48 protein-coding genes (2 of these 48 cut by a window edge) are annotated in these 57,671 nt (G+C 40.5%); 7 read left to right on the top strand and 41 right to left on the bottom strand.

Annotated elements, in window-relative coordinates; all coding sequences use genetic code 11:
• From T344_RS0124165 to yneA, 19 genes are all read right to left on the bottom strand, one after another.
• A protein-coding gene (locus T344_RS0124165; protein ID WP_027630834.1) for a serine hydroxymethyltransferase crosses the window boundary here: on the bottom strand, positions 1-839 show its 5' portion. Its footprint begins 400 nt before the window's first position; only the first 839 of its 1,239 coding nucleotides appear in the window; the start codon lies at positions 837-839; its stop codon lies beyond the left edge, outside the window.
• A 209-nt stretch (positions 840-1,048) separates the two neighbouring features.
• Entirely contained in the window at positions 1,049-2,038 is a 990-nt protein-coding gene (locus tag T344_RS0124160; protein ID WP_027630833.1) for an AIR synthase family protein, read from the bottom strand.
• Positions 2,039-2,056: 18 nt separating this feature from the next.
• A complete protein-coding gene (locus tag T344_RS0124155) occupies positions 2,057-2,740 on the bottom strand; it encodes a DUF2225 domain-containing protein (protein WP_004622731.1) in 684 nt (227 codons plus the stop codon).
• Positions 2,741-2,800: 60 nt separating this feature from the next.
• Positions 2,801-4,231 (bottom strand): VanW family protein, encoded by a 1,431-nt coding sequence (locus tag T344_RS0124150; protein ID WP_051572232.1) that lies wholly within the window; start codon positions 4,229-4,231, stop codon positions 2,801-2,803.
• A gap of 235 nt (positions 4,232-4,466) precedes the next feature.
• A complete protein-coding gene (tyrS, locus tag T344_RS0124145) occupies positions 4,467-5,735 on the bottom strand; it encodes a tyrosine--tRNA ligase (protein ID WP_051572229.1) in 1,269 nt (422 codons plus the stop codon).
• Between the two features lie 574 nt (positions 5,736-6,309).
• On the bottom strand, positions 6,310-6,987 hold the full coding sequence (locus tag T344_RS0124140) for an HD domain-containing protein (RefSeq protein ID WP_027630830.1): 678 nt from the start codon (positions 6,985-6,987) through the stop codon (positions 6,310-6,312).
• A gap of 49 nt (positions 6,988-7,036) precedes the next feature.
• Positions 7,037-7,501, bottom strand: coding sequence for a transcription elongation factor GreA (greA, locus tag T344_RS0124135; protein ID WP_027630829.1), 465 nt, complete (start codon positions 7,499-7,501; stop codon positions 7,037-7,039).
• A gap of 25 nt (positions 7,502-7,526) precedes the next feature.
• Positions 7,527-8,717 carry a C40 family peptidase gene (locus T344_RS0124130; RefSeq protein WP_027630828.1) on the bottom strand — a complete coding sequence of 397 codons (1,191 nt, stop codon included), beginning with the start codon at positions 8,715-8,717 and terminating at the stop codon, positions 7,527-7,529.
• A gap of 89 nt (positions 8,718-8,806) precedes the next feature.
• Complete coding sequence (locus T344_RS0124125; RefSeq protein WP_027630827.1) at positions 8,807-9,064, bottom strand: MBL fold metallo-hydrolase; 258 nt, start codon at positions 9,062-9,064, stop codon at positions 8,807-8,809.
• Between the two features lie 326 nt (positions 9,065-9,390).
• Complete coding sequence (gene thiI / locus T344_RS0124120; RefSeq protein ID WP_027630826.1) at positions 9,391-10,566, bottom strand: tRNA uracil 4-sulfurtransferase ThiI; 1,176 nt, start codon at positions 10,564-10,566, stop codon at positions 9,391-9,393.
• Positions 10,567-10,611: 45 nt separating this feature from the next.
• Positions 10,612-11,775: a cysteine desulfurase family protein gene (locus T344_RS0124115; RefSeq protein ID WP_027630825.1), complete on the bottom strand. Its 1,164-nt coding sequence runs from the start codon at positions 11,773-11,775 to the stop codon at positions 10,612-10,614.
• A 7-nt stretch (positions 11,776-11,782) separates the two neighbouring features.
• Positions 11,783-12,025, bottom strand: coding sequence for a hypothetical protein (locus tag T344_RS0124110; protein WP_027630824.1), 243 nt, complete (start codon positions 12,023-12,025; stop codon positions 11,783-11,785).
• A gap of 179 nt (positions 12,026-12,204) precedes the next feature.
• The gene (locus tag T344_RS0124105) at positions 12,205-13,005 is read right to left on the bottom strand and encodes an NADH-quinone oxidoreductase subunit B family protein (RefSeq protein WP_027630823.1); all 801 of its coding nucleotides are present in this window, start codon (positions 13,003-13,005) and stop codon (positions 12,205-12,207) included.
• A gap of 156 nt (positions 13,006-13,161) precedes the next feature.
• On the bottom strand, positions 13,162-14,751 hold the full coding sequence (locus T344_RS0124100; RefSeq protein ID WP_027630822.1) for an NADH-quinone oxidoreductase subunit D-related protein: 1,590 nt from the start codon (positions 14,749-14,751) through the stop codon (positions 13,162-13,164).
• Between the two features lies 1 nt (position 14,752).
• Positions 14,753-16,243: a hydrogenase 4 subunit F gene (locus T344_RS0124095; protein ID WP_027630821.1), complete on the bottom strand. Its 1,491-nt coding sequence runs from the start codon at positions 16,241-16,243 to the stop codon at positions 14,753-14,755.
• 37 nt (positions 16,244-16,280) lie between these two features.
• The gene (locus T344_RS0124090; protein ID WP_027630820.1) at positions 16,281-16,943 is read right to left on the bottom strand and encodes a hydrogenase; all 663 of its coding nucleotides are present in this window, start codon (positions 16,941-16,943) and stop codon (positions 16,281-16,283) included.
• A 43-nt stretch (positions 16,944-16,986) separates the two neighbouring features.
• Complete coding sequence (locus tag T344_RS0124085; RefSeq protein ID WP_027630819.1) at positions 16,987-17,925, bottom strand: respiratory chain complex I subunit 1 family protein; 939 nt, start codon at positions 17,923-17,925, stop codon at positions 16,987-16,989.
• 52 nt (positions 17,926-17,977) lie between these two features.
• Positions 17,978-20,047, bottom strand: a complete 2,070-nt coding sequence (locus T344_RS0124080; RefSeq protein WP_027630818.1) for a proton-conducting transporter transmembrane domain-containing protein — start codon at positions 20,045-20,047, stop codon at positions 17,978-17,980.
• 121 nt (positions 20,048-20,168) lie between these two features.
• Positions 20,169-20,462, bottom strand: a complete 294-nt coding sequence (gene yneA / locus T344_RS0124075) for a cell division suppressor protein YneA (protein WP_027630817.1) — start codon at positions 20,460-20,462, stop codon at positions 20,169-20,171.
• Positions 20,463-20,615: 153 nt separating this feature from the next.
• Here yneA and lexA point away from each other — a divergent pair, with 153 nt between their 5' ends.
• Positions 20,616-21,269 carry a transcriptional repressor LexA gene (lexA, locus tag T344_RS0124070; protein ID WP_027630816.1) on the top strand — a complete coding sequence of 218 codons (654 nt, stop codon included), beginning with the start codon at positions 20,616-20,618 and terminating at the stop codon, positions 21,267-21,269.
• A gap of 210 nt (positions 21,270-21,479) precedes the next feature.
• Here the strand turns inward: lexA and hfq are convergent, their stop codons facing one another.
• From hfq to T344_RS0124035, 7 genes are all read right to left on the bottom strand, one after another.
• The gene (hfq, locus tag T344_RS0124065) at positions 21,480-21,722 is read right to left on the bottom strand and encodes an RNA chaperone Hfq (protein WP_027630815.1); all 243 of its coding nucleotides are present in this window, start codon (positions 21,720-21,722) and stop codon (positions 21,480-21,482) included.
• Positions 21,723-21,903: 181 nt separating this feature from the next.
• A complete protein-coding gene (gene miaA / locus T344_RS0124060; RefSeq protein WP_027630814.1) occupies positions 21,904-22,839 on the bottom strand; it encodes a tRNA (adenosine(37)-N6)-dimethylallyltransferase MiaA in 936 nt (311 codons plus the stop codon).
• 24 nt (positions 22,840-22,863) lie between these two features.
• On the bottom strand, positions 22,864-24,930 hold the full coding sequence (gene mutL / locus T344_RS0124055; RefSeq protein WP_027630813.1) for a DNA mismatch repair endonuclease MutL: 2,067 nt from the start codon (positions 24,928-24,930) through the stop codon (positions 22,864-22,866).
• A 10-nt stretch (positions 24,931-24,940) separates the two neighbouring features.
• Positions 24,941-27,556 carry a DNA mismatch repair protein MutS gene (mutS, locus tag T344_RS0124050; RefSeq protein WP_027630812.1) on the bottom strand — a complete coding sequence of 872 codons (2,616 nt, stop codon included), beginning with the start codon at positions 27,554-27,556 and terminating at the stop codon, positions 24,941-24,943.
• A gap of 112 nt (positions 27,557-27,668) precedes the next feature.
• Positions 27,669-28,055 carry a YlbF/YmcA family competence regulator gene (locus tag T344_RS0124045; RefSeq protein ID WP_027630811.1) on the bottom strand — a complete coding sequence of 129 codons (387 nt, stop codon included), beginning with the start codon at positions 28,053-28,055 and terminating at the stop codon, positions 27,669-27,671.
• A 168-nt stretch (positions 28,056-28,223) separates the two neighbouring features.
• On the bottom strand, positions 28,224-29,651 hold the full coding sequence (gene miaB / locus T344_RS0124040) for a tRNA (N6-isopentenyl adenosine(37)-C2)-methylthiotransferase MiaB (RefSeq protein ID WP_027630810.1): 1,428 nt from the start codon (positions 29,649-29,651) through the stop codon (positions 28,224-28,226).
• 130 nt (positions 29,652-29,781) lie between these two features.
• Positions 29,782-30,315 (bottom strand): GNAT family N-acetyltransferase, encoded by a 534-nt coding sequence (locus T344_RS0124035; RefSeq protein ID WP_027630809.1) that lies wholly within the window; start codon positions 30,313-30,315, stop codon positions 29,782-29,784.
• Positions 30,316-30,472: 157 nt separating this feature from the next.
• On the opposite strand from T344_RS0124035, the gene T344_RS0124030 reads away from it, so the two are divergent.
• The gene (locus T344_RS0124030; RefSeq protein WP_242842139.1) at positions 30,473-30,925 is read left to right on the top strand and encodes a PaaI family thioesterase; all 453 of its coding nucleotides are present in this window, start codon (positions 30,473-30,475) and stop codon (positions 30,923-30,925) included.
• A gap of 17 nt (positions 30,926-30,942) precedes the next feature.
• On the opposite strand, the gene T344_RS0124025 is transcribed toward T344_RS0124030, so the two are convergent.
• The 7 genes from T344_RS0124025 to rpsO form a co-directional block, all read right to left on the bottom strand.
• The gene (locus T344_RS0124025; protein ID WP_004624195.1) at positions 30,943-31,185 is read right to left on the bottom strand and encodes a YlzJ-like family protein; all 243 of its coding nucleotides are present in this window, start codon (positions 31,183-31,185) and stop codon (positions 30,943-30,945) included.
• The gene (locus tag T344_RS0124020; RefSeq protein WP_084331332.1) at positions 31,182-31,940 is read right to left on the bottom strand and encodes a ClpP family protease; all 759 of its coding nucleotides are present in this window, start codon (positions 31,938-31,940) and stop codon (positions 31,182-31,184) included. The genes T344_RS0124025 and T344_RS0124020 overlap by 4 nt, the downstream gene beginning before the upstream one ends.
• A 163-nt stretch (positions 31,941-32,103) precedes the next feature.
• Positions 32,104-32,694, bottom strand: a complete 591-nt coding sequence (locus T344_RS0124015) for a dipicolinate synthase subunit B (protein ID WP_004624082.1) — start codon at positions 32,692-32,694, stop codon at positions 32,104-32,106.
• Between the two features lie 2 nt (positions 32,695-32,696).
• Positions 32,697-33,572, bottom strand: coding sequence for a dipicolinate synthase subunit DpsA (gene dpsA, locus T344_RS0124010; protein WP_027630806.1), 876 nt, complete (start codon positions 33,570-33,572; stop codon positions 32,697-32,699).
• Positions 33,573-33,773: 201 nt separating this feature from the next.
• Positions 33,774-35,015 carry a M16 family metallopeptidase gene (locus tag T344_RS0124005; RefSeq protein WP_027630805.1) on the bottom strand — a complete coding sequence of 414 codons (1,242 nt, stop codon included), beginning with the start codon at positions 35,013-35,015 and terminating at the stop codon, positions 33,774-33,776.
• Between the two features lie 189 nt (positions 35,016-35,204).
• A complete protein-coding gene (locus T344_RS0124000) occupies positions 35,205-37,328 on the bottom strand; it encodes a polyribonucleotide nucleotidyltransferase (protein ID WP_027630804.1) in 2,124 nt (707 codons plus the stop codon).
• Between the two features lie 262 nt (positions 37,329-37,590).
• On the bottom strand, positions 37,591-37,854 hold the full coding sequence (rpsO, locus tag T344_RS0123995; RefSeq protein ID WP_004624262.1) for a 30S ribosomal protein S15: 264 nt from the start codon (positions 37,852-37,854) through the stop codon (positions 37,591-37,593).
• Between the two features lie 255 nt (positions 37,855-38,109).
• Between rpsO and T344_RS0123990 the strand changes: the two genes are divergently transcribed.
• Genes T344_RS0123990 through T344_RS0123980 form a run of 3 tightly spaced genes read left to right on the top strand, consistent with a single transcriptional unit; the run spans position 38,110 to position 42,716 of the window.
• Positions 38,110-39,066: an AAA family ATPase gene (locus T344_RS0123990; RefSeq protein WP_004624215.1), complete on the top strand. Its 957-nt coding sequence runs from the start codon at positions 38,110-38,112 to the stop codon at positions 39,064-39,066.
• A complete protein-coding gene (locus tag T344_RS0123985) occupies positions 39,053-40,252 on the top strand; it encodes a DUF58 domain-containing protein (RefSeq protein ID WP_027630803.1) in 1,200 nt (399 codons plus the stop codon). Before T344_RS0123990 ends, T344_RS0123985 begins: the two co-directional genes overlap by 14 nt.
• A 4-nt stretch (positions 40,253-40,256) precedes the next feature.
• Positions 40,257-42,716 carry a transglutaminase domain-containing protein gene (locus T344_RS0123980; RefSeq protein ID WP_027630802.1) on the top strand — a complete coding sequence of 820 codons (2,460 nt, stop codon included), beginning with the start codon at positions 40,257-40,259 and terminating at the stop codon, positions 42,714-42,716.
• A 434-nt stretch (positions 42,717-43,150) separates the two neighbouring features.
• On the opposite strand, the gene T344_RS0123975 is transcribed toward T344_RS0123980, so the two are convergent.
• The 4 genes from T344_RS0123975 to T344_RS0123960 form a co-directional block, all read right to left on the bottom strand.
• Complete coding sequence (locus tag T344_RS0123975; protein WP_034863019.1) at positions 43,151-45,475, bottom strand: beta-L-arabinofuranosidase domain-containing protein; 2,325 nt, start codon at positions 45,473-45,475, stop codon at positions 43,151-43,153.
• Between the two features lie 82 nt (positions 45,476-45,557).
• Positions 45,558-46,451, bottom strand: a complete 894-nt coding sequence (locus tag T344_RS0123970; RefSeq protein WP_027630800.1) for a carbohydrate ABC transporter permease — start codon at positions 46,449-46,451, stop codon at positions 45,558-45,560.
• Positions 46,452-46,462: 11 nt separating this feature from the next.
• Entirely contained in the window at positions 46,463-47,422 is a 960-nt protein-coding gene (locus tag T344_RS0123965) for an ABC transporter permease (RefSeq protein WP_027630799.1), read from the bottom strand.
• 110 nt (positions 47,423-47,532) lie between these two features.
• Entirely contained in the window at positions 47,533-49,209 is a 1,677-nt protein-coding gene (locus T344_RS0123960; RefSeq protein ID WP_027630798.1) for a type 2 periplasmic-binding domain-containing protein, read from the bottom strand.
• A 213-nt stretch (positions 49,210-49,422) separates the two neighbouring features.
• On the opposite strand from T344_RS0123960, the gene T344_RS0123955 reads away from it, so the two are divergent.
• Together T344_RS0123955 and T344_RS0123950 are read left to right on the top strand one after the other, a co-directional pair.
• Positions 49,423-51,228, top strand: a complete 1,806-nt coding sequence (locus T344_RS0123955; RefSeq protein WP_027630797.1) for a cache domain-containing sensor histidine kinase — start codon at positions 49,423-49,425, stop codon at positions 51,226-51,228.
• A 48-nt stretch (positions 51,229-51,276) separates the two neighbouring features.
• The gene (locus tag T344_RS0123950) at positions 51,277-52,824 is read left to right on the top strand and encodes a response regulator transcription factor (protein WP_027630796.1); all 1,548 of its coding nucleotides are present in this window, start codon (positions 51,277-51,279) and stop codon (positions 52,822-52,824) included.
• A gap of 73 nt (positions 52,825-52,897) precedes the next feature.
• On the opposite strand, the gene T344_RS0123945 is transcribed toward T344_RS0123950, so the two are convergent.
• From T344_RS0123945 to T344_RS0123930, 4 genes are all read right to left on the bottom strand, one after another.
• The gene (locus T344_RS0123945; RefSeq protein ID WP_027630795.1) at positions 52,898-55,138 is read right to left on the bottom strand and encodes an ABC transporter permease; all 2,241 of its coding nucleotides are present in this window, start codon (positions 55,136-55,138) and stop codon (positions 52,898-52,900) included.
• Entirely contained in the window at positions 55,138-55,836 is a 699-nt protein-coding gene (locus tag T344_RS0123940) for an ABC transporter ATP-binding protein (RefSeq protein ID WP_027630794.1), read from the bottom strand. Before T344_RS0123940 ends, T344_RS0123945 begins: the two co-directional genes overlap by 1 nt.
• Before the next feature lies 1 nt (position 55,837).
• Complete coding sequence (locus T344_RS0123935; RefSeq protein WP_027630793.1) at positions 55,838-56,476, bottom strand: TetR/AcrR family transcriptional regulator; 639 nt, start codon at positions 56,474-56,476, stop codon at positions 55,838-55,840.
• 165 nt (positions 56,477-56,641) lie between these two features.
• Positions 56,642-57,671, bottom strand: partial view of an aminopeptidase P family protein gene (locus T344_RS0123930; RefSeq protein ID WP_027630792.1) — the 3' portion only. It continues 758 nt past the right edge of the window; only the last 1,030 of its 1,788 coding nucleotides appear in the window; its start codon lies beyond the right edge, outside the window; it ends in the stop codon at positions 56,642-56,644.

Below are 57,671 nucleotides of genomic sequence, written 5' to 3'. Positions count from 1 at the left end.
TCGTCGGAAAGTGCTTCCTTAAAGCTGACAGCTTTTGCAGCTATTACATGCATTAACGGACCGCCCTGATTTCCGGGGAATACCGCACTGTCTATCTTCTTGGCATATTCCTGCTTGCAGAGGATCATACCTCCTCTTGGTCCTCTCAAGGTCTTGTGTGTGGTTGTAGTCACAATGTCGGCATAGGGAACCGGACTCGGATGAACGCCCGCTGCAACCAGACCGGCAATGTGGGCCATGTCTACCATTAAAATTGCGCCAACTTCATCTGCTATTTCCCTGAAAGCCTTGAAATCCAGAGTTCGCGGATATGCACTGGCACCTGCTACGATAATTTTAGGTGTATTTGCTTTTGCAATGTTTCTCAATTCCTCATAGTCGATATAGCAGTTGTCTTCCCTTACACCATAGGGTACGACCTTGTAATACTTACCTGATATATTGACAGGGCTTCCGTGGCTTAAATGACCGCCATGAGCCAGATTCATTCCCAGGATGGTATCGCCGGGATTCAGAAAAGCAAAATAAACAGCTGAATTTGCCTGTGCTCCTGAATGGGGCTGAACATTTGCATGTTCTGCACCAAAAATTGCTTTTGCTCTGTCTATGGCCAATTGCTCAACTATATCAACATGCTCGCAGCCGCCGTAATATCTTTTTCCGGGATAGCCTTCGGCATATTTGTTTGTCAAAGGAGTTCCAAGTGCTTCCATAACCGCATTGCTTACAAAGTTTTCGGATGCAATCAATTCGATCTTGTTTCTCTGTCTGTTAACTTCCAGTTCTATAGCCTCAGCTACCTGAGGGTCCATTTCTTTTATTGTATCAATATTGTACAAAATTTACCTCCACTCCTGTCAAAGATATGTTGACATATTAGTTTATTCTCAGAAAGTCTTTCAGGAGAATATATTTGTATTCCCAGGAAAGACTCCTACTAAAATTATAATAAAATTGAATAAGGAATGTCAATTGGATATGCATGAAATATGCAAAAGTTTTTATAAAAATACAGAATACCCAATTCAATTTGGGTATTCTGTGAAAATCATATTACTTTATATAATTCATCGGCCCCCGGGGGTTCAATCACCTTAAGTAAGCCTTCCTTTTTACTGATTAATATTTTTTCATTTTTGTCGGCTGTAATTGAACCAATTATTGTGGCCTTGATATTATTATTTTCAAGTGTGCGGCAGAGCTCTTCTCCCTGCTTGCAGGTAATCAGCATGCAGCCGGAGGATATGAGCTTGAGCACATCCAGTTCCAGCGACTCGCAAATCAGGGCTGTCACTTCATCAACCGGAATTTTGTCCTTGTCAATAATTATACCGGTGCCCGATGCTTCCGCAACCTCCCAGGCTGCACCAAGTACGCCGCCCTCGGTTATATCATGCATTGCAGTTGCTCCGAACTCTCCGGCAATTACACCTTCATTAACGACGCTTATGGAAGCCATAAAGCTTTTGGCCCGCGCTAGCTGTTCTCCGGACAATTTATCAGATATTCTGTGTTCCAGGTCATTTGCAATTATTGCAGTGCCCTCCAGGCCTGCGCTCTTTGTAATAATGACACTGTCACCCGGTTTTGCACCTCTTGAGGAAACCACCCTGTTCTTAGGCGCTTTTCCGATACAGGTTGAAGATATGACTATTTTATTAACTGCGGAGGTCACTTCGGTATGGCCGCCGATAATTTCAACATTCAGCCCGGCAGCAGTCTCCGATATCTGGTCCATGACTTTTCCCAGCTCTGCTTCGCTGGTGCCCACAGGGCACAGGATTGTCACCATAAGACCTAAGGGTGCCACCCCGCAGGAAGCTATGTCATTGCAGGATATATGCACCGAAAGCTGCCCGATATCATTTGCCGCACCGGTTATGGGGTCGGTGGAAAGAATACAGGCGTAGTCTCCGAAGTCGATTGCCGCACAATCTTCACCTATTCCCGGTCTGAGGATAATATCCTTTCGGATTTTATTTAATTTACTAAGAACAATTTTATCTAAAACTTCATTCGGTACTTTACCGGCGTCCATTATAACAACATATCTCCTTTAGGCATTTGCTTCAGCCAGCTGGTCCTTTGCCAGCTGATACTGATCACGTGCCATATCTATTAGTTTTGGATTGCTTCGGGCTTGCGGTGATGCTACTATACGGCTGAACCATTGTATGGATTCATCCAGCTTGCCCACTCTTCTGAAAAGCTCGGCAATTATGTACATACAGGTAAATTCATCCAGCTTGTCCAGAGGGAACCGTTCCTTGGAATAAGCATCATTGTAGGAATTTAAGGCAAAATTCAAAAACTCGGTTTCTTTTTTTGTATCCTCTTTATCTCTGTAAAGCCATGCAATTCTGAGGCAAACCTTGGCAAGCTCGCTGGATTTTGCATTTCTAACTTTCAAGTTCAAAAGTGCAAGCTTAAATGCCTCAATAGCCTTGTCTACGTCTCTTTCACCTGTAAAGCTTCTTTTTACCCAGTTCTTTGATATTTTATCCTTTATTGCAGCAATATCTCTGGTAAACAATCCCTCGAATTTGTCTTGAAGGGCGGCATACCCGCAATTTTCACAAACCCATACATCATAAAAAAGTACATTTAAGTCCTCATAATGCACACACATATCAGTATCTCTTGCTTTAACCTTGCACCCCTTGGTTTTGACCTTGGTTACTTGTATTTCTCTGTTGCAAACAGGACACATAACTTTTTTGTTATAAAGTAAATCATTCATTACGACATACCCCTAATCATATGTATATTTTATAATTTAAACTTTGAAATCAGCATCATCCTAATTATTCTTCAGGGATTCATATGTTTTTTTACTTACAGCAAGCTGTCCCCGCACCGGTTTATATATATCCTGACTGATAACTTCACTGTTAATTAATGCTCTCTGCTCGTTGTAGGTATCTCTGTATAAAACTACTTTAAAACCTTTTCTTTCTTTTACTCTTATTTGTACTTCGTCATTTGACAGACTATTATTAATAACATATTCCGGCTCGGGTGGATTGTATTCCTCTACAATAACCGGGCGCAATACAGCATTAAGTGACTCTCCCGGCTTTTTTCTGCCAATAATTTTTACTGTAACAGTACTGTCTCTTACTTCAGTTGCAATACAAATAGTATAATCCCTGTTATTCCTAAATTTCAAGTCTATGTATCCTTCAGAAATTGTTGCATCCTGACCTGGAGGAACATAGCCCAGAGGAATTGAATGATGTACCCGTTTCGTAACCTCCATATATGATAACAAAATTGCATTATACAAGGTTGTAGCCACCTGACAGACACCTCCGCCGGTTCCTGACACAAACCGGTTTCTCATTATTATGGGTGCCTGCATGTAGCCATTCGAAGGAGTTCTGGGACCAAGAGCATCATCCATTGAGAATTCTTCTCCCGGAAGCACTAAATAATTATTTATTTTTTTGCCTGCCAGCTCTATATTGTGAGCTCTGCTGTAATTATAGGAGCTGAATCTGGTAGTGAAAACACCCAGAACATCTTTTATCTCCTTTACATCCGCAAGGGTAATTAATGGTTTAATTATCTCTATAGACAGACAGATATCACTAAAATCCCTGTTTAACAGCCTGCCCTCTATCAACTTTGTATTTGTATCAATATCAAGTTTTTTGCCGTTTACATCGCTCGTATATATTATTTTACCACAATTATAATCGTATGTGGAGTTTGAAGCTGAAAAATCAATCTGTCTTTTTATTTTTGTCAGATATTTATTGAGTTTTGCCCTGTCATATTTTGCCCCCACCACAAGGTTAACAGGTGTCTTTTTTAACTGCCTGATAGTTTTTGTCCTGCTGAACCAACTGCCTGACCGTCCCAGTTTGTATGCGTTATTTATTGCGGTTTCAAAATCAAAATTAAAATCAATACTGCTCAAGGGTATAGTCCAGGTATTATCTTCATAGAGCAAATCTATTGAGGTCTGCTTATAGTTCCTTTGAAATTCCATTTCAAGTTGCCTGAGAGCTTCTGCTTTGGATAAACCGGCAAGTTTTATTCCATCCATATAAACACCGTCGTAAAAATAGTTATATGAAAGTTTCCTGCATGAATTTAATAAAGATACTAAGTTTACAGTCACTGCAACAACTAAAATGAAGGCAATGCAGAACAATACTGTCCTTCGCCTGCTTCTGATCAGCATACTTATATGGTCTGATTTTTTATTGTCAATCGGTATCTTCATGTTTATCCCATCTGTATTTTCCTATATACCTGTACTATAATATTATTAAGGTTCTGATAATATTTCTATTGATTAAGTAGGTTTTAAATATTGTGAAAATATTACAGGCCGCTGCGGTGATTGTTCTGACAATATCCTCCGCAGCGGCTTGTAATAATACCCGTCTGAATCCATATGAAATTACCTCTCGCAATTAATTTTAAAGCTTCAATTAAAATTTTCAATAACTGTTATCCTAAAATTTTAACTTTATAAACTTGAGCTTTCCTGCCTGAATAATGTCTCCTTCTCTCAGAGTCATTCCGGAAAAGTCAGTTTGCTTTGCTCCGTTGACCCTGACTCCTCCCTGAGCTACCAATCTTCTTGCTTCACTGTTGCTGGAGACAAGTTTTGCTGAAACCAATAATTTTATTATATCTATACCCGTTTCATCCGCTAAAACATCGGTTTCAGCTAAGGTGAATTCGGGAATATTCTCGGGCATTTCGCGTTTCTGAAATACTTTTGTGAAATTCTCTACAGCCCTTTGGGCAGCGTCAGCCCCGTGGTAAAGCTTTGTAATTTCAGCAGCCAGGCTCAGCTTTACATCCCTGGGATTAACTTTTTCATTGTCTATTTGTTCCTGCAAAATCTCCAGCTCATCGGGGTGAATATCGGTTGCCAGTTCAAAGTATCTGATTATCAGGTTATCTGGTATGGACATCAGCTTTCCGAACATCTGCTCCGGAGCCTCGTTTATCCCCACGTAGTTTCCAAGACTTTTACTCATTTTCTCCACTCCGTCAATCCCTTCAAGTATGGGCATGAATAAAGCTGCCTGGCTTTCCTGCCCGTAATCCTTCTGCAGGCCTCTGCCCATCAGTATGTTGAATCTTTGCTCAGTGCCTCCTATTTCAACATCTGCACCCAGCTCTACAGAATCGTAACCCTGCATCAACGGATAAAAAAATTCATGAATACCGATGCTTTCATGTTCCTTAAACCTGTTCTTGAAGTCCTCTCTCTCCAGCATCCTTGCAACAGTACACCTGGCAGCAAGCTGAATAACCGCTGTAAAGTCGAGCTTTGACAGCCATTCACTGTTGAATCTTACTTCGGTCTTGTCCTCGTCCAGAATTTTAAAAATCTGATTCTGGTAAGTCAAAGCATTTTCTATCACTTCATCTCTGGTCAATTGTTTACGGGTTTTGGATCTTCCCGTGGGATCACCGATCATTCCGGTAAAATCACCGATGATTATGACCGCTTTGTGTCCCATATCCTGAAACTGCTTAATTTTTCTCAGCACCACAGTGTGCCCCAAATGTATATCAGGTGCGGATGGATCGAGACCAAGCTTGATGATCAGCGGCCTGCCTGTTTCATTCGACTTCTGAAGCTTTTTGTTCAAGTCTTCAAGCCCTATTATTTCTTCAACTCCTTTCATAATTATTTTCAGTTGCTCGGCAATGTTCCCAGCTTCAATTTCACCTTTTGCCGCGGGTATTTCTTTTCTTGACTTCATATGCTGCCTCCATAAATAAATTGTAATGTATTAAAACAGTGAATTACCACTGTTTAACCCGTTGATTCCTGTAATTATGCCATATTACGCAATTGTGCAAATAAAAAAGCCCCCTCCTCCGATATAAAATCAGAGGACGAGAGCTGTTACTCCGTGTTACCACCTCAATTTATTAGTGCCTCACGGCACAAACCTTTTCAAGTACAATGCCTGTGCCGCAGCAGCACAATTCAATAAACAGCGGAATAATGCGGCCAAATAAAAACAAGGTATATACTCTAGCACTATAACGGGTGCAAGCTTCCGGCATCAGCCTACTCGGACCAAATCCTTTTGGTGTGCAGTTCATAAGATGTATTCGGAATAAGCTTCCACGCCCCTCTCACCTTCCGGGAACTCTCTGTCAGGTCACTTTATTCCTACTCCTTCTCAATCATTACTTTTAAATAATATTGTAAAGAAATTAATTAGCACAACGCGTTAATTTAATGTATTATAATCAATTTTATATAATTAGTCAATGATTTAATTTTTCCAATGAAAAAATCCTGAAACTAAAAAGTTTCTTGAATACTTATTCCAATATGCTTTTTAAATCCGGGATTCCATTAATGTAACAAGCCTTGACCTCTTTGAGCATATTCTCATAAAACGAAACGGCCGAAAGCTGTCTTTCCTGAGCTATTTGAGCTGCTCTGCATGTATAAAACTTATCATATATGTTTTCCAACTTATATTTATATTCATGAAAAAAAGAAGGAACTTTATCATATTTTCCATCCAGGACGTTACCATTCCCATCAACAGAATATAATGGTTCTGATATCAGCGCATTATAAAACAATGTTCTTGCAATGCCAAGGGTACCTGTTGCATCAAGTTTGTCGGCATCAAATAATATTTTAGCTTCTATACTTTCGGGCGGATTATCGCTTCTGTACCTGTGGGATAAAATGCATTCTTTAATATGAGAGGCCTTTTGTTCCGGAAAGCCGCAATCCAACATATAGCTATATGCTTTTTCACTGCCGACATGAGCATGGCATAAAGCAGGATTGAGATACTGCTCCTTTCTTCCGATATCATGAAGCAAGCAGGCGGCAATCAGGACTTCCATATCCACATTGCTTTCATGCTTTGCAATATCCAAAGCCATATACAGTACTCTGTAGATATGTTCCCTGTCATGAGCACTGTCATCCATAGTCTCCAGCATATGATTTTCAATCTTTTTATATACTTCTCTATTCATTTTTCCTTTCCGGCTGTCCCTTCCAAAGGTCATTCTCAAAATTACCGTTCTACAATATTTCCAATATTTCAACCGGGTATTTTCCGCTGGGAGCATCAACTTCTACAACTGCTCCGGCTTTTTTACCGGTCAGAGCCTTTCCAAGATCGGATTCTATACTTATACGCATTTTAGCAGGATCTATATCCATAGTGGTTACCAGTGTTACAACAGCTTCATCATCATCGTCAACAAACCTTATCCTTGCTCTGCTGTTGATGCCCAGCACCGATTTGTCCTGACTGCTGCCGTCGACGACAATTGCAGTGGAAATAGTATTTAACAACTCCTGAATTCTATTGTCATTTGCAGTATATCTCTCACAGGCTTCCTTATATTCGGCATTTTCAGATCTGTCTCCGTGTTCTGCGGCTATTAATTTTTCCCTGGCAATTTCAGCCCTTTTAACGGTCATTCTGTATTCTAATTCTTCCTGTAATTTTTTTATGTTTTCTTCTGTTAAAGTATGACTCATGAATAGTAACCTCCTGATAATAACATTAAATCTTTCCATCCGGAAAATCAGTTTTAAAAATTCTTCTGGCGGTCATATATGAAGCCTGCCAGTATGTGCTGTTAAGTTCGGATATAGTTACCTTTGCGGATAAAGAGCCCGAAGTTGCACTGACGAACTTACCATTGCCTATATATATCCCAACGTGGTTTATATAATTGTTGCCGCCGTCGGTATCCGAAAATACAAGATCCCCCGGCAATAATTCATCCTGGGCGACCTCAATACCCTGCTGTGCCTGATCGGCAGCCACCCGTTCAAGATTTATGCCGAACTGGGAAAAAACATATTTGGTAAATCCGGAACAATCAAAACCTTCTTCCGGTGAATTACCTCCATATACATATTTTACCCCAATCAGACTTTGAGCATAATCTATCAGTTCAGAAACTGTAAAATTTCCCATATATAACATTTCGGAACCTGTCAATACTGAAGATTCACCGGGTATAACAGTTTCATTTGCCAAATTGCTTCCGGACCGGTCAGGAGACTTGCTTTCCGGAGTATTTACAGGTCCGCTTTCAGTTTGACCTGTCTGTTTTTCTTCGGTATTATCCATCCCGTTCTTTTCTGCTGGATTATTATCCGGTTTATTTATTTGTCCGTTTGTGGATTTATTTTCAGTGTCACTTTTTATCTTATCCCCAGTTTTACTTTTCGCCTGATCTGAAGATTCCTTTACTGCCTGATCCAGTGATATGTATGAGCTGCTTACCCAGCCGACAGTACCGCCAGAGGTTTTCACCTTATACCAACTGCCGGATGGCTCAGTAACAGTCAGGACATCACCTTTGTTCATCTGGGAAATGACACCATAACCCGTTCCGGGGCCTTTTCTCAGATTTACATTATTACCGGTAATTTTGCCGTATTGGACAGTAACAGTCTGTTCTTCAATTTTTTTGACATAACTTCCCGAAACCCAGCCGGTTAAGCCCTCTGAAGTTACCTTGAACCAGCCGTTGGAATTCTCCAGGACATTAAGCTGATTGCCTTTCTTTAATTGACTCAGAACTTTTGAAGAGGTATCAGGTGTTTCACGAAGATTTAAAATGCTGGCTGTAACTGTTACCTTGCCGGTATTTTCTGCATATGAAAAGCCTGATGATAGAATTATGGATAAAGTTGTAACCATAAAACCGGTCACTAACCTTTTTATGTACTTTGACAGCATTATGAATTTAACCTCCCGTTTGTCTTTCGTATATAACAATCATAATAACACAAAAATGCCCATTTTTATACAATATTTTATACAATATATTATAAAACTAGGCCATGTCTGAATGTTTTCAGGCCTGTAAAATGGTCGTCATGATAATGGGTGATAATAAATTTCTCTGCTTCAATATTCCTTTTGTCAAAATAACTTTTCAGTTCTTCGGCCTCGCTCTTATAGCCTGTGTCTATAAGCAGTGCTTTAGAGCCCTCCAAAATGAAGTAAATAACCTGTTTAATATAATGACCGTTGCAATCAAAGACTGCTTCATATAAATTACCGTACAAATGTGTGATATTCATATTTTAATCCTCCAATACCTGACCTTATGAGGTCATTACATCATATCAATACTGATCTGTCAGTTTGAATAATAAATTTTATTCAATTAACCTGTTATAATAACATAATAATACATAATATTGCCTTTTTACAATATAATTCTAAAACCGACAGCATAATGTAATAATTATTAATGTGAAAAAATTAAACAAAATTTCACATTAAAAAAGCAGGTGTTATGCTGCCTGAAATATCCGACCGCATTTACCTGCTTTTGTTAAATTAACTCATTTACTCATATTATTCTCTTTACTCTAATTACTATTTTTTATATCCTACTCTCTAATCAAGGTTTCAGCACTATTACCTCTGTCGCTTCAACCGCTCTCTCTATAAGCGGTTCAAAATCAACAGCTGCTTCCGACTTCATTATTTTTTCCAGCTTTGGTTTGGTTTGCGGATGCTTGGCCACAAAAACGGTACAACAATCCTCATATGGTAAAATCGAGGTTTCAAACGTATCTATTTTTCTTGCAATATCTATAACCTCCACCTTGTCCATTCCGATCAAAGGCCTGAACACCGGCATATTAACTGCCGAATCGGTGCAATAAAGGCTTTGCATGGTCTGGCTTGCCACCTGTCCCATGCTCTCTCCCGTTATTAATGCCATTGAATTGGTTTTACGTGCAATTATTTCGGCAATCCGCATCATAATTCGTCTCATTATGATTGTAAGCTGATCTTCAGGACAATTGTCATTTATTGCAAGCTGTATCTCTGTAAACGGAACCACATGAAGTTTAAACTTGCCGCAATACTGAGACAATATCTGAGCCAGATCAACCACTTTTTGCTTGGCTCTTTCACTGGTGTAAGGATAACTGTAAAAATGGACGGCTTCAATTTCCACGCCTCTTTTTCCCATCATCCAGCCTGCAACCGGACTGTCAATACCGCCTGACAGCAGAAGCGTTGCTTTCCCGTTCGAACCCATGGGCATTCCGCCGTGAGCTTTAATTATATCTGAATAAACATAGGAGCTTTCTCTAACTTCCAAATAAACTGTGAAATCAGGGTTCTTCACATCCACTGTCAGCCCCGGAATATTCTCAAGTATATATCCGCCCAAATCAGCACTTATTTCAGGAGACTGCATGGGGAATTTCTTATTTCCTCTTTTGGTTTCCAGTTTGAAGGTTTTATATCCGTATTGAGCAACCAGGTCGGACGCCACCTTTAGCGCCGTCGCCTTAATTTGGTTATAGTCCGTATCTATTTTCCAGACAGGACTTACCGATACCACACCAAAAATTCTGGTAATTTTCTGAAGAACAAAATCAAAATCATAATTTTCTTCCTGTGGTTCAATATATATTCTGCCCTGGGATTTAAAAATTCTGGCATTGCCTGATTTTAAAATAGCACTTCTGATGTTTCCAATCAGCTTGTCTTCAAAAACCGGTCTATTTAAACCTTTAAGTATTATCTCACCATATCTCACTAAAATAATTTTTTTCATTTAACCCTCCCGAGCCATTGACGGCGCTGTTTATTCACTTTGTTATTAAACTTTCCCTCTGTGTTTTATACTTATTACTGGTATAATTTCCTTTAAGGAATTGATGGTTGTATCCAATTCCTCCGGTGTATTTTGCGCCGATAAGCTAAAACGAATCGCACCGTCGATATATTTTGCCGAAACTCCCATAGCTTTGAGTACATGACTTTGGCTGCTCTTGTGCGAGGAGCAGGCCGAACCCGTCGAAACAAAGATTCCTTTCTGTTCAAGGTGATGCAGCAGTACTTCTGATTTCAAATTCGGGAATGAAACATTTATAATATAAGGTAAAGCCTCATCAGAGGAATTTATGACGGCATCCTCAAAATTTTCTTTTATCTTCCCGATAAAAAATTCCTTTAAACCACTTACTTTAGTGAGGTTGTCCTCCATGGCAGATGCAGTTGTTTCAGCTGCCAGACCAAACCCGCAAATTCCGGGTACATTTTCTGTTCCGGATCTGAGAGCAGTTTCCTGGCCACCCCCAAATAAAATGGGCTTTATCCTTACCCCTTTTTTGACATACAGAGCGCCAATTCCCTTAGGTCCGTGAATTTTATGAGAACTCATTGATAAAAGTTCAATATTCATACCGGCAGGATATATGGGGATTTTACCAAAAGCCTGGACTGCATCTATGTGAATAACCGCAGAAGGACATAATTCTTTTCTTATTTTAACAATTTCCGAAACGGGCTGTATTGCGCCAACTTCATTATTGGCAAGCATAAAGCTCATGAGCGCTGTCTCACTGTCAACCGCATTGCGGAGGGCCTCAAGTCTTATCGTTCCCCGGGTATCGACAGGAATGTAATCTACGCGAAAACCTTCCGAAGCCAGATGCTTGAAAACCTCAAGCACCGACGGATGCTCTATCTCACTTGTTATAATATGTTTTCCGGCTCTGGGATTTGCACGCAGATAGCCCAGCACTGCCAGATTATTTGATTCGGTACCGCCCGAAGTAAAGTATATTTCTTTTGGGTCTGCTCTTAATACATTTGCTGTCTGCAGCCTTGCCTTCTTTATGAGGTTTTCGGCCTCAATACCTTTTGTGTGGAGAGATGACGGATTTCCGTAATAACTTCTGCTGACTTCTACAATATATTGAACCACTTCATCATAAGGCTTGGTGGTTGCACTGTTGTCAAGGTAAATCTCATGACTCATTAATTATTTAACCTTTCTGCTTTTCTTCAATTTCTGCTTGTCTTTCCAAAAGCTTCTTTTCCATACGCTTCAATTGTTCTTTGGTAACATTCTGTTTGAAAAAATCTTCTACGGTAATGCTTCTATAATCTTCGGGCTCCTCTATGCAACGGCCGCAATCATCACAGTGTTTTGACGGATCCAGATCACACAGGTCGCATTCTCCGCAGTCTATACATTCTCTGTCATAAAGTTCACATCGCTCAGCCATATCCTTCTCCTATCCGTATTCCGTCAACGTTCCGCTGTGCGGCAATCGTACATCACAATCAGAATTATATAATTCTCGCAAGGTTATTTTACACACAGTTGGCGTATGTAGTCAACCTATATACAATAAACACATTTTATACGAGAATAATATTATTCAATAAATATTATTCTTAACTGCTACATTCTGCCTATTGCCTTCAGTATACCATAAATTATTGCCTGGGGCCTAGGGGGACAGCCAGGTATATATACATCCACCGGCAAAACCCTGTCTACACCGTTTTTTCCGGCGTAGCTGTTTTTGAAAATACCGCCGCTGCAGGCACAGGCACCTACTGCTACAACAAGCTTTGGTGAAGGTGCCGCATTATATGTCTTTATAAGCGCTTCCTCCATATTTCTTGAAACACAGCCTGTAACCAGAAGCATATCAGCATGCCTGGGGGAGGCCACAAAGTGAATGCCGAAGCGCTCAATATCATTGTAAGGACTGCCCAGTGCATTGATTTCATAATCGCAGCCATTGCAGGAGCCCGCATCCACTTCCCTGATATGAAGACTTTTCCCGAACCTGGAATATACTTTTTCCTTTAACTGTTTTCCCAGAAGCTCATATTCAAGGCCATTGACCTCGTCCTCCTGAATGTACAAGGGCGACGAGCGGAGTGCTTCCCGGCTCTTCTGGGCCAGTTCAAACCTGTTTGTAAGACATATTGCACCTTGCGGACAATTTTCCTCACAAAAACGGCAGAAAATACATTCATCCAGATTAACCGCCGGTAACCTGGTCTTTTCCCTGTCGTTATCTGCAAAAACGATTGCACCTGTTGGACAGATACTTGTACAGGCCATGCACTTTTTACATTTATTATAGTCAAATTGTGGTGAACCGGTTATAAAAGAACTTTTTATTGGCTTATTAGGATAATCAACCGTAACTGTACCGTGCTGAAACATCTTTTTTAATATATTATGCATATTGACCTCCATGAGCCGCAATAGCGGTCACAAAACAGTAGTGAAATCTCTTCTTCACTCCTCATCCGCTATAAGGCGGATAGAGGAGGTTATTTGGCCATGTGCCCTGTTGTGGCTGCAAAAAGTTGTTAAATAATCTAATTGGTTTCAACTATATTATAAGTCGTTGCCGGCATAGGACAAATTGAAACTTTTATTGATCAACGGAAAATCTGTTAACGTATTGGTTTTAACTGCATGGCAAAGTGCCGGCCAGTTGCAGAAAGACGGAGTTCTGACTTTATATCGTAAAATGGTATTATTCTCTCCGGTCATAACAAAATGAACATTCTCTCCTCTGGGTGCTTCAGTCATCCCAAAAGCAAAGGCATGAGGTTTAAGTTCTCCGATTTCAACCGAAACAGTGCCCTCCTCAGGCATTTTTTCCAGGGCCTGCCTGATTAAGGATATGGACTCCTGAACTTCTTCTATTTTAACATTCATTCTGCAGTTGACGTCACAGTTTGAGTGCTCCGGAATATTAAATTTAAGTTTTTGGTATGCGGCGTAAGGAAATTCTTTTCTTACATCCGTTTTTATGCCGCTGGCCCTTCCCCCCGGTCCCACAACATTTAAATCAACTGCCATCTCATTGGTTAATATTCCAGTATGTTCTACTCTGTCAATAAACATTCCGTTATTTTTTATAATGGTTACTGTCTCTGCAAATTCTTTTTCCAGCTTGTCCATGCATTCATGGATAATTTTTTCATTGCTCCGGATGAAATCACGCCGTAATCCGCCAGGCTTGTTGGAATTCCTTAAAAATCTGCTGCCTGTGAGCTGCTCGCACAAAATTAATATCCAGCGTCTCAGCATTGCAAATTGTCCGGCAGGAAAAATATACGCAGTGTCGACACATAGTCCTGAAATATCTCCCAGATGTGCACAGATTCTTTCCAGTTCGGCGAATACTACCCTTGAATAAAGTGCTCTTTCAGGAAGATAGGTAATCCCGCTTAACTTTTCTATTGCCTGGCAATACGCCAGAGAGTTGGTAAAGGTTTCATCACCGGATATGCGCTCGGCAAATAACAATACTTTCATATAGTTTTCGTTTTCAGACAATTTTTCCAGGCCCCTGTGTACATAATATAGCTTGGCCTCAAGATTTATTATGGGTTCGCCCGCCACACTGAACCTGAAATGTCCAGGCTCAATGATTCCTGCATGCACAGGCCCGACAGGTACTTCAAATACGCCTTTGCCCTGTACGCTTATAAATTCCTGCTCACGTTTTACGAAATCCAATCTGGTATCGGCCTTAAAATCTTTTCTGAGAGGATGCACCTTCAGAGGGAAATTGCCATGGTGGACCAGTTCCCGGCTGTCAGGTATGGCATTAAATTGAAGGCCGTACATGTCCTGTATTTCCCTCTCATAAAAAGCTGCAGACGGAATTTCGTTAGAAATGGATTCAAGCTGCATAATGTCAGCCTTTTCAATATTTGTGTACAGAGTTATCAGCGTATTTGATGATCTGACCGCAAAAGTATAATATACCTGCAGCTTATCTGCCGGTGAAATATCATTTCCGAAAAGATCTATGAGAACACAATCTATATTGGTATATATATTCAGACAGGCGGCTTTAATATTTTCCGGGCTTACCTCGGTATAGATCTCATTTTCGTTCAAAAGCTTGCTGTCTGCCACTAATGTGTTCAGCAGTCTGTTTATTGTCTCAAATATAGCCTCGGAAACCATTTTATTTCCCCCCCATTCCCAGAATGATACCGGTTGCGTTATCCATCAGAGTTTTTATAGGTCCGGGAATATATACACCCATAAATATTGTTATACAAAATAATATTATAAGTACGGCAGGCCCTATCTTATCCAGTTCACCTTTGTTGATTTCAGGATTGTTGTTGCTGCCAAGGAACATCCTGCCCAATTGTTTGGTAAATCCGCCGAAGACGGCAGCTAAAAATATAAGGAGTAATACTGCTATTACATAATTTTTGGAGAAAATAGCAGCAGCCACAGTATTGAATTTGCTCATGAATATTCCGAAGGGCGGCATACCCGTGATTGCAAATGCACCCATAGCAAAAACAACACCTGTTACAGGCATGATTTTTATAAGACCCTTTATGCTGGATATCTTTTTGGTATGATATTTTAAGTATACATTCCCTGTTGCCAGGAAGAGCATGGACTTTGTCACTGCATGGTTAAAGATATGGTAAATTGCCGCAAATATGCCCACAGGCGTACAAATGCCCAAGCCAATCGCAATAATGCCCATATGTTCTATACTTGAATACGCAAGTATCCTTTTGTAATCCTGTTGAACAAGGACAAATATTGCAGCTGTACCCACTGAAAGAATTCCCAGCAATAGCAGCAGGTTTCCGGTATATCTGCTGCTGTCCAGGCTTTTGTTGACTATGGTCATAACCCTGATAATACCGTACATGGCTGTGTTAAGCAGTACCCCCGACAGCAGCGAACTCACAGGAGACGGCGCCTGACTGTGTGCATCGGGCAGCCAGGTATGCATTGGTGAGAAACCGACTTTTGTGCCGAATCCGATCAGTATAAATATGAAGGCTATTTTCAGTATGCTGGGGTCAAGCGCCGAAGCGTGCTGGAGCAGATAGTTCCAGCTCATTCCAATGACCTTGTTTCCTCCAAGTTCAACAGTCGATGAATAATAGAGTAAAATAATACCCAGTAATGCAAAAGCAATGCCCACCGAGCAGATGATGAGATACTTCCAGGCTGCCTCAATAGCTCTCTTATTATTATAAAAGCCCACCAAAAATGCCGAAGCAAGTGTAGTGGCCTCGATGGCAATCCACATGACACCCATATTCTGTGTTGTCAATGCCAGTATCATTGATAACACAAAAGCATTTGAAAGACTGTAATATAATTTGAGCTTTTTAAGAGTAATAACATTTCTTTTGAGTTCCTGTCCGAAATAGCTTATGGAGTAAAGGGAAACCAGAAAAAAAGCCAATGTGGTTATAAATAATATGTACACACTTAATGAATCAATATAAAAAATATCCTTAAAGAAGCCCCCGGTGGTTATGATTTTTGACCTGTTGACTTCAACAAGAGCCAGTATGGATGTCAGCAGCATTGCTGCCGCACCGGCAAGGTTGGTTAAGTGGATAATAGATTTATTTTTATTTGTCCAGACTAATCCGGCCGCTAATGCCGGGATAGCTATGAATGCCAGATTCATTTCATCCTCCAAGATATTTTCTTTTGACCTAAAGGGTTTATCCTTTTAAGTTCTTGAGTTTGTTTATATCAATTGATTCAAAAGTATTATTTATTTTAAATACAAATATACCCATTATTATAAAGGCTGTCAGCAGGTCAAAAAAAAGCCCCAGCTCCACAATCATGGGCATTCCCTCTGTTGTCAGCATTGCCGCAAGGAACATACCGTTTTCTATGACAAGAAAACCGATTATCTGACCGATGGCTTTCTTCCTGCTTATCATGAAAAACAATCCCAGCAGCACTACTGAAAAGGAATATATTAAATAATTTTTCGCATGATTATCAGTTATTCCTTCGATATGGTAAATAACATACCAGCTTAAAACCACCAAACAGCAGCAGATTATCATTGAAAGCGGGATATTGATGAAGAAATCCTTCTCAACCTTATATTCAACCTTTTCAACAGTGCTTTTCATATACCGGGGGATTATTATCACTTTAAAAACCACAATTAAAACGAACATTATTATAACTTCGTCAAACTTTTTTGAAGCAATCATTTCCCTGACCGACACAAACAGTGATATTCCGGCCAGTAAAACCGACTGGAATCTGAAGGTTGGTATATAGGAGTTCTGACGTTTGTTCGCTATTAAAGCGAACGCTGAAATCAAAATCAATATGGACATAAGGTTCAATGCATTATGATACATGGACAAACTCCTTTAAAAAGCTAAAATACAGCTGGTTATTACACTATTTAAGAATAAATCCGGTTAAAAAACCAAGGATTGATATTACTAAAGCTATTACAGCAAAGTTGGGTATGCTGTACAATCTGAATTTAACAGTATTCAATTCCACAACTCCAACCAGAATTGTTATAACCAATACTTTTACAAGATAGATTCCAAATTCCAGGAAAGTATTTCCTACATTAAAACCCACCGGAATCAGAATATTCGCCATAAAAGTCATAAATACAAGTTGTTTTATGTAACTGCCCATTTCAATAAATGCAAGATGTCTTCCCGAGTACTCCAGAACCATGGCTTCATGGACCATGGTAAGCTCAAGATGTGTTGACGGGTCGTCGACAGGAATCCTGGAGGATTCTGCAATCAAAATCATAAGCATGCTTGCAGACAGCAAAATATTCATGGGTGTAAAGGCTGTTTCAGTATTACCTGCAAGGAATTCATAAATTGCAGGTACATTGGTAGAGGCTACTTCAGCTCTGGCACTGACAGTTATGATTACAATAAACAAGGCCGGTTCCACAAGTGCCGAAACCAGCAGTTCCCTGCTGCTTCCCATTCCTCCGAAGGTACTTCCGGTATCAAGTCCTGCCAAGGCCATGAATATCCGGCCGGCAACAAAAAGATAAACAATTATCAGTAAATCGGTATAAAAGGAAAAACCGGTCAAGCCATGCACTATGGGCAAACAGCTTATGGCCGCCACCGAGGATATGAAGTAAACATAAGGAGCTAAATTATATATCCAGGAAGCGGTTTCTGAAACTACAAGGTCTTTCTTAAACAGCTTTATTAAGTCATAATAAGGCTGAATAACCGAAGCCCCCACTCTATGCTGCACCCTGGCTTTCATTTTTCTGATAACTCCCGTAAAAAACGGTGCAATCAAAAGTGTTATCAATATTTGTAATATCAGTTTTAAAATTGACTCAAGCATTGCCTCAACCCTTTATATATGTAATATATCACAATAAAACCGATCAGGTGTCCTAACTTGCCAGGAAGCTGTAATACAACAGCATTAAAATCAAAACACAGAAGAAATACATTAAATATGCATGTATACTGCCGGTTTGAATTTTATATCTGGCTTTTCTTGAAAAATTAATCAGTGCCAGGATAAACGGTTTATACAAATATTTTTCAATTACTTTTTCAGTAGACAGTGTGTAACTTGCCTTTTTTATAAAATAAGGGCCGGCTCCTTCAGTAATCACCAAATCCCTGTTAGGCTTGAACAGTCCTCTGAAAATTATACGCACCGATTTTGAAAAACCGATAGCCGAATACTGCATTCGGGGGTTCAATTTTGTGTAGCCGCAATCCCATGTATTATATTTTTGCACCAGGGTTCTCTTCCTGAAAACTGCCGCCAGCAGGGATACCACTGCGATAAATACCAGCAGCATTATGGAAAGGCTGCTGAAGGAAACACTGAGGCTTCCGTTTTCAACAGGATAATGCAGAAACTTTGATAAAGACCAGTCTGTTGAAAGGAGTTTAATATCAATCAGATCAACCGACACATTATCTATCAATTTTATAATCTGCTTAAGCCCCACTCCGGGAACTATGCATAAAAGTGCCCCTGCGGCAAGAGCAGCCAGCATTGGCTTTTCCGGTTCGATTGCATTTTGTGCTTCGGTGCTTCTGGGCATACCTAAAAAGGAAATACCGAAAAGCTGGACATAGGTGAACACTACTAAAGCACCTGTAATAGCAAGAAATGCAGCCACAATAACAAATAATATAACCATTGGGAATTGGCCGGATGGAACAAAGCTGATTATGCTGTTTATTATTGACTGGAAAATGATATATTCACTTGCAAAACCGTTAAACGGCGGAACTGCAGAAACAGCAAGACAGCCTATGAAAATAAAGACGGCTGTAAGCGGCATTTTTTTAATCAATCCACCCAGCTTCTCCATATTCCTTGTACCGGTTCCGTAATGGACAGCTCCCGCACCCATGAACAATAGGGATTTGAACAGTGCATGATTTAAAGTATGCAACAGTACGGCAGTCAGGGAGAGAGACAGTAAAAAGGAATTTCCTGAGGCTCTGGCTATGAGCATGATACCAATTCCACAAAAAATAATACCCATATTTTCAATGCTGGAATAAGAAAGCAGTCTCTTTATATTTGTTGTAGAGGCTACGGAATATGCAATTCCGAACACTGCTGAGACTGTGCCGATTATCAAGGTTAGTACTCCCCACCACATGGCATTTTCGTGTAAAATGAAAAATACTATTCTCAGTAAACCATATATGGACATCTTTTTCATAACTGCAGACATTATGGCAGCCACGTTGCTTGGTGCTTCGGTATATGCATACGGAAGCCAGATGTGCATTGGAATAATACCCGCCTTTGTGCCAAACCCTAAGAGCAGGAAAATATATATCAGATTGGAATAAGTTTTAGGAATCAAAGATGAAGTAACTGCTGAAAACTCAAAGCTTCCGGTAAAATAAACTATCAACAGAAATGCGGCCGTTATGAATGCGGTACCTGTATAAGTCATTATTATGTAGGTTTTACCGGCTTTTTGAACCTCATCCCTTTCATGCTCGTATATTACCAGGAAATATGAAAGCAGTGACATTAATTCCCAGAACACAAGGAATAACAGGATATTGTTACTTGCTGCCAACATGACCATTGACAAAATAAAAAGATTATAAAAGACACCGAAAACACCGACATTTTTAATGGTAAAGAATCGCTTCATATATGAAAAAGAATATATTGAAACTATTGATGTAACAATTCCAATCAGCAAAAGAAAGAATGCGGCCAGGTTATCTATTTTGAAATTAAGGTTGATAAAAGGAATATTGTTATCTATATTAAATGAAATAACATGAGTATCGGCAGTAAATAATTTATGTATCATGGAGATGCTTAATAAACTTCCGGCTGCCAGTGAAAATATATTTGACAAAAAATTTGATATTTTAGGCTTAAAGTATGTTGCCAATGAAGAGAGTGATCCTGCAATATACAACAAAAGACATATAATAAAGCTTGTAGTCAAATAATTTGCCGACATGAATCAAAACCTCCAGAGCAGTTAAGTAGAGCTTGATAAATACAGCATCTATGATACTACCGCAATATACAATTGTCAAATCCATGGAGCAAATCATATGATTTTGTCGGAAATTAAAATATTATTCCTCAGCCGGAATTAATATGGATGTATCTGCAATCAGCATACTGGAATCCATGTTGTTTATTTTCTTGACATTATATATATATTCCCTGATGTCACAGTCGTCATCCTTATGTTGCTGTGCAATGGACCACAGAGTATCGCCGGATTTGACTGTAAGAGTCTGGTAGACCGGCTCGGTATAACCTGAAACACCGGCTGTATAAACTGCTATGAAGGTTATAAGGAAAACAAAAAATAAAAAACCAAAGAATCTCATTCTATTCTTTAAAACGTATCTCTTTTTATTCATGACAAACCTCCCGAACATTTGTTCTTTACATATATAATACCGAACATTTGTTCCTGTTGTCAATATGTTTTAAAAATTTTCGAACATTAGTTTGCTTTTTGGAAATTTATATGCTATACTAACCTTGAAATCTACATAATTTAGGAGGTTTTTATGGCTAAGAAGAACTCTACAAAGCAGCAGGAAATTCTTGACTATGTTAATAAATGTGTATACGAGAACGGATATCCCCCGTCAGTCAGAGAGATTTGTGCTGCAGTTGGTTTTAAGTCTACCTCTACTGTGCACGCCTATCTTCAAAAACTTACCGACAATGGCGTACTTCAGAAGGATCCCACTAAACCGAGAGCTATTAAAATTTTAAATAATTCAGATAAATCCCAAAAAGCAGCCGCAAATTCTCAGAAGGAAGGCTATTATACTTCACGGGAGATGGTTGAAGTTCCCGTGGTCGGCAAGGTTGCGGCAGGACAGCCTATTTTAGCCGTGGAAAACATCACAGATACCTTCCCTCTTCCGGTGGATTTTGTTCAAAACAGTACTGCCTTTATGCTGCGGATTCAAGGGGACAGTATGATTGAAGCAGGAATACTCGACAAGGATTTTGTTTTAGTCCGGCAGCAGTCAACTGCCAATAATGGTGATATAGTTGTTGCTTTACTTGAAGACGAAGCTACCTGCAAGACTTTTTTCAAAGAGAAGGATCATATCCGTTTACAGCCCGAGAACAGCAGAATGGAACCTATCATAGTGAAGGACAATGTTTCTATTATCGGTAAGGTAATAGGTGTTTTCAGAAGGATGTAACACGGAAAATATTATAATCCCCATACACGTATAAAAAAGGGTGAAACAAAATTTCACCCTTTTTTATTTATATAATTTTATATAATATAAATTAATTATAAACGCACAACAAAAACTCCCATTATTATAAAATAATCGGAGTTTTTTATCTAACATAAATTATTTGTATTCCATTTCAGATATATAGTAATAAAACTATGTAAATCTGGCTTATTCCTTCATCTGATCATTAAAAATCAGGTTTACTACCTTCATGGGGCTTATTGTTGAGATTGCATGTTTATAAACAAGCTGCTGTTTGCCATCACTGTCAAGAACAACAGTAAAATTGTCAAAACCCTTAACCATTCCCTTTAATTGAAATCCATTAGTCAGGTATATAGTCACCGCTATATGTTCTTTTCTGACCTGGTTTAAAAAAATGTCCTGCAAGTTGATAGTATTCTTTACCAAAGTAAATCCTCTCCTTTGTTTTATATATATAGTTTCTTAGGACGATTCAAAATTTCTTGTGAATCGAACTCTTTCTGCCCCCAAAATCAATTGCTGCAACATTGAAGACATAAGTATAGTTTTATTCTACTAGATTATACCAGCACATGCAATAAGAATATAGTACTACTAGAGCCGGAAGCTATGCACAATGGCTTCCTATATAGGTTATAACAGCTTCAATTATATTATTAGTATTTCCAGAATTATCTATACTAAACCATTTAATTTCTTTGATCCGCTTAAACCAGGTAATTTGCCTCTTGGCATATCTTCTTGATTCTCTTTTGACAGTTTCAACTGCTTCCTCAAGTGTGATCTCATTCCTGAGATAGGATAATATTTCCTTGTAACCGATTCCCTGCATGGAGGTGATGGAATCCGCATACCCAAGTTCAACAAGCCTTTCCACTTCATCAATCAAACCATTTTCAAGCATGATATCAACTCTTTTGTTGATTCTGTCATATAATTTTTCACGCTCCATCGTAAGTCCCAATAAAATGAACTTATACTTCGGAGGTATTTCTCTGGACTTTTCATTGTGATAGCTGATGGGTTTTTGAGTCTGATAGTATACCTCCAGGGACCGTATGACACGCTTGACATTATTGGGATGTATGCTTGCCGCCGATGCCGGATCCACAAGCTTCAGCTTGTCGTGTATGTGAACCGGCCCGTATTCCTCCGCTTCCCTTTCCAATTGTTTGCGAAGCTCCCAATCGCTCACGGTTTCACTGAAATTTATATTATTTATCAAAGAACTTATATAAAGGCCGGTGCCTCCTGCAATTATAGGCTGTTTACCCTTTTCAAGGATTGCTTCGATATATTTTTCAGCCGCTTCCTTGAATTTTACAACATTGAATTCTTCATTGGGCAAAAGCTCATCTATGAGGTAATGCCTGATACCCTGCATTTCTTCCGCCGAGGGTTTGGCTGTTCCAATATCCATATATTTATAAACCTGCATGGAGTCTGCTGAAATAATTTCTCCGTTCAAAAGTTTTGCAAGCTCAATTGACAGACTGGTTTTCCCGGAAGCAGTGGGGCCCGCTATTACTATTACTTCCTTCATTGGTTATCCTTTCAACACTTCATTCTAAACGATCCTTTTAAACATCTTTTCTATTTCATACTTTGTAAGTCTTATTACAGTGGGTCTTCCATGAGGACATGTATATCTGGAGCCGGCCGAGGCAAGCTCCTCCAGCAAACGAGTTACCTCACTGTCATTAAGCTTCCTGTTGGCTTTAATGGCAGCCTTGCAGGCTATTGTGTGGATGATCTCATCCGCAAGAGGCGTAGCTACAGGCTTAAGCGATGAAAATATTTTATCGGCCAATTCCAGAAAAACATCTTTGGGTGAACAGCCTTCCAATAGATACGGAATACCCCTTATTATAATTGAATTGTTTCCAAAATCCTCAAAAACAAATCCGATTTTGCTGAGCATTTCCTGCCTGCCCCTGATTTCATTGAGTTCCAGTGGTTGAAACTGAATTACTGCAGGTTCCAGGAGCAGCTGAGTGGTATTCACCTGTTCCTCATATTTAATTTTAAGCTTTTCATAAATTATCCGTTCGTGAGCTGCATGCTGATCCACAAGTACAAGCTCTTCACCGTTTTGCAGTATGATATAGGTTGAAAAAGCCTGTCCTATATATTTCATGGCAGTAAGGTCCAGCTCGGGACTTTTCTTTTTTGGAATTTCTTCTGAAGCGGTCTGACCGGCATTTTGTATTTCAGGGATAGTTTCTTCTCTTATGGCAGGAATATCAACGACTACAGGGATATAATTATCCGGGACGCCCTGCTCTTGCGGCAAGAGATGGGCGGGGACCCGGTCCCTTGATGAAATATCGGTTCTGGCCAGCGGTTTCAGAGCCTCAGTGAAGCTCCTTATTTCCTGTTCCTCTGAGATTCTGGTACTGATGTTGAGGGCCGCTGTTATGTCTTTTTTATCAGCCGGCTGCTCTGGTATTCTGGCACTAGTGGAATTTGCCGGGCTGTCCTGTTCTGTGTTCAGACTTTTGCTCTCCTGAACCTGTATACCTTCCGGTGCCTTTTGTTCAATATTGTATCGGAGTTCCTCCTGGACATAATCCGGCTTTGGGTCTGCACCTTTAAACTTGAATATTTCCCTGTCTTTGGTTGGAACCGTTACGGGATTGAACAGGGTATCCGAACTTAAGGCTTTTGAAACCGCCATATAAATGGCCCTGGAGAGATAGCTTTCCTCGGCAAAGCGCACTTCGGTCTTGGCAGGTGAAACATTGGCATCCACCAGCAGCGGGTTAAGCTCAATATTCAACACAAAAAACGGAAATTTGTTTTTCATTAAAATACTGGTATATGCCTGTTCAACCGCATAAGACACCATTTTGCTCTTTACGTATCTTCTGTTTATGTACAGTGACTGATAATTTCGGTTTGCCCTTGCAGCCTCGGGTTTTCCGATATACCCGGTTATTTTGTATTTTTCGTCCTGGTAGCCCACCTCAATAAGTTCTTTAATGATTTCTTTACCGTAAATACTGTAAATAGCGCTTTTTACGTCATTATTTCCCGGAGTGTGCAGCAGCAGGGCTTTTCCGCTGGTTAATTTAAAGGATATCCCGGGGTTTCCCAGCGCAATTCTTGAAATTGTGTCTGAAATATACCCTGCTTCGGTTGAATCCTTTTTTAGGAATTTGTATCTGGCAGGGGTATTGTAAAACAAATCTCTGATAATAAAGGTGGTACCCACGGGACACCCGGTTTGTCTGACCTCCCTGAGTGTACCGCCGCTTATATGTACATACATTCCATATGTATTTCCGGCTGCTCTTGTCTGAAGCTCTACAGAGGAAACAGCGGCTATGCTGGCAAGAGCTTCTCCCCGGAACCCCATTGTGCTGATGGAATCCAGATCTTCAGCCCTTTTTATTTTGCTGGTGGCATGACGTTCAAAAGCGATTTCCACATCATCTTCGTCCATGCCGCTGCCGTTATCGGTCACCTTTATGTAAGAAATACCTCCGTTTTTTATATCCACTGAGATACTGGCTGCACCGGCATCAATAGAGTTTTCTACCAGCTCCTTAACAACAGAAGCAGGTTTTTCCACCACTTCTCCGGCTGCTATTTTATTTGATGTATTTTCGTCCAGTACAATTATGTGTCCCATAATACCTCCTTTAATCCTTCATCTTGCGCTGAAGTTCATATAGAATATTCATGGCATCTATGGGCGTCAGCCTTGATATATCAATTTTCTTTATATCCTCAAGGATCTCATTGTGGGCTGACGCTTTTGCCGCAGCTTCAAAAAGGTCCAGCTGTCCCTCGACCTGCTTCTTTACCCTGCGTGCCTTCCCGTTTTTACTTATATCGGCATCATCCAGCTCCAGAAGGATTTCCTTGGCCCGGTCTATTACAGGCAGAGGCACGCCCGCAAGTCTTGCAACCTGTATGCCGTAGCTGCCGTCGGCCCCTCCCCTGATGATTTTGCGCAGGAATATGACATCTTCGCCTTTTTCCTTGACTGTAATGCAATAATTCTTTATTCCGGTGAGCTTTCCTTCCAGCTCGGTCAGTTCATGATAATGAGTTGCAAAAAGTGTTCTGCAGCCCAGATTTTCCTTGTTAACTATGTATTCTATCACAGCCCATGCTATGCTGAGACCGTCGAAAGTGCTTGTCCCCCTGCCTATTTCATCCAGAATCAGAAGGCTTCGCTGCGTGGCATTCATCAGAATGTTTGCCACCTCCGACATTTCTACCATAAAGGTACTCTGTCCCGAAGCCAGGTCATCGGAAGCTCCCACTCTTGTAAATATCCTGTCCACAAGTCCTATCCTGGCTGACGTGGCCGGGACAAAGCTGCCTATTTGCGCCATAAGCACAATAAGAGCCGTCTGTCTCATATAGGTGGACTTACCTGCCATGTTGGGGCCAGTTATCACTGCCAGTCTGTCCTCGTCCATGTCAAGCAAGGTGTCATTCGGCACAAAGCTGCTCTTGTCTATCATTTTTTCAACAACAGGATGCCTCCCGTCCACAATATGTATCTCGTCGGTGGCGGTAACTTCAGGCATGCAATAGCCCTCCCTGTCCGCAACCTCAGCCAGCGATGCCAGTGCGTCCAGCTCGGACAGCGCCCTGGAAGTGTTCTTGATCCTTGTAAGTTGTGCAGCTATTGCTTCCTTGACTTCAATAAATAAACCGTATTCCAGCTGGATTATCTTTTCTTCGGCACCTAGTATGTTATCTTCTATTTCCTTGAGTTCAGGAGTTATGTATCTTTCACAGTTTGCCAGAGTCTGTTTCCTGATATAGTCCTCAGGTACAAGTGAAAAATTGGATTTTGTGATTTCTATATAATAGCCGAAAACCCTGTTAAACCCGACTTTGAGGTTCTTTATACCCGTTTTTTCCTTCTCGGCCGCTTCCAGGGCTGCGATCCAGTCCTTGCCCTGGGTCGATGCCTGTCTGAGCTTGTCCACCTCGGGGTTATAACCGGTCTTTATTATGCCGCCCTCCTTTATTGTTACCGGAGGGTCGTCTATTATGGCAGTTTCTATGAGCTGGCACACATCCTCAAGGGTGTCCAGCTGTTCATAGCAAAATCTGTTGTGTTGGGCCTCAAAATCTGTTAATGTATTTTTTATGTAAGGTATCTGGCCCACCGAGTTTTTCAGTGCAATCAGATCACGGCAGTTTACACTTCCCAGAACAACCTTGCCCATCAGGCGTTCTATATCATAAACCCGGCGCAGCATTTCCCTTATTTCCATGCGTGCCATGAATCTGTTTTTGAATTCGTCTACAGAGTCAAGTCTTTGCTGGATATCCCCAAGGTTGACCAGGGGCTGCTCTATCCATTTTCTCAAGAGCCTGCCTCCCATTGAGGTCATGGTCTTGTCCAGAACCCAAAGCAGAGAGCCCCGCTTTGACTTTTCCCTCATAGTCTCGGTCAGTTCGAGGTTGCGCCGGGTGGCAGCATCCAGGATCATAAACTCTTCGATACTATATGAATTAAAATTCTGAATATGGCTGAGGTTTACTTTCTGAGTCATATCAAGATACTTCAGGAGTGCGCCCGAGGCGTTTATTGAAATATCATATTCCGACAGGTCCAGGTTAAGGTTTTGAAAATGTTCCTTAAGCGTCTCTTTTGCATTACCGTATTCAAAACTGCAGTTGTCGTAAGCCGATATGTATATGTTAAAGCGCAGGTTCAGCTGGGACAGCAATTCCCTGTCCTCGTTGAATTCACTGTTCACAACCAGCTCCGAGGGCATGAACTTTGCTATTTCGTCCAGAAGCTTTCCCCTTGTATTTCCCCAGGTTATCCTGGTGGCGTAAAAATCACCCGTTGTTATATCAACAGCCGCCAGGCCGTAAAAGTTGCCGTTTCTGCATACCGACATCAGATAGTTGTTCTTTCTGTCATCCAGCATTGATATGTCTGTTACGGTACCGGGAGTTACAACCCTGACAACATCCCTTTTTACTATACCCTTTGCCAGGGCCGGATCTTCAACCTGTTCACAGATTGCAACCTTGAAACCCTTTGATACCAGCCGTGCTACGTAACCGTCAGCAGCATGAAAAGGAACGCCGCACATGGGCGCACGCTCCTCCAAACCACAATCCTTACCTGTGAGTGTTATTTCAAGCTCCTTTGAGGCAATTTCGGCATCGCTGAAAAACATCTCGTAGAAGTCTCCAAGTCTGAAAAATAAAATACAGTCCTTATATTGTTCTTTTATACTTAAATACTGCTGCATCATTGGAGTAACTGTTCCCATACAAACCTCCGGTATTCCTTTTGTAACTTACGATGTATGCACCACAAAAGCACTGGCTTAAAAAAACGTTTGCGGCTTTTTGACAGGCTGTCAGTACCCTGTTTTCTTGGCGTTAGCCCTTGCAGCCACCGCCGCAGGTCTTGCACTTGTCATCCGAACAGGTTGGCTCACCTGTTATTGAGAACACGATGATATCATTGACTTTTTTCATCAAAGCTTCCAGATTTGCTTTTGCCGAAAGAAATTCAAAGGTTGTGGGATATTCGTTAATTTCTTTCTGTTTTGCAAGGAGCTTTTGTTTTGCCTCTTCAATAGCTTCGGTCCCTGCATTTTCCCTGGTTTTCTTAACCATCTCTATCTGAAGCTGCTTATATTCGTTCATAAGTATCGTTGACTTAGTGTCGGACTGCATTGCTGCCTCTGCGTTCTTATATAATTCCATTTCCTTTGAATTTGCCAGCATTAAACCCAGTTCTCTGGCCTTTTCTGTAATATCCATATTTATCTCCATTCCGTCCGGTATATCAAGTAACATATATCAATACTTTTCAGCCCGGCCTATCAATTTATATTTTCAACTTTTTAGTTATACTTTCCGTCATTGTTCAACCCGTTTTTATTGTTTTATTTCCATATCCATTTTATCCGTTTTATAGGATTTTGGTGATCATATGAGCTTTCCCAGAAGAGACCAGGTCTGTATGGTGTCAATCTTTATCTTGACAAGCTTGCCTGTCAGTTCAGGGTTTCCTTTGAAATTGACGATTTTATTTTCTCTGGTTCTTCCGGTGTAGGTGGTTTTGCTGCTTTTACTGAGCCCTTCCACCAGGACCTCTGCTTCCTTTCCCAATAATTCATCGTTTATTTCTCTGCTTATGGAGTTTTGCAGTGCCAGCAGCCTGTCAAATCTCTCCTTTTTAACTTCTTCTGAAACCTGGTCGGGATTCTTTGCGGCAGGTGTTCCGGTCCTCTTGGAATAAAGGAAGGTATAGGCCATATCAAACCTGGCTTTTGCAACAATGTCAAGGGTTTCGGAAAAATCCTCCTCTGTCTCTCCCGGAAAACCTACTATAATATCAGTAGATAGAGCAATACCCGGAATGTAAGTCTTTATTTTTTCAACCAGTTCCAGATACTGTTCCTTTGTATACCTCCGGTTCATTTCGTCAAGTATTCTTGTGCTGCCGGCCTGGACGGGTAAATGCAAATGCTCACAGACCTTTTCACAGTCTCTCATGGCGTATATCAGCTCATCCGACAGGTCCTTGGGATGTGAGGTCATAAAGCGTATTCTCTCAATGCCGTCAACGGTGTTCAGCTCTCTGAGCAGGCCGGCGAAGGTGTATCCGCCCTCCAGATCCTTGCCGTAGGAGTTTACATTCTGTCCGAGCAGAGTAATTTCCTTGCAGCCTTCCATGGCGAGCCGGATAACTTCATTTTTTATATCTTCCATGCTCCGGCTGCGCTCCCTGCCCCTTACATAAGGTACTATACAGTAGGAGCAGAAATTATTGCAGCCGTACATGACAGTAACCCAGGCCTTAAGGTTGTCCTTACGTGTTATCGGCATGTTCTCTGCAATAGATCCCGTCGAATCCCATACATCGATTACGGTCTGCCTGCTTTCAACGGCGGTATTCAGCAATTCGGGAAACTTGTACAGGTTGTGTGTACCAAATACTATATCCACATGTTTATAGACTTTCTTTATATGTTCAACTACTTCGGGCTGCTGCATCATACACCCGCAAATTGCTATTATCAGCTCAGGATTGTTTTCCTTAAGTTTTTTCAATGCCCCCAGATGTCCATACACCTTTTGTTCAGCGTTTTCCCTGACACAGCAGGTGTTGAAGATTATAAGGTCGCTTTCGGCCCTTTTGGCACTTTCGGAATATCCCATTTCAGAAAGCATGCCTGAAAGGCGTTCAGAGTCATTTTCATTCATCTGACAGCCAAAGGTTTCTATATTATACTTAACCGGCTTTCCTGTGTCAGAGACCCTTTTCTGATTGTAATCCCTGAGTATTTCGATATATTTATACTGCTGGGCTATTTCTCCGGCAGATACCTGCGTGGTTACCCTTTTGCTCAATTTAACTCCTCCAAGTTCAAGTGCGGCTTATATAGTTTTTTAAATACAGTGAATATTATAACATAAAAAACCTCTTTTTAAAGAAAAATAACTGTTAAACAATAACATAAATAAACCGAAAACCATTTATTTAAAATATCAATTGGTACTTTTCCTCGGTTACAGGTAGACCTGCCAGCATGACGTTCATTAATCGGCCTTTGCTTTTAAAACCAAAACGCCTGTAAAAATTTACGGCTCTCGCATTATCTTTGATTACCCAGAGGAAACAACTTTTAAAGCCTTGACTCTTTAATGCTTCAACAGCAAATTTCATTAATTCATAGCCCTGTTTTGTGGACCAGTAATTCGGAAGCACATAGAGTGAAATGATTTCGCCTTCGTCAGGCTGAATCTGACCGGTATGCTGCTCGGTTTCCCAAGACGAGTCTTTTCGAGCCTCACCGAAAGTGATTGTGCCCGTAATCCTTTTATCTGTTTCATAAACCGCAGCCTGGTGTATATTTTCTCTTAATGCCCTTGAGAACAGCGGAATCCAACCTTCGTCAGAAATGTTTTTCAGATATTCTGCCGATATGAAATCAACATATGCTTTTTTCCAGGTCTGAGAATGTACAAGGCTCATTGCACCGGCATCCTCGATTGTGGCCTTTCTTACTCCCATTATTTCTCCCCAATATCCTTTTTATAAAATTGTATCAAATCCGGATTATACTTTAAAGCCGGAAGAACAATTAAATATCATACCGATGTATAATCTTTACAATTCAATGAATTTTTGAAATAATATTTAGAGCTTAATGTATTTGGAGGGTCGGGAGATGAAAAAGGATTTGGAAAACGCCATAAAAAAATTTTTTGAACGGGACAGGTTTGCCCATTATGTGGGAATTGAATTGATAAGGGTTGGAGCCGGTTGTGCAGTTACCCGGCTTGAACTTTCAGAAAAACACCTGAACGGTCTAAATGTGGTTCAGGGCGGAGCAATATACACCCTTGCGGATTTTGCCTTTGCTGCTGTAACCAATTCAGGCGGCCTGGCCACAGTGGGTATCAATACGGGTATTACATATTTTAAGGCTCCGCAAGGGAAAGTCATAACCGCTGAAGCAAAAGAGATTGAAGCAGGTAAGAAAATATGCGGCTGTGATGTGGATATATTTGATGAAGACGGCTCACTTATTGCCAGGTTCAGCGGTACAGGCTACAGAAAAAATATGATGATTGATTTTTTCTCAGGCCAGGTCACCACCCCGAAAAAGGATGGCAGATAATAAATGTTAAATAATTTTTATCCTCCCTGGCTCCTCTTCTCCGGTATACTCACTCCCGGCTGGAGCCTGGGGTCTAAAAAATGCATGGGATTTGTACTGAGCAGCCGCTCTATCCGCATCCCTTCATTTTGGGCCGGGGCAGCAAGGACCCTTACCCCGTTTACTTCCATTTCAGCAAATCCGGAGTTCAATTTCTCCTGGTTGTAATAATCGACATTTTGAAATACTACAGAAGGATCATAAATGGTATATAAAATCATTGCAGCAAGCCCTCTTCCTTTGAACAATCAGTATTCTTTTTGTTTAATTCAATCAGTTCCTTCAGTTTGCGGATGGCATCCGCCAGGCCCCCAACCTCATTGATCAGTCCAATCCTGGCAGCTTCTTCTCCAAATAGAACAGTTCCCACATCATTGGCAAGCTCTCCGGTTTTCAGCATCAGCTCCCTGAATTTTTCCTTCTTAATATTTGCATGGCTGGATACAAAATTAACCACTCTTTCCTGCATCTTGTCAAAATATTCATATGTTTGGGGTACACCGATTACCAATCCGTTCAGCCTTATAGGGTGTATTGTCATTGTAGCCGAGCCTGCTATGAAGGAATAATCCGCCGAAACCGCCATGGGAACACCAATACTGTGTCCTCCGCCCAGAACAAGTGAAACGGTCGGCTTTGAAAGACTGGCAACCATCTCTGAAATAGCAAGACCTGCCTCCACATCTCCTCCGACTGTATTCAGTATCAGGAGCAGTCCTTCAATTTGTTTGCTCTCTTCTATGGCTACCAGCTGAGGAATAACATGTTCATATTTGGTGGTTTTGTTGTGGGGCGGCAGCAGTATGTGTCCTTCTATCTGTCCGATAATGGACATGCAATGTATGTTACTTTCCTCATTTGGCAGGTTGGTTGTCCCAAGTTCCTTGATTTCCTGCATGTTGGCGTTTTGTTCCTGCTGCTGTTCGGGTGGTTGGCTTTCCGGGGTTTCATCATTTTGTCGGTATTGTTTATTCACTCTATCCTCCATTAAGGGTTAAGTATTCGCCTTAATAATAAATTTTAATTTCTATATTTTTATCTTATATTATTATTAAGTTATTTTATAAAATAATACGTAACAATAAACACCACGGCTTAACCTGATATTCCGTGGTGTTTATAACCTTTTAACCTATTTTTCATATTTTTTTACAAACAAGTATGGGCTGGATCTGGCAATTCTGCTGTGCATTGAGAATAGTGGGCAAAATCTGATCAAAATCTGCTACCAGTGATGTACACTTCTTAATAGGGTCATCCTGACCAAAGGGAACCATATATATATTCTTCATATTCAGCAGAATACCGATATTTTTTGCATTTGCTCCAAGCCCGTCATTGGTGGAAACAGCTATCACAACCGGTCTCATATTTCTGAGATGCGCTTTGCAGGCCATGGTAACAGAACTGTCGGTTATGGCATTTGCAATTTTAGAAATAGTATTGCCGGTACAAGGTGCTATAACCAATATATCCAGCAGAGCTTTCGGACCTATGGGTTCAGCGTCCACAATGGAGTTTATGGGCTGTTTACCGGTTATGGCCTGTAGAGTGTTTTTAAAATCCTCAGCTTTGTTAAACCGTGTATCGTACAGGTTTACAGACTCAGATATTATTGGAATAACTTCTGCACCTTCGTTAACCAAATTCTCTACCTGAGGGATTATTTTAGCAAAGGTGCAAAATGAGCCTGTAACAGCAAACCCGATTCTTACTCCTTTCAATATCATTGTTATACCCCCAACTCTTCTATAATATTAAATACAGTATCCTTAATAAATTCTGCAGCTGTAACAGGGGCAACTTTTCCTGGAAGCGACAGCGCCCAGATGGCTCTGAGTCCAAGGTCCTTTGCTTTATCGAAATCAACTCCGCCCGGTTTCGATGCAAGGTCGATAATCAGGCATTCAGGATTTAAAATTTTCAAGATATCATTATTCAATACGACGGATGGAATTGTATTAAATATGACATTCATATCTTTTATTGTCTGCGTCAATTCTGATAAACTAACAGTTTTATAGCCAAAGCTTTTAATCCATGCTATATCTGCATACTTTCGTGCCTCAACAAAAACATTTGCACCAATGCCATGCAGCATTTTAGCCAATGTCTTTCCAATCCTTCCGTATCCAAGGACCAATGTATTACTGTTATGTAAAGTTATTGGCATTTCTTCCATTGCTATCTGTATTGCACCTTCTGCAGTCGGAATTGCATTGAGTACTGCCATTTCCTCCCTTTCCAGCATATCAACATTGTATACGTTGCATACCTGGGCAAGATGTACAATTTTTTCACTGATTCTTCCTGCGATAAATAATTGATTTTTGGTCATAAGTTTAAAAACATCATGAATCAATATTTTTTCACTGTGGAAAGGTGCGTTTATAAATTCGTTATCGTTTGAGCATGGTATTGGACCGATTATCACATCAGAGCCATTGATGGCTTCTTCCAAAGTGCTGCTTTGCTTGATCTTCACATCAAAGCCTGCTTTGTCAAATCCATATATATCAACCGAATTACCTTCGGCAGCAATAAATTCGGCCAATTTTACATTCCTCAGATCTCCTCCGATAATACTAAATTTTTTCTTTTCAACCACTGGTAGACCCTCCCGTTCCCCGGACCGGATATTTAACTATTTATGACGACTAGTATATTTTATGTATTGGACAAATACCTAGTGCCTGTCCAAACGGGTGCAAAAAAATAAATCATCCGATTAACCGGAATGATTTATTTTTTTCTTCGTGCCGTTAAAAAGCAGAAGCATATATTAAATTTATCTTTTCTGGAGATGTCTCTATATTTCAATTTGTTTTTTTAAATTTCCCACTGCCGACATGCTTAATTTGTCATATCTAAAAACCATATCAATTACTTCTCTGATATTATCTATTGTTATCCTGTCCATTTTTTGAAGTACTTCTTCAGGTGTATTTATACGTCCAAGCATGAGCTCCGACTTTCCAATACTGTTCATCCTGCTGTTGGTACTCTCAAGGCCAAGGATATAATTGCCCTTGAGCTGCTCCTTTGATTTATCAAGTTCATCCTTTGTAATGCCCTTTTTGATTAAAAGGTCTATTTCCTTTTTTGTCAGGTCGATAACTGTCTGGAGATATTCCGGATTCATGCCTGCATAAATCATAAATAATCCGGCAGTTTTATAGGTTGAGGGATATGAATAGATGGAGTATACAAGACCCTTTTCTTCTCTTATTTTTTGAAAGAGCCGCGAACTCATTCCCCCGCCGAATATATTGTTCAAAGCCAACAGTGAGTAAACCCTGTCATCCCCGTTTTCGATGCCTTCAAAGCCCATACATAAATGAACCTGCTCGGTATCCTTCTCCCTTATTACCTTGTCGGTACGGTATTGGGCGGTCTGATATTTCCTGGCGTTTTCTCCTGTACGGCTCCAGTTTCCGAAATATTTCTTCACATCTTCAATAAGCCGGTCTTCATCGAAGTTACCCGCTACTGAAATAACTGTATTGTACGGAGTATAGTTATCCTCCATATATTGATTTATCATTTTTTTGTTGAACCCGTCTATACAGTCCTGAGTTCCCAGTATGGGATAACCCAGTGAGTTCCCGCTCCAAACCATTTCGGAAAATATGTCATGAACCAGTTCCTCGGGAGTATCCTCATACATTCCGATTTCTTCAACAACAACTTTTTTCTCAATTTTAATATCATTGCCGGCAAACCTGGAATTGAACAGCATATCCGATAAAATATCCAGAGAAATGCCCAAATGGGTATCCAGTGTCTTGGTGTAGTAACAGGTGCATTCCTTACCGGTAAATGCATTTATCTGACCACCGATAGCATCAATACATTCAGCTATTTCCTTTGCAGAACGGTTGGCGGTACCTTTGAAGAGCATGTGCTCAATAAAATGGGAAATGCCATTGTTTTTTACACTTTCATTTCTGGAACCGGTACCCACCCAAATGCCGACTGAGACTGATCTTACATAAGAAATTTTTTCATATACCAACCTCAAGCCATTATCTAATAAGATTTTTTTAAACATCAAGTCCTCCAAATGCTGTTCTAAATATTTTTGCCTTATATACAAATAACATATCAGAAATAGTAAACTGGGCGTAAACTGCTGTGTCTACGCCCGAATTTACATTTAAAGCACTATATAATATATGTTATAGTAAATTTTTTGTATAATATATCTCAAATATTGCAATAGTTCCTTTTACTGATTATTTTAGTTATTTTGTTTGTTGGCTTCTTCGCTGCTTTCATCGGTCATTGCATCTTTTCTTGAAAGATTTATTCTGCCCTGCTTGTCTATTTCTGTAACTTTAACAAGGATCTCATCTCCGATATTAACCACATCTTCGACCTTATCTACTCTCTTCTTGTCAAGCTTTGAAATATGAACAAGTCCATCTTTTCCGGGTAATATTTCTACAAAGGCACCAAAGGTAGTGATTCTCACTACTTTACCCATGTAAATTTCGCCGGGTTCGATATCCTTTGCTATTCCATGGATTATTTTGAGCGCTTTTTGAGCTGCTGCCGCATCAGGAGTCAGTATATATACTCTTCCGTCCTCTTCGATGTCAATCTTGACACCGGTTTCAGCTATGATCTTGTTGATCATTTTTCCGCCGGGTCCGATAACATCTCTGATCTTTTCAGGATCTATATTTGTTGTAATTATCTTTGGCGCGTAATCCGACAGCTCTTTTCTGGGGGCCGGAATTGCTTTCAGCATGACATCGTTTATTATCTGGATACGGCCCTTTCTGGTGAGCTCAAAGGCCTGGCGGATGATTTCATAGGTAAGTCCGTCAACCTTTATATCCATCTGTATGGCAGTGATACCTTCAACAGTACCTGCAACCTTGAAGTCCATGTCTCCGAAGAAATCTTCTATGCCCTGGATATCCATAAATGTAATGAAATTGTCAGGATTTTCTTCATCTATTACCAAACCTGCAGAAATACCTGCAACAGGAGCCTTAATAGGCACACCTGCATCCATCAGCGCCAGAGTACTGCCGCATACACTTCCCTGTGAAGTGGAGCCGTTTGACATAAGAACTTCCGATACAAGTCTGAAAGCATATGGGAATTCCTGTTCCGACGGAATTACAGGTACCAGTGATCTCTCGGCAAGAGCACCATGGCCGATTTCTCTTCTTCCGGGTCCTCTTGAAGTCTTTGCCTCACCCACACTGTAGCCGGGGAAATTGTAGTGGTGCATGTATCTCTTGGTTTCTTCCGTATCAATACCGTCCAGCATCTGTACATCTCCCATGGCACCAAGAGTTACGGTTGTCAATACCTGTGTCTGTCCTCTCTGGAAAAGCCCCGAACCATGAGTTCTTGGGAGTACGCCCACTTCTGCTGAGAGCGGTCTTATTTCATCCAGACGTCTTCCGTCAACACGTTTACTTTCTTTGAGGATGTATTCACGGACTACTTTCTTTTCAAGCTTGTAGATTGCATCATTGATTTTTGACTGCATTTCGGGGAATTGTTCGGCAAGTGCAGCCTGAGTTTCCTCAGTCAGTTTATTTACCTTGTCGTCCCTGTCCTGTTTGTCGGTTGCCAGCACCGCTTCACGCATTGTTTCATAACCAAAGGCCTTTACGGCTGCAAACAGGTCTGCAGGTACTTCTGCCGATTCATAAGCAAATTTGGGCTTACCGATTTCTTTTACGATATCATTTATAAAATCACATATTTTTTTGATCTCTTCATGACCCTTTTTTATGGCATCCAGCATTATATCATCAGGAACAATGTCGGCACCTGCTTCAATCATTGTTATCTTTTCCTTTGTTCCTGCAAGGGTAACATACATTTTGCTCTTTGCGCGCTGCTCCTCAGTTGGATTTATAATAACTTCATTATCAATCAAACCTAAAACCACACCGCCGATAGGTCCGTTGAAGGGTATGTCGGAAATGCTTATTGCAATTGATGCGCCGATCATGGCAGCTATTTCAGGTGAATTGTCCTGTTCCACCGACATTACGGTATTTACGACAGCAACATCATTTCTCAAATCCTTTGGGAAAAGCGGTCTGATAGGTCTGTCAATAACTCTTGAAGTCAATATGGCCTTTTCTGAAGGCTTTCCTTCTCTCTTTATGAAACCGCCGGGTATTTTGCCTACGGCATATAAACGTTCTTCATAGTCCACACTTAAGGGGAAGAAGTCTATTCCTTCCCTTGGTGATGCAGATGCTGTGGCTGTTGACATTATCACAGTGTCACCATATCTTATCATTGCGGCTCCGTTTGCCAGCTGAGCCAGCTTTCCGGTTTCAACCGAAAGTGTTCTGCCGGCCAGTTCCATACTAAATGTTTTAAACATGCTAGTCCTCCTAAGTTTTTTAATTGGTTTTCATATGCTATTTAAAACTATAGACTGTAGCATGTAGATTCTGCGCCAAACCGTTTTTGGCGTACAATCTACCTTCTACCGTCCATAGCCATATGCGACATTAATATTATTTCTTCTTTTTTATTTCTTATTTCATTGTAAATACTTAAATTTTACCACAAAAATATGTACGGTAACCTGCAGAAAGTGAACTAGAAAACAGGCAGGCCTCAGCCTGCCTGTTCTATAATTATTACTTTCTTAGACCAAGTTTCTCAATAATTGCACGATATCTTTCAATATCATTTTTTTGAAGATAGTTTAACAAACCTCTTCTGGCACCGACCATCTTAAGAAGTCCTCTTCTTGAGTGGTGATCCTTCTTATGAGTCTTTAAATGATCATTGAGGTGATTGATTCTTTCTGTAAGAATAGCAACCTGAACCTCCGGTGAACCTGTATCGCCTTCATGAAGCTGATACTTTGAAATAATTTCCTGTTTTACTTCCTTAAACATGTTGTAACCTCCAATTATAAATAATGTTAAACGCCATAAACCAGGTAATTGGATGGAGAACCCAAAAACGTAGTTAATGGTTGAAAAATTGTACCTTTGGTATTTTAGCATATTTCATAATTATTTACAATATTTAATTTATATATGATAAATTAATAATTTTTTGTCCGATTATATAGACATAAATTATATGGAATAAATTGCAACAAAATAATATAATTACTATATACTTGTATTAACGAAGGAGATGATGCAATGAACAACAACTCTGCTCTTTTAAGAAAAATTGCCGACAATGTCGAAAAGGTTATTGTCGGTAAGAGAAATGCGATAGAACTGACACTGGTTGCTCTGGTTTGCAACGGACACGTATTGCTGGAAGATGTTCCGGGAGTCGGTAAAACCAGTATGGTATCCGCATTGGCAAAGTCAGTCTCTGCTTCCTTCAAAAGAATTCAGTTTACCCCGGACGTTCTCCCTTCAGATATAACGGGCTTCTCCATATATAATCAAAAAACCTGCGAATTTGAATTCAGACCCGGAAGTGCAATGTGTCAGATTTTATTGGCCGATGAAATAAACAGGACCTCACCAAAAACCCAATCCAGTCTTCTTGAGATAATGGAAGAAAACCAGGTCACGGTTGACGGCACCACGTATAAGCTTCCCAGGCCCTTTATGGTATTGGCAACCCAGAACCCCATCGAGTATATCGGCACATATCCTTTGCCCGAAGCTCAAATGGACCGTTTCTTTTTGAAAATATCCCTGGGCTATCCCCAGGCCGGTGAAGAAGTTTATATCTTATCCAGATTCCTTCAGGATAATCCTCTGGAAACTCTTGAACCGGTTGCCGAGAGCTCGGACATTCTGAATATTCAGAATGAAGTTAAACAGGTTTATCTGGATAAAACACTGAAAAACTATGTTGTAGACATTGTCAATATGACAAGAAAAAATGATTACATTGCCCTGGGCTCAAGTCCCCGAGGTTCTCTTGCGGTTTGCCGTGCGGCTCAGGCCTGGGCATATTACCACGGAAGAGATTACGTGCTTCCGGAAGACATAAAAAAAATGCTGCTTCCCACCCTCTCGCACCGTATTATTCTCAAACAGGAAGCTAAATTAAAGAAAATGTCCGCTCTAGATATTTTAACCAATATTATAGACAAGGTTTATATACCTTTGGTAGATAATTATGAGAAAAAATAGGATAACATTTATATTTTTATTTATACTGGCCATTATATTCCGGTACAATTTCGGAGGCTTTGCTCCTTCCTTTTTCTTTTTTTCACTGTTGTCACTGCTCATTTTCTCCGTTGGTTACACCATTTACGTCTATGCCCGCTTTAAATTTGTTCAGGATATCAATAAAAGAGTAATAACCAAGGGAGAATCTGTAAAGCTTGTGGTCAAGCTCAGCAATGAGGATTTTATAATTTACCCCTATGTTTATGTGTCCTTTTTTGGCTCACATACTCTTTTCAATGCTGAAACCTACTCACAAAGCCTGTCAATTACCCCTTTTTCAAAAAAGGAATTTGTTTTTGACATGGAATGCAGGTACAGGGGTGAATATGAGGTGGGAATAAGTGATATTCATATTGAGGACTTTCTCGGCCTTATAAGGTTAAAATATAAACTGCCGGAAACAAAAAAAATTATTGTGTTTCCCAAAATTGAAAATTTGACTAAGTTTGATGTATTTACAACAAACAGTTTTGAATCACAAAGCTCATCCCAGGGTGCGGTTGAAGATGTGAATAATATTAAGGATATGAGGCTGTATCAGCATGGTGACAGTTTCAGAAAGATACACTGGAAATTGTCGGCCAGAAGCAATAACTGGATGATTAAAAATTACCAGTGTACTTCCGATGCAAATGTCAATATACTTATAGATCTAAGGCAAAATCCCTATCCGGGTGAGATTACAATCGTTCTGGAAGATAAGATAATCGAAGCAGCTGTTGCGGTATTCAATTATTATCTCCGGAAGGGTATATCCGTCAACTACACGTACTTTGATGATAAAATAGAGATTTTAAAGGCTTCCAACAGGCATGAATTTGAGTACATTTATAAAACCTTATCCAACGTACCCTTCAATCAGAAGGTTCCGTTGGCAGACATTGTATCGCTTCATTACGAAAGCAGCAATAACACCAATGATATGATAATCCTTACAAGCATTCTCGATGTTGACCTTTATAATGTTATTTACAAGGCTCAGATGTCCAATCATTCAATCTGTCTGATATATATTTCTCCTAAAAATCTTGTTACCGAGAAATTTGAAGTGGTAAATGACATCCTGGATATCCTGCCTGAAATAGGTGTAAGAGCATATACCGTCAATCCTGACGATGATATAAAAATGGTACTGGGGGGTTAGACTGATGACACGTGAAAATAAATTCGGAATGCTTGCCAATTTAATACTCGTTATGCTTATGTCGGCTAGCATCAGCCAGACACTCTATACTTCATTGTTCATGACCCGCACTCTCAGCCTGATGATATTTATTGCCGTAATCCCTATCACCCTGCTGTTTTTTGTTATGTTCAGAACTAAAATTTCATCACTGGTATCCTGTATTTTAATTGCTGTGATACTGACAGCCGGATCTGCAGTAATTATTTTTAAAACCGGTATTGAAAGTGCATTGATCTGGTTGAACCGGTATTCCATATGGTTTGTGGATATAACCAACGGTTATAAGGACATTTCCGTTCCGGTTTTTACCACAATAACAGTACTCTCAACAGCATTTATCATTACTCTGTTTGTTTTTATATTCACCATTAAATTTTACAACTTTTATGTAACCACCATAATGTTCTTCAGCATCTTCTTTGTTCAGCTCCAGCTGAATATTTCAGGAAGTGATTTGTCATTTGTACTCTTCATCTTCTCCTTCCTGCTGTATTATTTCTTTTATATATTGCAGAAAAGAAACGGGGAAAAAACCTATGATGCCGGAAACAGGCTCAAATATCTTATTTACATATCACCCGTCTGTATTATAGTTATAGCCATAACCTTCATGTTCCCTCTTAACCAGGGACGTTTTTCCATTCCCTGGCTGGATACCAGAATAGATAAAACCATAGACAGGGTTATCAATAAATTTTCGGGCGTTGACGTTTCTTCCTTTGATTATTTCTCATTTGGCATCTCAGGTTTTGGAAAAACCGACAAATTAGGTGGAAATCTCAAGCTGAACAATACCCATGTTATGAATGTTAAAACCGACCATTCAAACCTGTATTTACGCGCTGCTTCAAAGGTTAACTATGACGGGCACCGCTGGTATACCCACGAAGGCAATTTTAATTCCCTGGGTTTGGGACTGGTATATGACAGACAGTTCAATTCCGACACTTCTCTAATGTTTATGGGGCTTTTATCAGCTCTTAAAGGCAGAACTTTTTCACTGGATATGAATCAAAATGACTATTTTGAAAGTTCGGCTGCAGAAGTTGAATTTGTAAATATGAAAACAAAATCAATATTCATGCCGGTCAAAGCTTACAATTTAAAGTTCAGGTCACCGCAGGAGGTACTTCTGGATAATGAGCAGATGCTTTCCACAAAAGATATTAAAGGTAAGGGCTTCTCCTACAACCTTAGATATTTTAATTTAAACCTTAAAAGTGAAAAGCTGATTGACCTGCTGAGAAAAAGCAGTAAATCGGATGTCAGGACCAGCATCAGGAACCAATATAATATAAGGATACTCAATTCCGACTCTGCGACTCCGGCCGGAAGTACGGACATTAATGATTCCAACGCCGCCCCGGCTTCAAATATCAATGATACTGCCGACTCGATTTACACAAATTACACCCGGCTTCCCGATACCGTTACACCCAGGGTCAGAGAGCTTGCGCAGGAAATTACAAAAGATAAAAATAACAACTATGACAGGGCCAAGGCAATCGAAACTTACCTTTCAAAAAATTATCCCTATACCCTGGCTCCCGGAACTCCTCCCAGAAGCCGGGATTTTGTGGACTATTTCCTTTTTGACGGCAAAAAGGGCTACTGCACCTATTATGCCTCGGCCATGACAGTGCTGCTGAGATGCCTGGATATACCGGCCAGATATGTTGAAGGATATATTTTACCCCCTGAAAAAAAGGACGGGGTATATAAGGTTACAAATCAACAGGCCCATGCATGGGTTGAAGTTTATTTTGACGGATTTGGCTGGATTCCCTTCGAACCAACCTCTCCTTTTGTTGCAAACCTCTACAACGACAGGACAATTTCTGCCACCATCAGCAGTGATATGCTGGATACAGGCTACAATGATTATATGGAAATGATGGACAGGTACAGAAATCAGGGAGCTGCGGTAACTTATGACTTTGATACTGAGACTGAAACTGACTCCGGGATGAAAAAACCGGTATTGACCTTAATAATTATTTCGGCTGCCATAGGTTTGATCGTGCTGGTCATGGGTACAATTGCCTCAATCAATTACTTCAAGTTTTATAATCTTCAGAGGAAAATTAAAAAAGGCGATCCCAATTCTTCAATGTTGATTGCCTATGGCTATATTTTAAAAGCCCTGAAATTCCAGGGGGTTACACTACATCCGGGTGAAACGCCCACCCAGTTCAGTGAAAGGGTTGAAAAAATCTTTGATATCAAGAGCTTTTCTTTTAATAAAACCAGTTTCACTAAAATTTCCGGGTACTACGTAAAAGCCAGATACAGCCGCAATCCTTTAACTCATAAAGAGATTGAACAGACTCTTGAATTCATTAACGTCTTACTGGAATTAATATTTGAGAAATCCGGCAGATTTAAGTTCGGATTCTCAAGATACCTGCTGGGAAGGTTTTAAAGTTGATTAATAACTTAACTTACTGTGCCGATTTGTGCTTTGACTTTACAGATAGGTTTAACCTGAATCAAATGGTAACTTTCCGCACTAACTTCATAAAATAGGATGCACAGTTAAAAGGAAAATATACAGGTACTTCCATACTAACTTCAAGCTATAGATTGCACACAAATCGCTTACGTGAAATAGTACGGTTCACAATAAGTATTTTCTTGCCGTCGCAGCAACTCGACATCCGTGTCTCGTGTGCTGCTCAAATTTACATCCTGTCAATTTGACGACAAAAATACTTATTGTTCACCTACAAATTTCAGTAAGCACTTTTACCGTGCTAATCCATAGCTTGAAGTTGTACTCACGTACCTGCATAATCAGCATAAACTGTGCCTCTGGAAAGTTGAGCGATAATTTAACCGGCACTACGAGTTAACTTATTAATTACCTGCATATTTTATTTTGAAGTATGCGTGGTACGCTACATTGTAAGCTGCAAAATTCGGAACCAGGAAAAGGCCTCCGGTAATAAAATTCAATGGATCTCCCGCAGGAATAAATGACTTTGATATATCCTCTGAATCCAGAGTAAGCTCTATGTACTTATCAACCTCACTTATTCCCACCATTACCAGTGGCCCGTACATAATAGACGCAACGGACTGATCGTCGGGAGTCCTCTCTGCACGGAAAGTAAATGGCGTTGATATTTCAAGCTGATCTCCCCTGTTCCATTCTCTTGACAGTGTTACATAGCTTCCGGCTTGAGCGGCAATATTCTGAACCGTACCATTTATTTTTACCGTGAAACCTTTTTCGATCCAATATGGTACCCGTAACTTTATATCAAGTTTTCCGCTGCCGTCAATCAGAAGCTTTATTGCCTGATCAGTCAGATAATCGCCGGTTTGGGTTATTTTGAAGCCCTTTTCCTTCCATACAAGGGTTGAAGCCATATATAAATTAACGTATAAAGCCGATTTATCAGCCGAATGAAAATAAATTGAGTCCTGATACTTTGTGTGATTTTCCATCCCCGTGCCGTGGCAGCAGGTGTTGCCATCGGTATCAAATTCCTTGCGGGAACCGGGGCATAAAGGCATAAAGTATGTTGAACCGCCATTTGGAGCACTCTGGTCCTGGGATGCAATTATGTGATTGTAGAGAGCTCTTTCATAGTAGTCCATATACCTGGGTTCGGGACTGTGGAAGAACAGGTCCCTTGTCAGCTTTAACATGTTGTATGTAGAACAGGTCTCAGCAGTCTTATCACCGATATATCTTGCAATCCTGCCGGCTGCCCTGAACATTTCACCCTCACCGTTACCGCCTATATTATAAGTATGGCTGCTGACAACCATATCCCAGAAGTTTTTTGCAACTTTATAGTAATACGGTTTTTTATTTTGCAGGAACATTTCCATAACACCAACTACCTGCGGAATATGCTGATTTGAATGAATTCCTCCAAGTGTGTCAATATTTTCAGCCATTGGCACATATAGTTTGTCATTGTCAAAAAATTCTGCCGCTTTCAGGAACTCCTGGTTTCCGGTTAAACCGTAAAGTCTGGCCATTACCCCGTTTATTCCTCCAAACTCGCCTGCAATATACAAAGCCCACATTTTAGCCCGTTTTTCTTCGGTCAGCCTGTTCAATCTGTTATAAACCCAATGCCCCAGCTTTGTACAAATATCAAGCGCCTGTTTGTTTCGGGCATATACGTAGCAATCAACCAGTCCTGCCATTATCTTATGCAGTGTATAATAAGGCGCCCATATTTTGGGATATGTGGTCAGTTCCTCCAATTTGTCAAATTGTTCCTCAGAATAACCGCTTAGAAATCCGGGACTGAATTTACCCGACGCCGCCATTGCATCCTGGCATTTTCCCAATTCGGATATCATGTAATCAATTTTTTTCCTGAATTTCTTGTCCTGTGAACCGGCATATGCCTGAGCTATAGCAGATAGATAATGCCCGGTTGTGTGCCCTCTCAGATTGCAGTCGGGAGCATCCCAGCCCTCTGCGGTCGGAGCATTTTTTGTATCCAGCCCCGACGCCTCACGGAAATTGTAAAGCAGCTGGTCGTCGTTAACAGACAAAAGATATTGATAATCCCTGTCTCTTCCTGCCGAGAAGACTTTATCCTCTATGGTCACACTGCTCAGTTCAAACGGTTCTGCTGCTCTTTTATACGGAATACTATCAGCTTCAGGATCTGCCTCTGTTTCCTCTGAAACTACTTTTACATTGGCCGCTGCCTTCAAACCGGTTCCTGATACTGTTCCGCAGACTTTAATCAATCCCGGCTTTTGGCAACAGGACTCATTGATTGCTTCCCACTCTACCTCGGCTATACCGGAGGTTCCATCATCCTTCACAACTATGGCCACTTTGGGGAGCCTCGGGATACATCCCATCCCGCATTGAATGTTGTATTCCTTAACGGCAGTTATAGTGCGTAAACTTTCTTTTTCCAGGACAGTCACTTCAAATTCTCTTTTATCGGTATATTGACCTTTGGTTACGACAGCTACAAGTGTAACAATTGCATTACCTTTGCCTGCTTCAGGCCGTGTAACTTTACCCTCATTGCTTATGGCATTTAAATATTTTGATTCCCATGAAATCCTGGAACCATATTTCCCCTCTGCAGGTAATTTCAAGTCTGTTTCCACCGTAAATATATTTCCAAGATATATGCCGGCTTTATCTGCTTTAACAGCGTCAAGGTCTGACATATTATGTGACAACTCTGTCATTATAGTTTTTCTCCTTTCAAAAATAGACTCCATTATTACATTATTTAAATCATCTTAAATTTTCAATCTCCATGTGATACCGCTACCCCTTGACAGCCCCAATTGTAATACCTCCTATAAAGTATTTTTGCAAAAACGGGTATACCACCAGTATGGGTACGGTAACCACAATAGTTGTGGCCGCCCTGAAGGTCAAAGGTTTGAGATTTTTAAATTTTGACTGGATCAGCATTTCATTCTGCAGATTCTGCACCATATCCATTTCCAGCAGCAGTCTTCTAAGGTATATCTGAAGAGTATCCCACCTTCCGGAAGGATTATATATCATAACATCAAACCAGGCGTTCCAGTGCTGGACTGCCAAATAGACTGCCACAGCAGCGAAAACAGGCAATGATAAGGGTAGGATTATCTGACAGTATATTCTCAGTTCACTGCAGCCGTCGATTCTTGGAGCTTCCACCATGGACTCGGGCAAATTTTGTATATATGAAGCAATCAATAACATATAATATGCATTTATCAAACCTGGAATCCAATAGACATTAAAGCTGTTTGTCAGGCCAAGGCTGCTGATCAACAGGTATGTAGGTATCAGTCCGCCGCTGAAGTACATTGTCACAACAAACAGAACCCTCATGAATCTTCTTCCCGAGAAATCCCTCAAGGTTACAATATAAGCCAGAAGCCCCGTTGCAAAAAGACAGGTACCTGTTCCTACCAGCACCCTGAATACGGAAATTACTGCACCTTTTAACAGGTGCGGATTTTGAAACAGCCAATGATATCCTTCAAAGGAAATCTTTCTTGGATAGAAATATAAGCCTCCTCTCATTGCATCAGTTCCTTCATTTAAAGATATCACAAACTGATTATAAAAGGGGTATATAACAAAAAAACAAAAGACAATCATAAATACCACATTAAATATATCAAAAATTCTGCTCCCTATTGTGTCCTTATAGTATTTTTTCATTTTCCCACTCCCTATATAATTGATAAATCACTGACTTTTTTAGCAATTTTATTTGTAATCAAAACGAGACTAAGTCCTATTGCAGATTTCATCAGACCGATTGCCGCACCGTACGAATAGCGACCGAGCTGAATTCCATATCTATATGCATACGTGTCAATTACATCATAATATTCTCTTGTCTGGCTGTTACCGATTAAAAGCTGCTGTTCAAAACCTGCATTGAGAATACCGCCTATCTGCAAAATAAAGAGAAGCACAATGGTTGTCTTTATGCCAGGCAACAGAATATGCCAAATCATACCGAAACGCCCCAGTCCGTCAACGGCGCCGGCTTGATAAAGCTCTTCATCAATTCCTGCTATGGCAGACAGATAAATAATTGAACCCCAGCCAATTCCCTTCCATATATTAGATATCGTAATCAATCCCCAGAAATATTCTCCTTTACTGAGAAAGGCAACAGGTTCATGTACTATTCCCAGTAATTGTAAAACCTCGTTAAAAACGCCATCCGTACCTAAAGTGGTAAACATTATACTTGATACAACAACCCAGGATACGAAATGAGGCATATATGAAACGGTTTGAGCAAATTTCTTAAACCGTTTAAAGGCAAGTTCATTTATAAGAATTGCAAGTAAAATAGGTGCAGGAAATCCAAATAAAAGGTCCAGTCCGCTTATAGCCAAAGTATTTCTAAGAATTAAAAACAAATCGGGCGACTCAAAAAACTGCTGGAAATATTTCAAACCAACCCACTGGCAATCCAAAAACGGTTTACCAGGTACATATTTTATAAAAGCAATAATAATTCCATACATGGGGTAATAGGCGAAGGTAGCAACCCATGCCACCAAGGGAATACATAGAATCCATAGCTGCCTTTCTTTTTTTACTTTTTTAAAAATATGCCTGAATTTGCTTTGTTTCGGGTTAACCGGCATATTTTCCATAATAATATCACTCATATTCCATCTCTTCCCTTTCAGTTTTTTATAGTTTCACTAATGTTTAATTTAAGGCAAGAGGGAGCATCAAACTCCCTCTTGCAAACCTTGTATGTAAAATTACTGTGCCATTACTCCATGTTCCACTTTACCAGATTCTTTTTGTACTGTTGTGAATAAAAATCCTCAACTTCCTTGAGGCCTGCCTTGCTTGCTTTTTCCCGCATTTCCATAAATTTGGCAACACATTCACTTTCTGTCTTTGACATAACAGCATTTGCAAAGCCTGTAGTCACTATGTCCCTGACCTGTTGATTCTCAACTGTTACAGGCTCATCTGCGGGAAGGGAGATCGCAAAGAAAGCAGAGAAGTCAAAAACTGTATCTTTTAGATTTTCATCCTTTAACTTGAACCATTTGCTTGGGAAGTTCTGATCAATCCATGCCTGAGTACCGTCTTCATGTAATTGTTGTCCCATTACCATCCAATAGGATACTCCACCGTTCAAATCGAACTTGGCCTGATCAAAAGTACTGTCTTCCAGCGTTTTAGTCATATTTTGATTCCAGGACCATTCTCCCGAATCAGTCAGATTCCATACTGAGGTTTCAGTATTCGGAATACCCCATGACAACAGCTTGGTTCCCATATCCGATACTTCGAAATTCCACCACTTCATTACATCTTTTGGATTTTTGCATTTATCTGTAATTATGGTTCTGCCCCATCCCATTGTGCTCTTTGGATTCAGATATGATTTTTCTGCAGTGGGGGCCTTAATGTCATAGTGCGGATAACGCATATCGTCGCTATAATCCTTTTTGGTTTTTAACCAGGTCATGTTGCCAAAATCCTTGGTCACCCACCAGGTGGCAAAATGTCCTGCATATCTTTCGTTTGAACATTTGGCACCCCAGTCGTCCCTCTTTTGTGTGAAGGTATCGGGATCCAGCAACCCTTCCCGGGCAAATCTGTTGTACCATTTTGTTAATTCAAGGCCTTCATCTGTATTTACCCAGTGGGTCAGGTTATGATCAGCATCTTCTTTATAACCTCTTTTCAAGCCCCATATTCCACCAAGCTGCTCAGGAATCATTGTAGGATAAACATCATCTTTCCATGCTCCCAGTGCGTATACCTTCTCACCGGCAGCATTTACAGGATGCTTTTCTACCAGTTTCTTCAAGACTTCATAGTATTCATCCGGTGTTTTAAATTCAGGTGAACCGATTTCCTTGTACCAATCCAACCTTACCTGAGCTGCAGCGTCTGCTATTGGAAGCAATCCCCAGCCCACAGGAAGATTGAATATTTTTCCGTCATCATCCTCATATCTTTTTAAATAATCACCCATTTGTTTTTTGATTTCAGGGCCATATTCATCAATTAACGGTGTCAATTCCTGGGCCTTTCCAAGATCAACCCATTTCAGTGCTTCGTCTACCTTCATATTTGAGATTACGTCAGGATAGTCATTGGATGCAAGCATTAGATTAAGCTTTTCAATCATATCTGTGTCATAAACTATCTTGTTTAATTTCACATTAAACTTTTCCAGCAAAAGATCGCTTATGAGTTTGGAATTCTTAGCAACTGTATCAGGATTGTCCTGACCAACATAATAGGATATCTCCAATGTTTTTTCAGGAACTTCCCAGCCGTACTCGTTAACTTTTCCAGCAGCTGAAGATTTAGATTGTGAACCTGTAGCCGTTGATACTTCACTATCCTTTCCTTCGCTTCCGCAGCCTGCCACCGTTGTCAGCAGCAAAACCAAAGAGAGTAACATAATACCCAATCTTTTCATAAAATTCCTCCTGTTGTTTAATTATTGATATACCAATAATATAGCAACAAAAAAAATCGATGTCAGTTGAATATATTTGTTTTTAGTGTAATATTACTATAAAAAGTTGAAAAGCAAGAGTTTTTTTTGTATAGTATAATTATAATTTTTTAATTACAAGTAAAAATTCTGGTTAAAATTTTCTCAAATATTTTTTTAGGGTTGGTAAATATTATGTTAAGAATATTGCAATCATTACATAATTCAAGCTTTAAAGCAAAGCTTTTATTCTCCTATATTATCTTAATAACCATTCCCTTGACCATCAGCAGTATACTGGTTTACAAGCAGTTTACCATGTATTTGAGCGAGAACACTTCCACAATGATTTCCCAGAGGCTGAACCAGGAAACCAACAATATAAATCAAGCTTTAACCTCCATTGAGAATATCGGCTTTCAGCTGTCGGCAGATACGTTTTTGACCGCTTATCTGAATGAAAGGCACCAGCCTTTTAACAATGATTCGTATATTACCATGACAAATAAGATCTCACCCATGTTCAAGTGGTTTAAAAATACAAATCACAAAATAAGTAAAATAAATATCATTACATTAAATGAAAGTATTTCTGAAATTGATACCTTTGTCCATTCTTCAAAATTTGAGTATGAGGCATGGTTTATGGAGGTTAAAAAAAATACAAGTCTGGGCTTGCCTTACTGGGAAAAGTATCATGAGCAGCGTGCGTATAGAAAGGTGGATACCCTTAACCCTGCTACATCGCCTGTTTTTTCTCTGTTCTGCATTATCAATCCTGTTTATAAGTCATCTTCCTCCTATCTTGAGCTGGAGGTAAATCCCAGATTGCTTTTTGATTCACTTAATGTTTCTCCTGTGGGAAAAAGCGGTTATCTGGCCGTTGTGGACAGTGCAGGAAATATTATATCCGGAAAAAACACTCCGTTACTGGAATCCTTGATGAAAAAGGATGATTTAAATAGATTGCTCAAGGGCTCAAACGGTGAATATGCATATACTTATGAAGGAAGCGACTATTTTATAAAATCCCAGGAAATAAACAGATTGGGTGTTCATATTATAAGTGTTGTTTCCACTGCCGAAATTGAAGAATTATTTGATTCATCAAAAAGAAACTATATCGTTACGATTTCAGTTACATTTATTCTGCTTTTAATACTTGCATACTACCTGGGTTATTTTATGACCAAGAAAATAAAAAAATTATCAAATGCCTTTGTCTCATTCCAGAAGGGAAATTTTAATACCAGAATTGAAGTCAACGGAGCCGATGAGCTGGATAAATTAAGCTTTGACTTCAATATCATGGCATGCAATATTCAAGAGCTTATCAATAAAGTATATAAGGCAGAGATAGCTCAAAAGAAATCTGAATTGTCTGCATTGCAATCCCAGATCAAACCCCATTTTATCTTCAATACTTTGGAATCCTTGAAAATGACTGCCGAACTCCACGATGAAGAAGAAATCTCAGATGGCCTCACTGCGCTTGGCAATCTTATAAGACAAAACATACATACTGGAAATCACCTGATCAATGTAGAGTGCGAATTGGAGAACCTGGCAGACTATATAAAGATTCAAAATCTGATACGCAACAACACAATAAAAGCTGAGTTTAATATTCAGGAGGAAATATGCCAGGCTGCTATTTTAAATCTGGTATTGCAGCCTCTTGTGGAAAACTGTATTATACATGGATTTCGAAGCAATCAGGAATTCCTTGAGATATCGATTTGCGGTAAACTGGCCGATGACAGTATAATTTTTACCATCCGTGACAACGGCAAGGGTATTGAGGACCAACAACTTCAAAAATTGAGCAGGAACCTTGAGAACAGTCTGAACGACAATTCAAATTCAACCGGGACAGGCATCGGTCTAATGAATGTAAACCGCAGGATAAAGCTGTATTTTGGTGATGAATACGGCATAGGTATTGAAAGCAGCTATAACGAGGGTACTGCCATAACTGTCAAAATTCCTTTTTCATTATAATAATTCGTTATTATAAATATAAATGGTCAATATAGGAGGTCAGTCAGTATGTACAGCATTTTGATCGTAGAAGATGACAATACGATAAGAAAAGGCCTTGCAAAAATTATCAGAAAAATGGATCTGCCAATTGAAAATATTTACGAAGCAGAGAATGGCAAAGACGCCATCGTTTCCATTGACCGGTACAATCCGCATATTATTGTTTCGGACATTAAAATGCCGCAGCTTAACGGGCTGGATTTTGTAGAACATATGAAAAAAGCCGGTTCCACAGCCAAATATGTAATTTTAAGCGGCTACGGTGAATTCTCCTATGCTCAGAGAGCAATAAGCTGTGATGTTTCGGAGTATTTGTTAAAACCCGTTAAAAAGGATAAGCTTTACGGTACCCTCTCAAGGCTCATAGAGCAGCTTAAACAGGAAGAACAGGAGCAGATCCAAAGGCTGGATAATGCTAAAAAAATCAAACAATACCACAATGTTATTTTAAGAGAAATAATGGAAGGATATCACAATTCCGGTGAAATAAATTTTATTTTATCAAATGCCGATATCTCTTTTCCTCAAAATGGTTTTGCCGTTTTATGCATCCATTGCAGGGCCATTAATGACACACTTTTAGATTTTCTTCATAAGCATGCCGCTCCCTTGCACATATTTTATTGTTATGTTGCAGGCCATAGTAACATTATTTGCCTGCTAAACATAGCTCAGGAGGAATATTCGGAAGTTATTCCTCTTATAAAAGAGCATATTTCGGCATTTAAAACGGCATATTCGGGTATCAGCGAGTGGTCAGACTCGGCAGCCAGTTTGACCGAGCTGGTTAAACATGCCAGGGATGCTTTGGATTACAGATTGTTGGACTGCTCTTCCCCGATTTTTTTATACTCCGAATTAAAAAAGAATATAATTTTGCAGCCGGCCTTAAACACATATTACGAAGAATTCCTCAATTCTTTGCACAGCAAATATCCTCAGGAGCTTTTTATCAGCATTGACCATTTATTTGATTTCTTATTAAGGTTAAAGCCTGTTACACCTACACTAATTAAAAATTCACTGGAAAACCTTGTTCAATACCATTTACCCCCTGATAAGAAAAAGCTGCTGGTAAATTATATGACTATCGAACATCTCTACCAATCCTCCGAATCTCTTGCGGATTTCAGGATCAATGTAAAGAAGATGTTTAAAAACATTAACAAATTTGAAAATGAATCCTGTGATAACAGATATAACAATAAAATTGCCGCTGCAATAAAGTATATTGAAGAAAATTATGTTAACAATCTGAGCCTGGAGGAAGTAGCCGGCTATATCAATATGAACGCAAGCTATTTCAGCAATATTTTCAAAAAAGATACAGGAATGTATTTCTCGGATTTTATCCAAAAAATAAGGGTTGAGAAATCAAAAAGCCTTTTGATCCAGCCCAGGTATAAAATTTATGAAATCTCTGAAAAGGTTGGCTTTACAGATGAAAAGTATTATTTCAAAATATTTAAAAAAATAACAGGAATAACACCAACACAGTACAGAAACGGATTGTTTTCAGATGAAGAACATATTTTTGAAAAAGAAGTTCTATAGTGCGCCAGCACTAACTTTAAAATTTTTTTGAAGCTGCACTGGCGCACTATTATCAGTGATCCGTTATTTGCCTCTATTCTGTTCCCGCCTTCAGTGCTTCACTCATCGGAATCCGGGCCACCTTTTTTCTGCACATCCATTTGGCAAACTCATAGGTTGCCATCACGATGATAAAACCAAACAGCATGTATAAGGCACTCAGCTTGACTGGCAGTACCACCTGCAGGTTTTCGGTCAGAGAGCCGAAGAAAGCCCCTGCCGTACCCAGCAAGGCCGGGATGCCAAGCAGATATCCCAAAACAACAATCAGGGTATTGCTGTCCAGCACCAGCCTCCCTATCTCTTTTTTCCGGTATCCGAACACCTTCATTAACGAGATGCTGGTCCGGCTTTCGTCGACTACCAGGCCTGTTACAATATAAATGATAATAAGACCCAGCAGGAAAGCGGCGGCAATCAGGCCGTAAATCATAGGACCCATCTGGTCAATCATCTTGCCGAGTCCCGCAACAATTGTGTCAATGGATTTGGTGCTTTGGATCTCGCCTTGAGCGAAGGTCATGGCCTCGCTGCCCCAGATCCCCAGATAGGCATCGGCAGGGTATCCGAATTCCGCATTGAATCTGTCAAGGGGCAGGAACAGAAAATCGCCCGCATAGGTATCGGCCATTTTTTCAATGACAAAAGTGTGTTTCTTTCCGTTTTCGGTATCGAATACCGTCACACTGTCGCCGGCTTTCACATTAAGCTTCTGTGCAAGCGTTGCCGTAATTGTGGTCTGATCCGGCTGGAACGGTTGTCCGGAGGCATCCTTCAGCCGTACCATTTTGGTGGCCGGAAGGACTCCGGTAACATAAAAGCTTATGTCTTCATTGTCGGCAAGGCTCACATACGCCGCATTGAACTGTTCTGTTCCCGCAGGCGGCATTCCGGTTTTTGCCGACGTGAAAACATATTCGTATTTGAAATTGTAAAGCTCGCTGATTCCTTCCCTCAGCATATAGTCGACGGAGCTTTTCATCGTCAGCCCGTACAGCATGAGCATGGTGGCTACGATAACCCCGAAAATCAGGAAAAAGGTTCTGGACAGGCTGCGGATCTGTTCCCTGATTTTAAATTTCGTATTGAATCCAAGACGGTCGAGCCGCAGGCTGCGCTCAATAAAATTGACCTTGCCTCTTGCTTCTCCGCCTTTCATAAGAACTGCCGGAGCAGTTTTCAGCGTTCTTCCTGTAATACACCAGGTAACGCCGCAGAGAATGACAACCGGCAGCGCGACTGCCAAGAGAACCAGCCATGGATTCAGCAGCGTTTTGTATACCGGCATGGGGAAAGCGGTCAGCATGAGCCGAAGCACGCTGTTTACCAGCAGCAGCCCAAATGCGGAACCAAGCACAGAGCCGATGATGGATATAAAAAGGGGAAAAGTAAGATAGTGGAGGACAAGCTGACGCCTCCGATAGCCCTGGGCGTAAAATGTCCCGATGATGACCGTTTCGCTTTTAATGGTACGCCACATCAGCATCCCCAGCAAAACGCAGGCAAGCGCAAGCATGGCAAACGGCACGGCGGCGCTCATTGTGGATAATACATCAATCTCCATGGGAACATAGGATACATTAACCTTTCTCACTGTACTCTGCCAGTTGGTTACCCTGATGCCTTGAGAACGCAGCTCATTCTTTACCGAGGCTTCCTGAGCTTTGATATTTTCCCTGTCATCAAAACGGATGGCGTAAACCCTGTTTCTGCCAGGCAAGGTTTCCAAATCCTCCCTGCCCACCACGGCAATGCCAAAAGTGCTGGGGTTATTCATCATTTCTTCCTTCGATTTGATCACATAAATGAAATTGGGCAGAAGGGCATACCCCGAAACGGTAAATTTCCTGCCTGCAACGGTAATTTGATCGCCGATACGATATCCGTTTGTTTCCGCGAACGGGCGGTCAAGCATGATCTCCGAGCTGTCCGGAAGTTTACCCTCCTGAACGGCCGGGATGTTCACAACGCTCATAGCAGAAAACACCCTCAGCGTTTGACCGGGCTTTACCTGGAAGTCGGCCGTGCTGCCGACTTCCGCCTTTGCGGCAAATTGCCGGCCGAAAGCCGCCGTGTCGATGGCGGCAGCTGTTGAAAATTCTGCGTCGGACAATACGTTCTGCCCGGAAAATTTCTTGAACATATTGTCCAGGTTCATAGACGTCATATTCATCGTAATAAACATCATACTGCTGATCATGAGCAGCAGCATGGAACCAATATAGCGAGCCTTATGCTCCAGCATGGTCCGTATTACTTTTTTAAAAAGCGCCATTACCACTCAATCCTTTCCGCCGCGGCCGTTTCATCATGCCTGATCGTTTCAACGATCTCTCCTCCGCGCAACTTATATACCAGGTTGGCCATATCGCCGATTGCGGTGTTATGGGTAATCATCAGAATAGTTGTACCAAAGTCGCGGTTTACCTTCTGCAAAAGGGAAAGCACGCCGTGGGACGTTTCATAATCCAGTGCTCCGGTGGGCTCGTCGCACAGAAGCAGCTTGGGATTTTTCACAATCGCGCGGGCAATTGCCACCCGCTGCTGCTCTCCTCCTGACAGTTCCCTGGGGAAGCTCTTTTTTTTCGCTTCAAGGCCAACCGCGTTCAGTACTGTATCCATATCAAGCGGAGCCTTTGATATGTTGGAAACCACCTCGATGTTTTCTGTGATGGTCAGATTGGGAACCAGATTATAAAACTGAAAGATGAAACCGACCGAATCCCTTCGGTAATCCGTCAGCCCGTCATCCCCAAGAGAAGTGATTTCCTGGCCATCCACATGGATGCTGCCGCTGTCGGCGCGGTCAACGCCTCCGATGATATTCATCAGCGTCGACTTCCCCGAACCGGAGGGGCCGAGTATCACTCCTGTCTGCCCTTTTGCAAGCGTAAGGCTGATTCCCTTGAGCACATCGTTTTTGCTTTTGCCGGCCTGATAGCTTTTTTTCAGTTTTTCAACAATAATAAACATTTTAATTCCTCCCCATTCCCTGCTTTAATAATGAAATCATATTTTTTAACAGGTTCTCCATTTCACGGTAATGTTCTTCGGTAGGATTATAATCAAAGCTTTTGACCTTTTCCATGATCTCTGTGTCAAATTTTTCGGTTACTCCCTGAAAAAACAGCAAAAGGGTTTTATCATCCAGATCATCGCGGACCGTACCCTTTCTTCTGCCATTGGCAATCAGCTTAAGCTCATATTCCTCACCGATCCGGGATAATTCGCGGGTTGCTTCCAGGGCCAAACCACCGAATTTACCCGTGTAGATATCCATGGAAAATGCAACAAGCAAGGGCTCTTGTTTCAACAGTTCAAAACGTTCACGGCTTCCTGATAAAAAATAATCATATACGTCCATATCCTGAAGCGGAGTCTGCCTGTCAATTATTTTCATAAAATATTCCAGAGTCCATGTGACGGAATATATAAACAGCTCCTTTTTATCATCGAAATATTGATAGATGCTGCCTTTGGCGACTTCTGCGTTTCGGGCGATCGCTTCTATTTTTGCATTTTCAAAGCCACGAGCCTGGAACTCCTCAATTGCTGCCCGTATAACTCTTTCTTTCTTGTCGTCGTCAAGACGGTTAAAGGTTCTTTTCGGCAATGGTTCACCCTCCTGTATCAAATATAGTGACTGACAAGTCATATTATATGACCAGCGAGTCATTGTGTCAATATCTTTTAGTAGTTCATCTTTAATAAATTTTTTTAAAAAAATACACCCAATCCGCAAGTTACGGATTGGGTGTATTTTAAAGGGATTTAAAGCTTAATTCTTCGAAATGCTCCTGGTATTATATTTCAACCATTCTTTTTCTTCATTGTCAAGGTGAGATGAAAGCAGTTCATATACTTTGCCGTGATAATCATTTAACCATTTGATTTCATGGTCGGTCAACAGGTCGGGATTTATACCTTTTAAACTTATAGGGCAGCAGGTTATTGGTTCAAACCTCAAAAACTGTCCATGCTCGTTATTTTCATCCTCAATGACCAGAACCATGTTTTCTGTTCTGACTCCATGCTTTCCCTCCCTGTATATTCCAGGTTCTATTGTTACAATCATTCCCTTTTCCAATTTTACTTTGTTGGGGACCTGGCTGAAGCCGTGAGGGGCTTCATGGACACTAAGGCAGTAGCCTACCCCATGACCGGTACCGCATTTGTAATCCAATCCGATTTCCCACAAAGGCTTTCGTGCCAGGATGTCGAGATTGGATCCGGTGGCTCCGTATAGGAATTTAGCCGAGGAAAGTGAAATATTTGCTTTCAATACCATAGTAAAATCAAAAATTTCTTCATCGCTTACCCGGTCGAAAACCACTGTACGGGTAATATCGGTAGTACCGTTAAGATACTGCCCTCCCGAGTCCACAACCATCATTCCCTTATTTTCAAGCACATACCGGGTTTCCTCTGTTGCAGTATAATGCATCATTGCCCCATGTTCCCTGTAGCCGGCAATAGTCTTGAAGCTGGGGCCGAGATTATTCAGCTGCTGTCTCCTGTAGTACTCAAGCTTTTCATCAACAGTTAACTCGGTGATTACTTCCTTCTCTATATTGTTCTCCAGCCATATGAGAAACTTAACCATGGCAATTCCGTCACTTATCTGACATTGTCTGATATTTGCCAATTCGGTCTCATTTTTTACAGCTTTGAGCACGGTTGTTATTTCATCTATTTCTATCTTTTTACATTCCGGGTTTATGGAATCGTATATCCAGCGGTTTGTTCTTTTGGGATCATATGCAACAGCCTGTTCCCTGCCAAGTTTGGCAATTATATCCTTGATGTCC

The sequence above is a fragment of the Ruminiclostridium cellobioparum DSM 1351 = ATCC 15832 genome (genome assembly GCF_000621505.1).
GTDB classification, from domain to species: domain Bacteria; phylum Bacillota; class Clostridia; order Acetivibrionales; family DSM-1351; genus Ruminiclostridium; species Ruminiclostridium cellobioparum.
The sequence above is the reverse complement of the archived record's forward strand: the minus strand, read 5'-3'. Positions and strand labels throughout refer to the sequence as shown.

Excerpts from the sequence above, each read along its gene's own strand:
- lexA (WP_027630816.1), top strand. The coding sequence starts at position 20,616 with ATGGCTAAGAAGAACTCTACAAAGCAGCAGGAAATTCTTGACTATGTT.
- rpsO (WP_004624262.1), bottom strand. The coding sequence starts at position 37,854 with ATGTTTAAGGAAGTAAAACAGGAAATTATTTCAAAGTATCAGCTTCAT.
- T344_RS0123950 (WP_027630796.1), top strand. The coding sequence starts at position 51,277 with ATGTACAGCATTTTGATCGTAGAAGATGACAATACGATAAGAAAAGGC.
- T344_RS0124125 (WP_027630827.1), bottom strand. The coding sequence starts at position 9,064 with ATGAATATCACACATTTGTACGGTAATTTATATGAAGCAGTCTTTGAT.
- T344_RS0124095 (WP_027630821.1), bottom strand. The coding sequence starts at position 16,243 with ATGAATCTGGCATTCATAGCTATCCCGGCATTAGCGGCCGGATTAGTC.
- T344_RS0123965 (WP_027630799.1), bottom strand. The coding sequence starts at position 47,422 with ATGAGTGATATTATTATGGAAAATATGCCGGTTAACCCGAAACAAAGC.
- T344_RS0123990 (WP_004624215.1), top strand. The coding sequence starts at position 38,110 with ATGAACAACAACTCTGCTCTTTTAAGAAAAATTGCCGACAATGTCGAA.
- T344_RS0124105 (WP_027630823.1), bottom strand. The coding sequence starts at position 13,005 with ATGCATAATATATTAAAAAAGATGTTTCAGCACGGTACAGTTACGGTT.
- T344_RS0123940 (WP_027630794.1), bottom strand. The coding sequence starts at position 55,836 with ATGTTTATTATTGTTGAAAAACTGAAAAAAAGCTATCAGGCCGGCAAA.
- T344_RS0124005 (WP_027630805.1), bottom strand. The coding sequence starts at position 35,015 with ATGTTTAAAAAAATCTTATTAGATAATGGCTTGAGGTTGGTATATGAA.
- yneA (WP_027630817.1), bottom strand. The coding sequence starts at position 20,462 with ATGAATAAAAAGAGATACGTTTTAAAGAATAGAATGAGATTCTTTGGT.
- T344_RS0123970 (WP_027630800.1), bottom strand. The coding sequence starts at position 46,451 with ATGAAAAAATACTATAAGGACACAATAGGGAGCAGAATTTTTGATATA.
- T344_RS0123975 (WP_034863019.1), bottom strand. The coding sequence starts at position 45,475 with ATGACAGAGTTGTCACATAATATGTCAGACCTTGACGCTGTTAAAGCA.
- T344_RS0124080 (WP_027630818.1), bottom strand. The coding sequence starts at position 20,047 with ATGTCGGCAAATTATTTGACTACAAGCTTTATTATATGTCTTTTGTTG.
- T344_RS0124100 (WP_027630822.1), bottom strand. The coding sequence starts at position 14,751 with ATGGTTTCCGAGGCTATATTTGAGACAATAAACAGACTGCTGAACACA.
- thiI (WP_027630826.1), bottom strand. The coding sequence starts at position 10,566 with ATGAAAAAAATTATTTTAGTGAGATATGGTGAGATAATACTTAAAGGT.
- greA (WP_027630829.1), bottom strand. The coding sequence starts at position 7,501 with ATGAGTCATACTTTAACAGAAGAAAACATAAAAAAATTACAGGAAGAA.
- T344_RS0124110 (WP_027630824.1), bottom strand. The coding sequence starts at position 12,025 with ATGGCTGAGCGATGTGAACTTTATGACAGAGAATGTATAGACTGCGGA.
- tyrS (WP_051572229.1), bottom strand. The coding sequence starts at position 5,735 with ATGAAGTCAAGAAAAGAAATACCCGCGGCAAAAGGTGAAATTGAAGCT.
- T344_RS0124140 (WP_027630830.1), bottom strand. The coding sequence starts at position 6,987 with ATGAATAGAGAAGTATATAAAAAGATTGAAAATCATATGCTGGAGACT.
- T344_RS0123985 (WP_027630803.1), top strand. The coding sequence starts at position 39,053 with ATGAGAAAAAATAGGATAACATTTATATTTTTATTTATACTGGCCATT.
- T344_RS0124155 (WP_004622731.1), bottom strand. The coding sequence starts at position 2,740 with ATGAATGATTTACTTTATAACAAAAAAGTTATGTGTCCTGTTTGCAAC.
- T344_RS0123955 (WP_027630797.1), top strand. The coding sequence starts at position 49,423 with ATGTTAAGAATATTGCAATCATTACATAATTCAAGCTTTAAAGCAAAG.
- T344_RS0124115 (WP_027630825.1), bottom strand. The coding sequence starts at position 11,775 with ATGAGTCATGAGATTTACCTTGACAACAGTGCAACCACCAAGCCTTAT.
- T344_RS0123960 (WP_027630798.1), bottom strand. The coding sequence starts at position 49,209 with ATGAAAAGATTGGGTATTATGTTACTCTCTTTGGTTTTGCTGCTGACA.
- T344_RS0124045 (WP_027630811.1), bottom strand. The coding sequence starts at position 28,055 with ATGGATATTACAGAAAAGGCCAGAGAACTGGGTTTAATGCTGGCAAAT.
- T344_RS0124160 (WP_027630833.1), bottom strand. The coding sequence starts at position 2,038 with ATGGACGCCGGTAAAGTACCGAATGAAGTTTTAGATAAAATTGTTCTT.
- T344_RS0124025 (WP_004624195.1), bottom strand. The coding sequence starts at position 31,185 with ATGATTTTATATACCATTTATGATCCTTCTGTAGTATTTCAAAATGTC.
- miaA (WP_027630814.1), bottom strand. The coding sequence starts at position 22,839 with ATGAAGGAAGTAATAGTAATAGCGGGCCCCACTGCTTCCGGGAAAACC.
- mutS (WP_027630812.1), bottom strand. The coding sequence starts at position 27,556 with ATGGGAACAGTTACTCCAATGATGCAGCAGTATTTAAGTATAAAAGAA.
- T344_RS0124015 (WP_004624082.1), bottom strand. The coding sequence starts at position 32,694 with ATGATATTGAAAGGAGTAAGAATCGGGTTTGCTGTTACAGGCTCATTT.
- T344_RS0124000 (WP_027630804.1), bottom strand. The coding sequence starts at position 37,328 with ATGTTTAAAACATTTAGTATGGAACTGGCCGGCAGAACACTTTCGGTT.
- T344_RS0123980 (WP_027630802.1), top strand. The coding sequence starts at position 40,257 with ATGACACGTGAAAATAAATTCGGAATGCTTGCCAATTTAATACTCGTT.
- T344_RS0124030 (WP_242842139.1), top strand. The coding sequence starts at position 30,473 with ATGAAAAAGGATTTGGAAAACGCCATAAAAAAATTTTTTGAACGGGAC.
- T344_RS0124130 (WP_027630828.1), bottom strand. The coding sequence starts at position 8,717 with ATGCTGTCAAAGTACATAAAAAGGTTAGTGACCGGTTTTATGGTTACA.
- T344_RS0124085 (WP_027630819.1), bottom strand. The coding sequence starts at position 17,925 with ATGCTTGAGTCAATTTTAAAACTGATATTACAAATATTGATAACACTT.
- T344_RS0124090 (WP_027630820.1), bottom strand. The coding sequence starts at position 16,943 with ATGTATCATAATGCATTGAACCTTATGTCCATATTGATTTTGATTTCA.
- mutL (WP_027630813.1), bottom strand. The coding sequence starts at position 24,930 with ATGGGACACATAATTGTACTGGACGAAAATACATCAAATAAAATAGCA.
- T344_RS0124035 (WP_027630809.1), bottom strand. The coding sequence starts at position 30,315 with ATGGGAGTAAGAAAGGCCACAATCGAGGATGCCGGTGCAATGAGCCTT.
- T344_RS0124150 (WP_051572232.1), bottom strand. The coding sequence starts at position 4,231 with ATGAAGATACCGATTGACAATAAAAAATCAGACCATATAAGTATGCTG.
- T344_RS0123945 (WP_027630795.1), bottom strand. The coding sequence starts at position 55,138 with ATGGCGCTTTTTAAAAAAGTAATACGGACCATGCTGGAGCATAAGGCT.